The sequence below is a fragment of the Pseudomonas sp. KCJK9111 genome, assembly GCF_046231935.1.
Lineage (GTDB): Bacteria > Pseudomonadota > Gammaproteobacteria > Pseudomonadales > Pseudomonadaceae > Aquipseudomonas > Aquipseudomonas parafulva_B.
Genome location: NZ_JBJJMO010000021.1, coordinates 1 through 56,721 on the forward strand (window position 1 = coordinate 1; position 56,721 = coordinate 56,721).

Annotated in this window: 52 protein-coding genes (1 of these 52 only partly in view); 21 read left to right on the forward strand and 31 right to left on the reverse strand. The window is 62.4% G+C overall.

Going from position 1 to position 56,721, the window contains the following annotated elements:
• Window positions 1–269 precede the first annotated feature (269 nt).
• Window positions 270–2,696 carry a TonB-dependent siderophore receptor gene (locus ACK59L_RS09830; protein ID WP_409273276.1) on the forward strand — a complete coding sequence of 809 codons (2,427 nt, stop codon included), beginning with the start codon at window positions 270–272 and terminating at the stop codon, window positions 2,694–2,696.
• Between the two features lie 51 nt (window positions 2,697–2,747).
• On the opposite strand, the gene ACK59L_RS09835 is transcribed toward ACK59L_RS09830, so the two are convergent.
• Entirely contained in the window at window positions 2,748–7,085 is a 4,338-nt protein-coding gene (locus tag ACK59L_RS09835) for an NEL-type E3 ubiquitin ligase domain-containing protein (RefSeq protein WP_409273278.1), read from the reverse strand.
• 229 nt (window positions 7,086–7,314) lie between these two features.
• Between ACK59L_RS09835 and nhaA the strand changes: the two genes are divergently transcribed.
• Together nhaA and ACK59L_RS09845 are read left to right on the forward strand one after the other, a co-directional pair.
• Window positions 7,315–8,652 carry a Na+/H+ antiporter NhaA gene (gene nhaA, locus ACK59L_RS09840; RefSeq protein ID WP_409273280.1) on the forward strand — a complete coding sequence of 446 codons (1,338 nt, stop codon included), beginning with the start codon at window positions 7,315–7,317 and terminating at the stop codon, window positions 8,650–8,652.
• A gap of 154 nt (window positions 8,653–8,806) precedes the next feature.
• Window positions 8,807–9,664: an SDR family oxidoreductase gene (locus ACK59L_RS09845; RefSeq protein ID WP_196135026.1), complete on the forward strand. Its 858-nt coding sequence runs from the start codon at window positions 8,807–8,809 to the stop codon at window positions 9,662–9,664.
• 40 nt (window positions 9,665–9,704) lie between these two features.
• On the opposite strand, the gene ACK59L_RS09850 is transcribed toward ACK59L_RS09845, so the two are convergent.
• The 11 genes from ACK59L_RS09850 to pedF form a co-directional block, all read right to left on the reverse strand.
• Window positions 9,705–9,845: a hypothetical protein gene (locus ACK59L_RS09850; protein WP_409273282.1), complete on the reverse strand. Its 141-nt coding sequence runs from the start codon at window positions 9,843–9,845 to the stop codon at window positions 9,705–9,707.
• 222 nt (window positions 9,846–10,067) lie between these two features.
• Window positions 10,068–11,795 (reverse strand): NahK/ErcS family hybrid sensor histidine kinase/response regulator, encoded by a 1,728-nt coding sequence (locus ACK59L_RS09855; protein WP_409273284.1) that lies wholly within the window; start codon window positions 11,793–11,795, stop codon window positions 10,068–10,070.
• Window positions 11,779–12,942, reverse strand: coding sequence for an alcohol dehydrogenase-like regulatory protein ErcA (gene ercA, locus ACK59L_RS09860; protein ID WP_058605255.1), 1,164 nt, complete (start codon window positions 12,940–12,942; stop codon window positions 11,779–11,781). The genes ACK59L_RS09855 and ercA overlap by 17 nt, the downstream gene beginning before the upstream one ends.
• An 87-nt stretch (window positions 12,943–13,029) precedes the next feature.
• Complete coding sequence (gene pqqD, locus ACK59L_RS09865) at window positions 13,030–13,302, reverse strand: pyrroloquinoline quinone biosynthesis peptide chaperone PqqD (protein ID WP_058637242.1); 273 nt, start codon at window positions 13,300–13,302, stop codon at window positions 13,030–13,032.
• Window positions 13,303–13,365: 63 nt separating this feature from the next.
• Window positions 13,366–13,437: a pyrroloquinoline quinone precursor peptide PqqA gene (gene pqqA / locus ACK59L_RS09870; protein ID WP_003253598.1), complete on the reverse strand. Its 72-nt coding sequence runs from the start codon at window positions 13,435–13,437 to the stop codon at window positions 13,366–13,368.
• Between the two features lie 119 nt (window positions 13,438–13,556).
• Window positions 13,557–15,077 (reverse strand): aldehyde dehydrogenase family protein, encoded by a 1,521-nt coding sequence (locus ACK59L_RS09875; RefSeq protein ID WP_409273287.1) that lies wholly within the window; start codon window positions 15,075–15,077, stop codon window positions 13,557–13,559.
• A 118-nt stretch (window positions 15,078–15,195) separates the two neighbouring features.
• Window positions 15,196–16,986 (reverse strand): PQQ-dependent alcohol dehydrogenase PedH, encoded by a 1,791-nt coding sequence (gene pedH, locus ACK59L_RS09880; protein ID WP_409273289.1) that lies wholly within the window; start codon window positions 16,984–16,986, stop codon window positions 15,196–15,198.
• Between the two features lie 142 nt (window positions 16,987–17,128).
• Complete coding sequence (locus ACK59L_RS09885) at window positions 17,129–18,061, reverse strand: quinoprotein relay system zinc metallohydrolase 1 (protein WP_409273291.1); 933 nt, start codon at window positions 18,059–18,061, stop codon at window positions 17,129–17,131.
• A 40-nt stretch (window positions 18,062–18,101) separates the two neighbouring features.
• On the reverse strand, window positions 18,102–18,866 hold the full coding sequence (locus ACK59L_RS09890; protein WP_409273293.1) for a quinoprotein dehydrogenase-associated SoxYZ-like carrier: 765 nt from the start codon (window positions 18,864–18,866) through the stop codon (window positions 18,102–18,104).
• 9 nt (window positions 18,867–18,875) lie between these two features.
• Window positions 18,876–19,769 (reverse strand): substrate-binding periplasmic protein, encoded by an 894-nt coding sequence (locus tag ACK59L_RS09895; protein WP_409273295.1) that lies wholly within the window; start codon window positions 19,767–19,769, stop codon window positions 18,876–18,878.
• Entirely contained in the window at window positions 19,766–20,227 is a 462-nt protein-coding gene (gene pedF / locus ACK59L_RS09900; protein ID WP_058605249.1) for a cytochrome c-550 PedF, read from the reverse strand. Before pedF ends, ACK59L_RS09895 begins: the two co-directional genes overlap by 4 nt.
• Window positions 20,228–20,478: 251 nt before the next feature.
• On the opposite strand from pedF, the gene exaA reads away from it, so the two are divergent.
• Both exaA and ACK59L_RS09910 read left to right on the forward strand, forming a co-directional pair.
• Window positions 20,479–22,374, forward strand: a complete 1,896-nt coding sequence (gene exaA / locus ACK59L_RS09905) for a quinoprotein ethanol dehydrogenase (protein ID WP_409273297.1) — start codon at window positions 20,479–20,481, stop codon at window positions 22,372–22,374.
• A gap of 62 nt (window positions 22,375–22,436) precedes the next feature.
• The gene (locus tag ACK59L_RS09910) at window positions 22,437–23,096 is read left to right on the forward strand and encodes a pentapeptide repeat-containing protein (protein ID WP_409273299.1); all 660 of its coding nucleotides are present in this window, start codon (window positions 22,437–22,439) and stop codon (window positions 23,094–23,096) included.
• Between the two features lie 14 nt (window positions 23,097–23,110).
• On the opposite strand, the gene ACK59L_RS09915 is transcribed toward ACK59L_RS09910, so the two are convergent.
• Together ACK59L_RS09915 and ACK59L_RS09920 are read right to left on the reverse strand one after the other, a co-directional pair.
• Entirely contained in the window at window positions 23,111–23,749 is a 639-nt protein-coding gene (locus ACK59L_RS09915; protein ID WP_409273301.1) for a response regulator, read from the reverse strand.
• Window positions 23,746–25,029, reverse strand: coding sequence for a histidine kinase (locus ACK59L_RS09920; protein ID WP_409273303.1), 1,284 nt, complete (start codon window positions 25,027–25,029; stop codon window positions 23,746–23,748). Before ACK59L_RS09920 ends, ACK59L_RS09915 begins: the two co-directional genes overlap by 4 nt.
• A 147-nt stretch (window positions 25,030–25,176) precedes the next feature.
• On the opposite strand from ACK59L_RS09920, the gene ACK59L_RS09925 reads away from it, so the two are divergent.
• The 6 genes from ACK59L_RS09925 (at window position 25,177) to ACK59L_RS09950 (ending at window position 30,328) form a co-directional block, all read left to right on the forward strand.
• Window positions 25,177–26,370 (forward strand): ABC transporter substrate-binding protein, encoded by a 1,194-nt coding sequence (locus ACK59L_RS09925; protein WP_409273305.1) that lies wholly within the window; start codon window positions 25,177–25,179, stop codon window positions 26,368–26,370.
• Between the two features lie 29 nt (window positions 26,371–26,399).
• Entirely contained in the window at window positions 26,400–27,389 is a 990-nt protein-coding gene (locus ACK59L_RS09930) for a YVTN family beta-propeller repeat protein (RefSeq protein WP_409273307.1), read from the forward strand.
• Window positions 27,386–28,126, forward strand: a complete 741-nt coding sequence (locus ACK59L_RS09935; RefSeq protein ID WP_409273309.1) for an ABC transporter ATP-binding protein — start codon at window positions 27,386–27,388, stop codon at window positions 28,124–28,126. The genes ACK59L_RS09930 and ACK59L_RS09935 overlap by 4 nt, the downstream gene beginning before the upstream one ends.
• The gene (locus ACK59L_RS09940) at window positions 28,126–28,917 is read left to right on the forward strand and encodes an ABC transporter permease (protein ID WP_409273311.1); all 792 of its coding nucleotides are present in this window, start codon (window positions 28,126–28,128) and stop codon (window positions 28,915–28,917) included. Before ACK59L_RS09935 ends, ACK59L_RS09940 begins: the two co-directional genes overlap by 1 nt.
• A 131-nt stretch (window positions 28,918–29,048) precedes the next feature.
• Complete coding sequence (locus tag ACK59L_RS09945; protein WP_409273313.1) at window positions 29,049–29,609, forward strand: PQQ-dependent catabolism-associated CXXCW motif protein; 561 nt, start codon at window positions 29,049–29,051, stop codon at window positions 29,607–29,609.
• A gap of 56 nt (window positions 29,610–29,665) precedes the next feature.
• Window positions 29,666–30,328 (forward strand): response regulator transcription factor, encoded by a 663-nt coding sequence (locus ACK59L_RS09950; protein WP_196135010.1) that lies wholly within the window; start codon window positions 29,666–29,668, stop codon window positions 30,326–30,328.
• Here ACK59L_RS09950 and nahK read toward each other — a convergent pair.
• The 9 genes from nahK to pstS form a co-directional block, all read right to left on the reverse strand.
• A complete protein-coding gene (gene nahK, locus ACK59L_RS09955) occupies window positions 30,317–32,971 on the reverse strand; it encodes a hybrid sensor histidine kinase/response regulator NahK/ErcS' (protein ID WP_409273316.1) in 2,655 nt (884 codons plus the stop codon). The genes ACK59L_RS09950 and nahK overlap by 12 nt on opposite strands.
• Window positions 32,901–34,064: a nitric oxide-sensing protein NosP gene (nosP, locus tag ACK59L_RS09960; RefSeq protein WP_167340238.1), complete on the reverse strand. Its 1,164-nt coding sequence runs from the start codon at window positions 34,062–34,064 to the stop codon at window positions 32,901–32,903. The genes nahK and nosP overlap by 71 nt, the downstream gene beginning before the upstream one ends.
• A 174-nt stretch (window positions 34,065–34,238) precedes the next feature.
• Window positions 34,239–35,429, reverse strand: a complete 1,191-nt coding sequence (locus ACK59L_RS09965) for a porin (protein ID WP_409273318.1) — start codon at window positions 35,427–35,429, stop codon at window positions 34,239–34,241.
• 259 nt (window positions 35,430–35,688) lie between these two features.
• A complete protein-coding gene (locus ACK59L_RS09970; RefSeq protein WP_409273320.1) occupies window positions 35,689–36,288 on the reverse strand; it encodes a hypothetical protein in 600 nt (199 codons plus the stop codon).
• Window positions 36,285–36,977 carry a hypothetical protein gene (locus tag ACK59L_RS09975; protein WP_409273322.1) on the reverse strand — a complete coding sequence of 231 codons (693 nt, stop codon included), beginning with the start codon at window positions 36,975–36,977 and terminating at the stop codon, window positions 36,285–36,287. The genes ACK59L_RS09970 and ACK59L_RS09975 overlap by 4 nt, the downstream gene beginning before the upstream one ends.
• Window positions 36,978–37,065: 88 nt before the next feature.
• A complete protein-coding gene (pstB, locus tag ACK59L_RS09980) occupies window positions 37,066–37,827 on the reverse strand; it encodes a phosphate ABC transporter ATP-binding protein PstB (RefSeq protein WP_042139286.1) in 762 nt (253 codons plus the stop codon).
• 72 nt (window positions 37,828–37,899) lie between these two features.
• A complete protein-coding gene (gene pstA, locus ACK59L_RS09985; RefSeq protein WP_058605232.1) occupies window positions 37,900–38,793 on the reverse strand; it encodes a phosphate ABC transporter permease PstA in 894 nt (297 codons plus the stop codon).
• Entirely contained in the window at window positions 38,793–39,758 is a 966-nt protein-coding gene (gene pstC / locus ACK59L_RS09990; RefSeq protein ID WP_058605231.1) for a phosphate ABC transporter permease subunit PstC, read from the reverse strand. Before pstC ends, pstA begins: the two co-directional genes overlap by 1 nt.
• Before the next feature lie 65 nt (window positions 39,759–39,823).
• Window positions 39,824–40,855 carry a phosphate ABC transporter substrate-binding protein PstS gene (gene pstS, locus ACK59L_RS09995; RefSeq protein WP_409273324.1) on the reverse strand — a complete coding sequence of 344 codons (1,032 nt, stop codon included), beginning with the start codon at window positions 40,853–40,855 and terminating at the stop codon, window positions 39,824–39,826.
• A 229-nt stretch (window positions 40,856–41,084) separates the two neighbouring features.
• Here pstS and ACK59L_RS10000 point away from each other — a divergent pair, with 229 nt between their 5' ends.
• Together ACK59L_RS10000 and ACK59L_RS10005 are read left to right on the forward strand one after the other, a co-directional pair.
• Window positions 41,085–41,780 carry a type 1 glutamine amidotransferase domain-containing protein gene (locus ACK59L_RS10000; RefSeq protein WP_409273326.1) on the forward strand — a complete coding sequence of 232 codons (696 nt, stop codon included), beginning with the start codon at window positions 41,085–41,087 and terminating at the stop codon, window positions 41,778–41,780.
• A gap of 162 nt (window positions 41,781–41,942) precedes the next feature.
• Window positions 41,943–42,350: a response regulator gene (locus ACK59L_RS10005; RefSeq protein ID WP_196135003.1), complete on the forward strand. Its 408-nt coding sequence runs from the start codon at window positions 41,943–41,945 to the stop codon at window positions 42,348–42,350.
• A 62-nt stretch (window positions 42,351–42,412) separates the two neighbouring features.
• On the opposite strand, the gene ACK59L_RS10010 is transcribed toward ACK59L_RS10005, so the two are convergent.
• Both ACK59L_RS10010 and ACK59L_RS10015 read right to left on the reverse strand, forming a co-directional pair.
• The gene (locus ACK59L_RS10010) at window positions 42,413–42,670 is read right to left on the reverse strand and encodes a hypothetical protein (protein WP_409273328.1); all 258 of its coding nucleotides are present in this window, start codon (window positions 42,668–42,670) and stop codon (window positions 42,413–42,415) included.
• A gap of 84 nt (window positions 42,671–42,754) precedes the next feature.
• Window positions 42,755–44,353, reverse strand: a complete 1,599-nt coding sequence (locus ACK59L_RS10015; RefSeq protein ID WP_409273330.1) for a histidine kinase famiy protein — start codon at window positions 44,351–44,353, stop codon at window positions 42,755–42,757.
• Between the two features lie 227 nt (window positions 44,354–44,580).
• On the opposite strand from ACK59L_RS10015, the gene ACK59L_RS10020 reads away from it, so the two are divergent.
• The 3 genes from ACK59L_RS10020 to ACK59L_RS10030 all read left to right on the forward strand — a co-directional run bounded on the left by ACK59L_RS10020 (window position 44,581) and on the right by ACK59L_RS10030 (window position 47,867).
• A complete protein-coding gene (locus ACK59L_RS10020; RefSeq protein ID WP_409273332.1) occupies window positions 44,581–45,390 on the forward strand; it encodes an alpha/beta fold hydrolase in 810 nt (269 codons plus the stop codon).
• Window positions 45,387–46,559 (forward strand): ATP-binding protein, encoded by a 1,173-nt coding sequence (locus ACK59L_RS10025; RefSeq protein ID WP_409273334.1) that lies wholly within the window; start codon window positions 45,387–45,389, stop codon window positions 46,557–46,559. Before ACK59L_RS10020 ends, ACK59L_RS10025 begins: the two co-directional genes overlap by 4 nt.
• A gap of 102 nt (window positions 46,560–46,661) precedes the next feature.
• Window positions 46,662–47,867 carry a zinc-dependent alcohol dehydrogenase gene (locus tag ACK59L_RS10030; protein WP_409273336.1) on the forward strand — a complete coding sequence of 402 codons (1,206 nt, stop codon included), beginning with the start codon at window positions 46,662–46,664 and terminating at the stop codon, window positions 47,865–47,867.
• Between the two features lie 54 nt (window positions 47,868–47,921).
• On the opposite strand, the gene ACK59L_RS10035 is transcribed toward ACK59L_RS10030, so the two are convergent.
• The 4 genes from ACK59L_RS10035 to ACK59L_RS10050 all read right to left on the reverse strand — a co-directional run bounded on the left by ACK59L_RS10035 (window position 47,922) and on the right by ACK59L_RS10050 (window position 51,105).
• Window positions 47,922–49,955: a PAS domain-containing protein gene (locus tag ACK59L_RS10035; RefSeq protein ID WP_409273338.1), complete on the reverse strand. Its 2,034-nt coding sequence runs from the start codon at window positions 49,953–49,955 to the stop codon at window positions 47,922–47,924.
• A 107-nt stretch (window positions 49,956–50,062) separates the two neighbouring features.
• Entirely contained in the window at window positions 50,063–50,587 is a 525-nt protein-coding gene (locus tag ACK59L_RS10040; protein ID WP_023536033.1) for a hypothetical protein, read from the reverse strand.
• A gap of 110 nt (window positions 50,588–50,697) precedes the next feature.
• A complete protein-coding gene (locus ACK59L_RS10045; RefSeq protein WP_409273340.1) occupies window positions 50,698–50,862 on the reverse strand; it encodes a hypothetical protein in 165 nt (54 codons plus the stop codon).
• A gap of 9 nt (window positions 50,863–50,871) precedes the next feature.
• Window positions 50,872–51,105: a PLDc N-terminal domain-containing protein gene (locus tag ACK59L_RS10050; RefSeq protein WP_409273342.1), complete on the reverse strand. Its 234-nt coding sequence runs from the start codon at window positions 51,103–51,105 to the stop codon at window positions 50,872–50,874.
• Between the two features lie 165 nt (window positions 51,106–51,270).
• Between ACK59L_RS10050 and ACK59L_RS10055 the strand changes: the two genes are divergently transcribed.
• On the forward strand, window positions 51,271–51,774 hold the full coding sequence (locus tag ACK59L_RS10055; protein WP_409273344.1) for a CinA family protein: 504 nt from the start codon (window positions 51,271–51,273) through the stop codon (window positions 51,772–51,774).
• 25 nt (window positions 51,775–51,799) lie between these two features.
• Entirely contained in the window at window positions 51,800–52,291 is a 492-nt protein-coding gene (locus tag ACK59L_RS10060; protein ID WP_409273346.1) for a hypothetical protein, read from the forward strand.
• 69 nt (window positions 52,292–52,360) lie between these two features.
• Here the strand turns inward: ACK59L_RS10060 and ACK59L_RS10065 are convergent, their stop codons facing one another.
• A complete protein-coding gene (locus ACK59L_RS10065) occupies window positions 52,361–52,654 on the reverse strand; it encodes a DUF6555 family protein (RefSeq protein ID WP_144964160.1) in 294 nt (97 codons plus the stop codon).
• A gap of 225 nt (window positions 52,655–52,879) precedes the next feature.
• Here ACK59L_RS10065 and ACK59L_RS10070 point away from each other — a divergent pair, with 225 nt between their 5' ends.
• The gene (locus tag ACK59L_RS10070; RefSeq protein WP_409273353.1) at window positions 52,880–54,634 is read left to right on the forward strand and encodes a glycoside hydrolase family 15 protein; all 1,755 of its coding nucleotides are present in this window, start codon (window positions 52,880–52,882) and stop codon (window positions 54,632–54,634) included.
• 100 nt (window positions 54,635–54,734) lie between these two features.
• Entirely contained in the window at window positions 54,735–55,205 is a 471-nt protein-coding gene (locus tag ACK59L_RS10075; RefSeq protein WP_409273348.1) for a hemerythrin domain-containing protein, read from the forward strand.
• A gap of 38 nt (window positions 55,206–55,243) precedes the next feature.
• Here the strand turns inward: ACK59L_RS10075 and ACK59L_RS10080 are convergent, their stop codons facing one another.
• On the reverse strand, window positions 55,244–56,353 hold the full coding sequence (locus ACK59L_RS10080) for a Gfo/Idh/MocA family protein (protein ID WP_058605216.1): 1,110 nt from the start codon (window positions 56,351–56,353) through the stop codon (window positions 55,244–55,246).
• A 187-nt stretch (window positions 56,354–56,540) separates the two neighbouring features.
• Here ACK59L_RS10080 and ACK59L_RS10085 point away from each other — a divergent pair, with 187 nt between their 5' ends.
• Window positions 56,541–56,721, forward strand: the 5' portion of a protein-coding gene (locus ACK59L_RS10085; RefSeq protein ID WP_409273355.1) for a hypothetical protein. Its footprint extends 65 nt past the window's final position; 181 of the gene's 246 nt are visible here — the first part of the coding sequence; the start codon lies at window positions 56,541–56,543; its stop codon lies beyond the right edge, outside the window.

Sequence of the window (56,721 nt, forward strand, 5' to 3'; positions counted from 1 at the left end):
CAAAGCAACAGCAACAGCAACAGCAACAGCAACAGCAACAGCAACAGCAACAGCAACAGCAACAGCAACAGCAACAGCAACAGCAACAGCAACAGCAACGGCAACGGCAACGGCAACGGCAACGGCAACGGCTAGTTGTATGGGAGGATTTTAGTATCGCCCTGGCCGTGGCTCATCCTCTGCCAGCCCTGGTGAATCGTCGTGCTCGTTCGTTCATGTAAAAAAGCGGCGGATAAGCCGCGATCACGCCTAGGACGAACGGACACGCCATGACACTTCGCAACCCGTCAATTTCCCTTGCCCAGATGTTGCGCCTAACCTTGCTGGGCATTGCTCTCTCGCCCCTTGCTCACCAGCCAGCCCTGGCAGCTGATCAAGTGCAGACAATCTCCTTCGATATCGCCCCCGGCCCGCTCGGCAGCGTACTGGACGAATACGCCCAGCGCGCCGCCATTTCGGTGTCGTTCGACCGTACAGCCCTCGCCGAACTTCGCTCAAGCGGCCTGCAAGGAAACTATGGCGCATGGGAAGGGCTCGATCATCTGCTGCAAGGCACTGGCCTGCGCCTTGGTCGCGACGCTAACGGTGGCTACCTTGTGCTTGCCCCTGCCCCGGGCACCAGCGGAGCAGTGGAACTGACCGCCTTGAGCATTTCCGGCAAGGCCCCCGGTGCCCTCACCGAAGGCTCGGGCGCGTACACCACCGAATCGTCCAGCAGCTCTACACGCCTGAACCTGTCACTCAAGGAAACCCCACAATCGATCACGGTCCTGACGCGCCAGCGCCTGGACGACCAGAAGCTCGATACCCTCACCGACGCACTGGACGCCACCACCGGCATCACCGTCATTCGCGAAAGCCTGGGGGCCGACAGTACGGCGTACCTGTCCCGGGGCTTTGCCATCCGCAACTTCGAGATCGACGGCGTCCCCACGTCGGCGAACATGGACAACTACACCCAGAACACAGCCATGTACGACCGGGTGGAAATCGTGCGCGGCGCCACAGGCTTGATCAGCGGCATGGGCAACCCATCGGCCACCATCAATTTGATCCGCAAACGCCCCACCGTTGATCCTCAAGTGCAGTTGAGCGCAGAGGCCGGAAGCTGGGACCGCTACGGCCTGGGCGTTGACGTGAGCGGCGCGCTCGATGAAAGCGGCAGGCTGCGTGGCCGCCTGGTGGCCGATCACAAGGACCAGCACGCCTGGATCGACCGCTTTGACCAACAGCTCTCCACCCTGTATGGCATCACCGAACTGGACCTGGGCGACGAGACCCTGCTGACGGTGGGCCTCAGCCATCAGGTCACCCACAGTACCGCCCCCATTCGTACCGGCTTCCCGCTGTTCACCACGGACGGGGCGCGCACGCACTTCTCCCGCTCGTTCAATACCGCGCCAGACTGGAGCTATTACGATCGGCAGCAAAGCACCCTCTTCACTTCGCTAGAACATCAATTCGCCAACGGCTGGAGCGGCAAGGTGGAGTACAGCCATGCGCGCAACGACTACGACACCGTGATCGCCTACGTCGATGGCGAAATCGACCCAGCAACCGGCGCCGGGGCTACGATCAACCCGACCCGCTGGAAGGCCGCGCCCACCCAGCACAGCCTGGACGCCTACCTCACCGGCACCTTCGACGCCCTGGGACGCGAGCACGAAGTGATCGGCGGCGTGACCCTGTCACGGACCGAGGAAAGAGGCACATCCAACTTCGGCGGCTGGCAGAGTGCCCGAACGGGCTACGACGACACCATCGACAACATTTTCAACTGGAACGGATCGTCCCCCAAGCCGGTGTTCACCCAAATCGGCACCACCGACATGACCGAAACCCAGTACGCAGGCTACCTGACCTCGCGGCTGCACCTGAGCGATGCCGCCAGGCTGATCCTCGGGGCGCGCGTGGTCGACTGGAACAGGGTGAACAAGAGCGCGCTCTATACCGGCTCGCGTCAACGTACCGAGCGGACCGAAAACGGTGTAGTGATCCCCTATGCTGGCCTGGTCTATGACCTGAACGAGACCTGGGCTGCCTACGCCAGCTACACGCAAATCTTCAACCCGCAAGGTAACCAGATTCGCGACGTCAAGGGCTCGCCCCTCGACCCGCAAGAAGGCACAGGCTACGAAGTAGGGTTGAAAGCCGATCTGCTCGACAAACGCCTGACCGCAAGCCTGGCCCTGTTCCGGGTGGAGCAGGACAACCTGGCAATCGCCGATGGGCGCTTGCTGCAGCCCAACGGGTTTCAGGCGTATCGCGCCGAGAGCGGCACCACCAGCGAAGGTGTAGAGCTTGAGCTCAACGGTGAGCTGGCCGAAGGCTGGCAGGTCATGGCGGGCTACTCCTACAACGTCAGCTTCGATAACAACGACCAGCGCATCGTTACCGAGATTCCGCGCAATAGCGTGAAGCTGTTCACCACGTACCGCCTGCCGGGCGAGCTGGACAAATGGACTGTCGGCGGCGGGATCAACTGGCAAAGCGAAACGGGCTATGCCCTGAGCTACGCCACCACCCAGAGCAGTTATGCGCTGGTCAACCTGATGACGCGCTATCAGGTGACGCCGCAGCTATCAGCCAGCGTGAACGTCAGCAACCTGTTCGACAGGCGCTACTTGACGACCACGGCAGGCGGGATCTACGGCGCCCCACGCAACGTCATGACGACGCTGCGCTACAACTTCTGAGGCCCATACCCGCCGGCCGATGAGCGGGCCCGTCAATGACGGGCCCCGTTGTCACGCCAATTCACCCTCCCAGGGATGCTCCAGCAGCAGCCGCAAGGTCAACGACAGTGTCAGCTGGCGCTCGGCCGCGCTACGCTCATCGGCCACGGTGCCCACGGCCTCGAGGATCTGCTGCTCGGCCATACTTTCCTGGCCCTGCAAAAGCGCCTCGAGCCGGACGTGATAGGGCTGGTTGAGCGTCTCGTACTCGCCCGCATACGAAGTGCGCAGAAAATCGATCCAAAACGTGCGCTGCAGCAGTGAATCGGCGATCCGCGCATTGCTTTCTGCCAGCAGAATGCTGCGCGCGGCTTCACGCAGACGCACATCGTTGACGTCGGAAAATATCCGGTGATACATGTACCGCGACTGAGCCGGAAGCCCCAACGGCCGGACCAATCCTGCCCGGTACGCCAGGTGTATCTCCACTTCATCAATCAGGCCGTAGGGGTTGGTGGCCCTTTCCCTGGCAATGTGTTGGGCTGCGACACGATCCACCTCGTCCAGGCGATAGAGCTCGCGACCAATACGCACCAGAGCAGGCGCCATGTCTGCGGCGGCCAGCCCTGCGGTGCGTGTCGCGACCAGGGCACGCACCTCGAACAGACTGAGCATCAGCAGCATCTGATCAGCACAGGTGCGCGGGCCCGCTGCCTGCTGGAAGACAGCTTCACGGACTTGCGAATTTTCAACACAAACCTCGATCAACGCCCAGATGCGCCTGCGCAGATCGATGCCTTGAAAGTCATAATCGTTCGAACGCCCGAGGTCGTTGAAGAACCGCATCAGGTCATCACTGCCAGGTTCGTCGGTCAGCGCCGTCCAGTGCTCGGAGCGGATCACACGCTCCTCAGGGCTGGAGTCCGCCAACCAGCGTTCAAGGGATTCTTGCCCGCCAGGGCCATGACGGCGCAAAGGCAACGCCGTTGCTCCGGCCTCGCCCAGAGTGCTGCGCAGCGCGGTCTGGGTGGGTTCGGGCACAGGGTTATCGTGCAGGCTTAGCCCAGCCAAGCGCCGGTGGGAATGAGCAAGGGTCGGGCTCATGTCCGCGATACGGTTGTCGCGAAGGTCGATATCCTCCAAGGCAGGGTGCATATAAAGCTCTACTGGCAACTCCTCCAAGCCCGTCTCACGCAAGTGCAGACGCTGTAGATCCAGCAGTCGACCCAGGGGTGGCAGTTGCCCGATCGGGTTGTGCGAGAGGTCAAGTACGCGCAATTTGGTCAACGCGCCGAGCCTGGCAAGGCCTGCGTCGTCGATCACGATCTGGTTACGCGTCAGGCGCAGCTCGGTGAGCTGCGTCAGTGTCTGGATGCCCTCAGGGACACTGGTCAGCATGTTGTGGCTCAGGTCCAGGGTGCGCACATTAGCGAACCGCTGGAGAAACCCCTCAGTGATGCTCGACAAGTGTGCGCGGCGCAGTGTCAGGTGGGTCACGTGATCGAATGATGCTTGCTCAGGCAGCAGCGGAAGGCTGTCGATGCGCTCGCTGTCGATGGTCAGGCGGTACTCGCCGTCAGCATCGGGTCGCTTACGCCGCCAGCATTGGCGGATGCGGCGGGCGATCAGTCGACGCCGCTCAGGCAAAGGCGCAGTGGTTGCTTCTCGGCGCCAGGCTGCCAGGCTGTCACCCAGATCGACAAGGCACTGCTGCAATTGGCGCAGGTGGTCCCACGGTTGCTCGCCCTGCAAGCGCACCCGCTCAAGATACACTTCGATTTCCATGTCGCTCAGCGTCGGGAAAATCTGCTGGTAACCCCCGAGCATGGCTTGCCGTGATCCTTCCGGTCGGCCACTGAGCACATAGCCGATGCGTCCATCGCCAAGGCGCATCGCAGGCCTCGGTTTGCCAACCGGTGCCATGCCCAAGAACCGCGCAGCCTGTGTCCGGTCTGCAAAAGCACGGTCTGCCAGCGCGCTGGCAAGATCGGCGGGCGTCCTTGAGGCGACCCCCATCGCAACGCGCTGCTCTGGGTCAAGGGTGCGCAGCAATGCCTGGAAAAATCCGTCAGTGGCCACAGCACCGGGCAAGGGACGTCCTGCATGATCGGTTGCCAGATATCCTTGTGCCGTGTGAATCACGCAGCGGGTCTCGGGTGCCGTGTCAGCGCCCACGCTGGCTCGCCTAGCGCCGCCCAATCGCGCCTCGTGCACTTCTATCTTGACTGACGCAGCCCAAGGCCAGTCGCGGTGCAGCAATGCCAAGGCCAACCGCTCGGTATCGCTGTCAACGGCGTTGGGCTGCTCGAAGCCGGCACATGCACGGTCCAGGCGTGCGTCATGCAGCGCCCATCGCGCCCGCTCGGCCAGTGCAAGCGGCACTTTGCGTTGCTCCAGCAACTGGCTGAGCTCGGTATCGCTGGCGGCCGCGAGCAACTCCCGGCCAGCGCGCGTGGAAAGCCCCGGAAAATCCCGGTGCAGCGGCTCTGCCGCAAGCGCGGGCACTCCCTGTACTTCTTGCCAATGAGATTCGAAGGCTGGCCCACGTAGCCGGGGGAACGCCTGATGCAGCTCATAGCGCTGCAGCGCGTCACACAGTCGCGCCGGGGCGGGCGCATTTTCAAGATGCAGCCGTCGCAGTCCGGCTTCGTCCAGGCCAACGCTGCGCATCACCGCGCGCGCCACCGCAAGGCGTGTCGAGCCCAGGTTTGAACCCAGCCGCGCCACCAGCATACCGACGTTGGACCATTGCTGAGGGCGCTCCAGTGCATGGCGCATCCCGCCTGCCTCATTGTCTTCCAGGATGATGGCAGGGGCTTGGTCACGCTGCGGATGCTCAATCGTTGGCCGGTGCTCGGTAGGCCCCAACCGATAGGCGTTACCCTCGATGGCCACATGTGGGCGCCCATTGACCAAACCCCGCTCCCCCGTCATCAGGCTCGTTTCAGGGACTGCATAACCCCTAAGGTCGGCCCTGGCCAGGCGCTGCTGGCCTGTAGGCGTCAGCACAGGCGCCAGTTCATCGATAACGCCCTCTCGCGCTAGCATCCGGCCCTCGGCTGCACCGACAGCTGCACCTACCCCAATCATGACGACGTTTTGCGCCACCGATATCAGATGACCGAGCGCTGCCTCCCGATCGCCCAGGACCCATTCATGGTAGCCGTCGATGACGTCATCGGTAATCTGGAGCGCCGCCAATGCGAGCAAGGGCAGCCCGAGCTCGGGAACGAAGAAACTGGCCAACCCCAGCAAGTCCAGCCCGAGTTCCTTGAGCAAGTGAGTACGCCTGTCGCGCTCCTGGCTGTCTACCACCGTGCTGGGCACAGCCAGGGCCTGCGCATCTGCGAGCAGGGTATCGACCTGGACGCTGCGCAGGTGTGCGATCAGTGCGCCGTGGATGATCTGGTGGCGCCCGTCCAGTTCGATGGGGACATCAGCCGTTGCGCTGCCCAGCAAATGCTGAAAGCGCTGGCTGAAATGCAGGCGATCATGCTCCTTGATGAAGCGTTGGAAGAACTGCCGGTACGCAGGGTCGCGCAAGCGCGTGCCAAGGACACGAAACAGCTGCGACCAGGAGGGGTAAGTGGCAATGGCGCCATTTGGGTCGTCCGGTATCCACACGAGCAGGCCGCTAAGTGCGGATGAGGCTTGATCAGGCGACGGTTCGAAAACGGTAATGCCTGTTACCACTCGTCCAAGCAGTCGAAGCTCGCTGAATGTGCCTGTGGGTTGTCCGCCAGTGCCGGCGATGGCACTGAGCAGGCGATCAACAAGCGCGCCGTTCACGATACCTTGTAGCCGTGCAAGCTCAACCGCGGCCGACAGGCTGCTGCGCCACCCGTCTTCAAAGGTCGCGTTTACCTCGGTTCGGCGCTTGTCATCGGCAAAGAGTACCTGCTTGAGGTGCTCCTGATAAGCAGCGCCCAGGTCCAAGGACCTGCACACACCCGCAAAAACACGAGGACGCAAGGGCAGTACCGTTCCATCGGCATTGAGCAAATTCGACTGGGGTAACCAGGCTACCTCGGCGGTCTCTCGCCGATCGAAATTGTGCAGAGCACAGGCCAGCAGGGGTTGCTCCAGCGTCCTGATGACCACGCCATCAGGCGCCATGCTGGAACCAGACGGGTAACGTAGGTGCACAACGCGGCAAAGCTTTGCAGCTCGGACATCCACCGGCTGGTGCAAGAGCTTTTGCAGTGCCGCCTCCAGCAATGGACTGGCGAATTCGTCAAGAGGCTGCACCTGAGCGAAAACGGCTTGTACCTGCTCACGCGCCCGTTGCTGGTCGAGCAGCGCCTGGTGCAGGCCCTGGAGCTGCTCGACCGTGGCATTTGCCATCCAGGGCGGCAGTCGGTCAGCAATGAACGCGTCAACGGAATCGTCGGGGAACGGCGTATTTTTCATGAAGCACCTGTGAGTTGCAAAACCGACACTCAGCCAGCCTGGGGATACGTCCTTGAGGTAGTTGTCTAACACCCCACGAACGCAGCGCCGTGCATAGCCCCAACGCCCTCAATCTCCCCACACGCGGACACTTGCGCTACAATCGCGCCCGGGTGCTAGCTGCTTGGGGCAGTGAAGCAGGTTAAAAAAGCTACGCAGGTCGGGCCGCCATGCGGGAGTCATTGCGCCTATGCAAAACACCAAGGTCCCCAAAGCACAGCAACTGGCCGAGCGTGCGCTGGCCAGCCTCGAACGTTTCCTGCACATCGAAGCCGTCAGTGGTGTGGTACTGCTGATCGCCGCCATCGCCGCCCTGATCTGGGCCAATTCCCCAGCCGCCGCCAGCTACGACGCCCTCTGGCACACGCCGATCACGCTGGGTATCGGTTCGCTGGTTTATTCCCAGTCCCTGCATTTCTGGATCAACGACGGCCTGATGACGATCTTCTTCCTGGTGGTCGGGATGGAAATTCGCCGCGAGATCCATGAAGGTGCCCTTTCCAGCCTGCGCCAGGCCTCCTTGCCCATGGTGGCAGCCATGGGCGGAGTAGCCGTGCCTGCCATGGTCTACCTGGGCTTCGGCCATGCGCCTAGCGAGCAGCAAGGCTGGGCGGTGCCGACAGCCACCGATATCGCGTTCGCGGTCGGCGTCTTGGCGCTGCTGGGCAAGTCGATACCGTCGAACATCCGCGTCTTTCTGCTGGCACTGGCGATCATCGACGACATCATCGCGGTGCTGATCATCGCCGTGTTCTACTCCGGTGGCCTAAACTACCTGGGCTTTGCTGTCGCGGCAGCGGGCCTGCTGCTGGTCCTGATCATGCAGCGCATCGGCGTGGGTTCGGCCTTCGCCTATGTCATCCCTGGCGCAATCACATGGGTGGGTGTGCTGATGACCGGTGCCCACCCTACCCTGGCAGGCGTCGTCCTGGGGCTGATGACCCCCGTCACCAGCCGCCCTATGTGGGAACGTCCTGTAGAGGCCGTATCGCGCCTGAGCGAAGAAGTGGTCGGCCGGGCCAAAGCCGCGGCCCAGGACGCCAGCCAATTGCTTACGCCACTCAAGCACCTGCGCGTGGCGCAACGTGAAGTGCTGCCGCCGGTGGTGCGTGTGCAGAGTGCGCTGCACCCTTGGGTGGCATTCGGCATCATGCCGCTGTTCGCCTTGGCCAATGCCGGGGTGAGCCTGTCGGGCGTCAACCTGGACAGCGAAACACCGCGCTGGGTGATGGAGTCGGTGATGGCGGCGTTGGTCATCGGCAAACCGGTAGGCATCGTCGGCATCAGCTGGCTGATGGTGCGCTTGGGGCTCTGCTCGTTGCCGCCAGGGGTCAACTGGAGCGGCATCACCTTGATCGGGCTGCTGGCAGGCATCGGCTTCACCATGTCCATCTTCATCGCCAACCTGGCATTCGCCAGCCCTGCGGCGCTGGGTGCGGCCAAGTTGGGCGTGCTGGCAGGTTCGGTGGTTGCGGCCTCGCTGGGCCTGGCATGGGGCGCATGGCGCGTGCGCGGTAAACACCGATAGCGCCCACGCTGTTTCCCCATGCTCAAGCGCATGGGGAAACACGCTGAGGGGTTGCCCACGGCCGCTCGTCGTCCCAATCGTCGATCCAACTCAACCCAGGGCAACGGGACCTTTCGAACAGGTACGAGCATTCTCAACTGCAGGAGCTTCTACCATGCGCGACTACCCTACCCCGCCCTTCCCCTCCCAACCTCAGAACGTGCCCGGCTCCCAGCCGAAAATGGACCCAGTACCGGACTGCGGCGAGCAGACCTACGTCGGCCATGGCCGGCTCGAAGGCAAGAAGGCGCTGATCACCGGCGGCGACAGCGGCATCGGCCGCGCGGTGGCCATCGCCTATGCCCGTGAAGGCGCCGATGTCGCCATCTCCTACCTGGATGAACACGAAGACGCCGAAGAGACCAAGCGCTGGGTGGAGGCAGCCGGGCGCAAGTGCCTACTGCTGCCAGGCGATCTGGCGCAGAAGCAGCAATGCCAGACGATCGTGGAGAAGACCGTGGCCGAGTTCGGCCGCATCGACATTCTGGTCAACAATGCCGCCTTCCAGATGGCCCACGAAACGTTCGAGGAAATCGAAGACGAGGAATGGGTAAAGACCTTCGACACCAACATCACGGCCATCTTCCGCATCTGCAAGGCCGCCTTGCCGTCCATGCCCAAAGGCAGCTCGATCATCAACACCAGCTCGGTCAACTCCGATGATCCGTCTTCATCGCTGCTGGCCTACGCGGCGACCAAAGGCGCCATCGCCAACTTCTCCGCAGGGCTTGCGCAACTGCTGGCCAAAAAGGGCGTGCGCGTCAACAGCGTTGCGCCAGGCCCGATCTGGACGCCGTTGATCCCCGCGACCATGCCCGACGAAGCCGTCAAGAATTTTGGCTCCAGCTACCCCATGGGCCGCCCTGGCCAACCGGTGGAAGTGGCGCCGATCTACGTGCTGCTGGGTTCGGACGAAGCCAGCTACATCAGTGGCTCGCGCTATGCGGTCACAGGCGGCAAGCCCATTCTCTGACTGACGCGGGGCTCTGCACGAGCAGAGCCCCCACACCACCTTACGGCATCAGGATCGCCTGGGCGCGGTCGATGGAGGGCACTGGCATGCTGTCTCTGCTCACCAAGAGCCACTGACGCATGCGAGCAGTGTCGAATATCTGGCCTTCTTCCATCATCGTCAGAATCAATGCCTGGGACATTCGGTAACACCCACACTGGGCGCACTGGCGCTGCTCCCACCCGCCGGCACATTCGATGGACTCTGCTTGTCCTGCGCATATCAGACAGCTCATATAAGCCCCCTTCTTGTTCTTGTTCACCCGAGCGTGGTCCCATGACCTACCGAACTCGGGCATGGCCAACTTCCATGAGATATCCGTGCCAACGCTTAAATTCAGTGAAATGCGCTGCCCGATTGTCGGTTAGGTCAGCAGTTGACTGAGCACCGCGCGCAGTTTCCCGGGTTTGACCGGTTTGTTCAGCACCGGCATGCCCAGCGCCTGCAACGCCTGCCTGCCTTCGTCGCTGCGGTCGGCGGTGATGATAACGGCGGGGATCGTGCACCCGAACTGCTCACGTAACCGCTCCACCACGTCGCACCCCAGAATGCCGTGGTCCAGGTGGTAATCTGCCAGGATCAATTCCGGCGGCTGCCCTTGTAGCGCGTCCAAGGCTGCATGCTGATCGGGGGCCGTGACGACCTCACAGCCCCACTGCCCCAACAGGGCGCCCATGCTGTGCAAGATACTCGACTCGTTGTCCAGCACCAGCAGCCGCCGCCCCGGCAGGGGATCGCCCATGCTCGGCTGCGGTAGCGCCACTGCCGTGGCCGCTGGCAGACAGCTTGCCATCGGTACCTGAATCGTGAACACCGAGCCTCGCCCTGGCCGTGAGCGCACTCGTACCGGATGCTCGAGTATCTTGGCGATGCGCTCGACGATCGCCAGGCCCAGCCCAACCCCCTTGCGCTCGGCTGCCCGGCCCACATCCAACTGGTTGAACTCGAGGAAGATCGACTCCAGGCGATCTTCAGGGATACCGCGCCCGGTATCCCACACCTGCAGTTCGAGGTCAGGGCCACGCCGCCGCGCCGCCAACAGCACGCCGCCCTTTGACGTGTAGCGACAGGCATTGCTGAGAAAGTTGCGCAGGATGCGGGTCATCAGCCGCACATCGGTGCTTATGGCAACGTCGGGAAGACGCGACCTGAACTTGATGCCTGCGGCTTCGGCCACCGATTCGAACTCGGACACCAGTGGCGCGAACAGGGTGCTCAGGTGGTACACGCCGATGTCCGGCTTCACGGCGGCCTGATCAAGTCGCGAGATGTCCAGCAGGTCGGTCAGCAGGTCTTCGGCCCCTTCCAAGGCCTGATGAGTGCGTTCCACCAGCAGTTGTTCGGCCTGCGCGAGCGGCCGCTCGCGCAGGGTCGAAATCAGCAAGCGGGCGGCATTGAGCGGTTGCAGCAGGTCATGGCTGGCCGCCGCCAGGTATTTGTCTTTGCTGCGGTTGGCCAGCTGTGCGGCGTCCCGGGCGTCGCGCAGGGCCCGGGCAATCTGCTTGCGCTCGGTGATCTGCTGGTGCAGGTTGCGGTTGGCTTCGAGCAGTTGATCGGTGCGGTCGGCCACCCGCTGCTCAAGCTCATCGTTGAGTTGCTGCAAGTGCTGCTGCGCCAGCTTGCGCTCGGTGATATCGGCCACGAACCCTTCCACCAAACCTTCATGCCCAGGTTTGCGCAGCAGGTTCATGAGCACGTCGATGTGGCTGCCATCGCGACGGCGCAGGCGGGTTTCGTAACCGTGCAGGCTATGCTCGCGCGCCAGGGTCGTGGTGATGGCGTGCAGTTCCTGAGCGCCCCCGACGAAAAGGTTGGCGGCAAGGTCGGTCAGCGAAAACAGTACGGCTTGGGGGTCGTCATAGCCCAGCATCCGCGCCAGGGCCGGGTTGGCGGCGCGCATGCCGTCCTGCAAGCTGGCCTGGAAGATCCCGTGAACGGCATGTTCGAACAACCACTTGTAGCGGTTGCGCTCAGCTTCCAGTTCCTCCAGCCGCGCGGCCAGTTCCGGGTAATGACTCTTGCGCGCGGACTGGTCGCCCAGCCCCAGCAGCCCGGCCAGGGCTCGCTGCTGCGCTTCAGAGGGCTTCGCCATAAACGACCTCGACGTCGCGCTGGCTGGAGGCGCGTGGGTTGGTCAGGATGCACGGATCGTCCATCGCGTGCTGCGACAGGAATGGAATATCGCTGGTGCGCACACCGTGCAGCCCAAGGGTTTCATGAAAACCCATGGCGTATTTCAGGGCGATCAGGTGCTCGACCAGGCGCGCGCAGATCTGCCGGTGGTTCAGGCCCCGGCAATCGATGCCCATCACTTCGGCAATCACCTTGAAGCGCTCGGGCGCCGAACTGTAGTTGAAAGCCACCACATGCTCGACCAGCACGGCGTTGCACAGGCCGTGGGGCAGATCCAGGAAGCCGCCCAGGCTGTGCGACATCGCGTGCACGGCGCCGAGGATGGCATTGGAAAAGGCAAGCCCCGCCTGCATGCTGCCCAGCATGACTTTTTCGCGCAGGCTGATGTCGGTCGGATTGGCGATCATCTGCACCAGGTTGCCGTTGATCAGGCGCATGGCCTCAAGGGCATGCGGGTCGGTCAGGGGGCCGTGGCCAGTGGAGACGAACGCCTCGATGGCGTGCACCAGGGCATCGATCCCGGTACAGGCCGACAAGAACGGGTCCATGCTCAGGGTGGTCTGCGGATCGATCAACGACACGTCGGGCACCACCGCCTTGCTGACGATGGAGAACTTCATGCGTTCTTGCTGGTTGGAGATGATCACGAACTGCGACACATCCGCCGAGGTGCCGGCCGTGGTCGGGATCAGGATCAGCGGGGGGCTGGGCACGCGGATCATGTCCACGCCCTCGAACTCAAGGATGCTGCGCCCGTGCGCCACCACGATGCCGATGGCCTTGCCGCAGTCCATCGGGCTGCCCCCGCCGACTGCGACGATGACATCGCAATGGTTTTGCCGGTAGATCTCGGCGCCGAGCATCACCTCCTCGACCCGCGGGTTGGGCGAGACCGCGCTGTAGAGGCAATAGTCGATGCCCTGGGCTTGCAGGCTGGCCTCGACGTCGGCCACCCACCCGGCAGCGATCACCCCAGGGTCGCTGACCACCAGCACCTTGCGGGCCCCGAAAGTCTTGGCGTAGTTGGCCACGTTATGCCGGCAGCCGGCACCGAAGATGATTTCAGGCGAAACGAATTTGCGAAGCGGGCTGAAACTCTGGCTCATGGGCAAGCCTGTTCTTATTGTTCTGAAGGTGAGTGCCAGCGTAATGCATCCATCAACGAAATCAACCAGACCTAGGTGGCATCGTGTTCACTCGACCCAGGCCCTGGCCCTGGCGAGCTCGAGAAAGCCCAGCACGTCCTCCTCAAGACCTTGCACATCGGCAAAGCGCTGACGCAAGCACTCGATGACACCCGCCACGCTGAGCTGACCGTCCAGCAGTTCCAGCACCCAGCCAGCACTGCCGTTCAGTTCGATGACCACGCCCGGGCACTGCAGCACATGCATGCCTGTGCTCGGCTCCCAGCGCAAGCGGGCCCGACGGTGCACTTGCAAGGCCTGCTGACGGGTGATCGGCTCCACGGCCCAGATTGTTCCTGGCGGGTAGAAAGACACCGGCCACCGCGTGGGTGGCCGGAGGGCGGATCAACGGTTAGCGAAGTACATCGTCACTTCAAAGCCAATGCGCAAGTCGGTGAAGGCGGGTTTGGTCCACATGGCGTGTCCTCTTCTTGTGCCGGACGATTCCGGTACAGCCATTAATGCACGGGCAGCCGCAGGGCCAAATGCTACTTTGGAACGAACTCACGGCGCCCATGGGCGGCGGTGCCTGGGCCTTAGAAGAAGCCCAGTGGATTGATGTCATAGCTCACCAGCAGGTTCTTGGTCTGCTGGTAGTGGTCGAGCATCATCTTGTGGGTTTCACGGCCCACGCCCGACTTCTTGTAGCCCCCGAATGCAGCGTGCGCCGGGTACAAGTGGTAGCAGTTGGTCCAGACACGCCCGGCCTTGATCCCGCGGCCCATGCGGTAGGCACGGTTGATATCGCGGGTCCACACGCCGGCACCCAGCCCGAATTCACTGTCGTTGGCGATGGCCAGCGCCTCGGCTTCGTCCCTGAAGGTGGTCACGCCCACCACGGGCCCGAAGATCTCCTCCTGAAACACGCGCATCTTGTTGTCGCCCTTGAGCAGCGTGGGCTGGATGTAATAGCCGCTGGCCAGGTCGCCCTGCAGGCGCTCGGCAGCGCCGCCGGTCAGCAACTGAGCGCCTTCGTCCTGGGCAATCTGCAGGTAGGACAGGATCTTGTCGTACTGCTGTTCGGAGGCTTGCGCACCGACCATGGTCTCGGTATCGAGCGGGTTGCCACGGCTGATCTTGGCGATCTTCTTCATCACCTCGGCCATGAACGGCTCGTAGATCGATTCCTGAATCAGCGCCCGCGACGGGCAGGTGCACACCTCGCCCTGGTTGAAGAAGGCCAGCACCAACCCTTCGGCCGCCTTCTCGATGAAGGCCGGTTCGGCCTGCATGATGTCCTCGAAGAATACGTTCGGCGATTTGCCGCCCAGCTCTACCGTCGAGGGAATGATGTTGTCCGCGGCGCACTTCATGATGTGCGAGCCCACCGGCGTGGAGCCTGTGAAAGCGATTTTGGCGATGCGCTTGCTGGTGGCCAGGGCCTCCCCGGCTTCACGGCCAAACCCCTGGACGATGTTGAGCACGCCAGCCGGCAGCAGGTCGGCGATGAGCTCAGCGAAGACGGTAATCGACAGCGGCGTCTGCTCGGCGGGCTTGAGCACCACGCAGTTGCCGGCGGCCAGTGCCGGGGCCAGCTTCCAGGCGGCCATCAGCAAGGGGAAGTTCCAGGGGATGATCTGCCCCACCACACCCAGCGGTTCATGGAAGTGGTAGGCGACGGTGCCCTCGTTGATCTCGGCGGCGCCGCCCTCCTGAGCCCGGATGCAGCCGGCGAAATAGCGGAAATGATCCGCCGCCAGCGGCACGTCGGCATTGAGCGTTTCACGCACGGCCTTGCCGTTGTCCCAGGTTTCGGTGACCGCCAGTACCTGCAGGTTCTGCTCGATGCGATCGGCGATGCGCAACAGCATCAGCGCGCGGTCCTGCACCGACGTCCTGCCCCAGGCATCGGCGGCGGCGTGGGCGGCGTCCAGGGCCTTGTCCACGTCTTGGGCCGTGGACCGAGGAAACTCGGCGATCGGCTGGCCGTTGACCGGCGAGCTGTTGGTGAAATACTGCCCCGCCACTGGCGGTACGAACTGGCCGTTGATGAAGTTGCCATAGCGTGGTTTGAAAGACACGAGGGCGCCTGGGGTTCCGGGTTGTGCGTAGATCATGCTGAGCCTCTGCGGGTCGATGCCTGCCTGCGACAGGCGATACGACGATGGTAAAAAGCCCCGCCTGCCAGGCGAATGCATCGTTGGCAGCGGGGCGCTCGTCATTTGGTAGTAGGGTTCAGCGCTGCGCAGTCGCGCTGGTGCCTTGCAGTTGCTTGGGCAGCTTGAAGGTCCAGAGCATGCCGCCCTGGTTGAAGTCCTTGACCCGCTTGGCCACCTCCCCGCCCCACAGCGGCACTGCGCCGCCCCAGCCGGAGACCACCGAGACGTACTGCTCGCCGTCCATCTCCCAGGTCACGGGTGAGCCGAGCACACCGGAGCCGGTCTGGAACTCCCACACCTTTTCGCCGGTCTTGGCATCGAAAGCCTGGAGGAACCCCTCAGGGGTGCCGGTGAAGACCAGGTTGCCCTTGGTGGTCAACACCCCACCCCACAACGGGGCGTAGTTCTTGTGGCGCCAGACTTCCTTGCCGCTGACCGGGTCGATGGCACGCAGCACGCCGATGTAGTCCTCGTTGAGCGGCTTGATGGTGAAGCCTGCGCCCAGAAACGCTGCGCCTTTCTTGTAGGCGATGCCTTCGTTCCAGATGTCCATGCCCCATTCGTTCGAAGGCACGTAGAACAGCCCGGTGTCACGGTTGTAGGCCATGGGCATCCAGTTCTTGGCGCCCAGGAATGCTGGGGCGACGAAGACCGAGCTGCCCTTGGCTTCGCTGCCCGGCGCACCCGGGCGACTGGCGTCGTTGTAGAGCGGGCGGCCGTCCTTGTCCAGGCCCGTGGCCCAGGTGATCTTGTCGACGAAGGGGAAGCCGCGGATGAACGTGCCGTTGGTGCGGTCGAGCACGTAGAAAAAGCCGTTGCGGTCAGCCGTGGCGGCGGCCTTCACCTCCTTGCCCCCGTCCTTGTAGTTGAACGATATCAACTCGTTGACACCGTCGAAGTCCCAGCCGTCGTGTGGCGTGCTCTGGAAGTGCCACTTGATCGTGCCATCGTCCGGGTTCAGTGCCAGGCGCGAGGACGAATACAGGTTGTCGCCGGGACGCAGGTGCGAGTTCCAGGGGGCGGGGTTACCGGTGCCGAACAGAATCAGGTTGGTTTCCGGGTCGTAATAGCCGCCCAGCCAGGGAGCAGCACCGCCGGTCTTCCACAGGTCGCCCGGCCAGGTCTTGCCGGCTTCACCGCCCGAGATGCCGTTCTCGATGGCCTTGCCGTCCTTGTAGACATAGCCCATGTGGCCCTCGACGGTGGGCCGCATCCAGAGCAACTCGCCGTTCTCCGGATTGTAGGCCTGGATCTTGCCCACCACCCCGAACTCGCCCCCGGCAACGCCGGTAATGAGCTTGCCGTTGACGATCATGGGTGCAGCGCTGATGGAGTAGCCTTCCTTGTGGTCAGCCACCTTCTTGCTCCACACCACCTTGCCAGTGTCCTTGTTCAGGGCTACCAGCTTGGCATCCAGGGTGCCGAAGAAGACCAGGTTGCCGTACAGCGCAACACCTCGGTTGATGACATCGCAACAAGGGCGGATATCGTCGGGCAGGCGGGCGTCGTATTGCCACAGTTTCTTGCCGGTGCGTGCGTCCACGGCAAATACCCGTGAGTAGGAGCCTGTGAGGTACATGACCCCATCCTTGATCAACGGCTGCGCCTGCTGGCCGCGTTGCTTCTCCCCGCCGAAGGAGAATGCCCAAACCGGCCGCAACTCCTTGACGTTGCCGGTGTTAAGCATGTCCAAGGGGCTGTAGCGCTGGCCCTGCACGCCCAGCCCGTTGGTCACGATCTGCTGGGGGTTCTTGGGGTCTTGCAGGATTTCGGCATCGGTGACGCCGGCATGGGCTGCGCCGGCGAGCAGCAAGGCGCTGAACACAAGGCTCAAGGCAAACACGGGACGGCATGGAGTACGGGTCATGGCAGCTACCTTTGGCTTTTTGTTATGCCGGGAAATTTTCCCGGTGTGGCGGGAATTCTTGTTCCCGCCCTGGCTGCCAGCAATTGACCGCAATACGCAAAACCCTAGTTCCTTGGTACAAGAGCACTAGGCCTGGCCGTTATCAGGGCCTGAGATCCACCCGTTGCATTACCTGCTTTTCATAGCGCGGGTACAGGTGGCTGACACTTCGAATCAGCTCATAGCGCGTCAGGCTGATCGCGGCAAACCGTTCAGGCACAGGGCTGCGGATCAGCTCGACCATGTCGGCGCCCCGCTCGGCGCCTTCGCGCATCAGGCCGTCCAGCCAGCCCAGGTAATCGTGCATCTGGACAAAGGGCCTGGTATCGCTTGCGACAGGGCCATGGCCCGGTACCAGTTGTTTCCAGGGCAAGGCCTGCAACGTGTCCAGGTCACGCTGCCAGACGTCCAACCCCGGGCTGTTGGGCGTGGTCAGGGCGCGCTCGTAGAACACCAGGTCGCCAGCGAACAGCACGCCGGTCGTCTCATCGAAAATGGCCAGGTCAGCGCCGGTATGCCCTGCCAACCCTAACAGGCGCAATCGATGCCCGCCCACTTCACGCACGCCGGGTTGGACCACCTCGGTGGGCAAGACCACTTCGGTGCCACGCATCCAATCGCCGACCAAACGGTACATGTTCTCAGCCATGGCATCGCCCTGCTGGCGCAACAGCTCGGTCGTACCGGCCAGCGCAGCGATCGGCACATCGGCGAATGCCTGGTTACCCAACACATGATCAGGGTGGTGGTGGGTCAACAGGACTTCGATGACAGGCTTGTTCGTGACCCCGGCGATTGCCTGGCGCAAGGCCTCCCCATAGCGCTTGGATGGCCCGCTGTCGATCACCACCACGCCAGTGTCGGTCACGATGAACGCCGTGTTCACGACATTGCCGCCGTTGGCCTTGGCGAAATTCTCGGTGCTACCTTCAAGCACCCAGGTGCCCTGGGCGATCTGGCGCGGCGCCAGCCGGTAGTCGAAGTCGGCCACCGCCGGCAGGCCCACGCCCAGCAGCAAGAGCATGATCCATCGCATCAGGTGCCTCCTGTTGAGCATGAAAACAAGCCAGTCACGTTCAGGGCACGGCGGCTTCGAACCGATTGCCGCTGTTGTCCTGCAGCACCAGGCGGGTAGGCCCTGGTGCGCGCACATCGAACCCAAGGCTTGGGTTTTCACTCACCGCCGGATAAAGCACCAACGCCGCCAACCGTTGCCCATGTTCATCCAATAGCTCAGCTTGGTTGATGAAAAATTCCGGAATCCCGCTGACCAGCCCATTGTCCATGGGGTGAGCGATCTGCAGACGCAAGCGGCTGCCTTCCTGGCGCCGATAGCGCCCGCCGAGCACTTCCCCTAGATGCTCCTCCCACCCTGGCTGGGTGCGCACCACGCTGGGTGCGGTGCAACCCCCACCGGCTGCGTCGACCAAGGCCGACCCCACATGCCAGATGCCGTCGCGGGTCAGCGCAGCTGCCCGTAACGGCGTGGCCTGCTCGACCCGGATGCGCACCGACAGCCAAGGCATGACCTGTTCCCCTGGTTCGAAGTCGACGATGCGCGGTAATGGATTGAGCTCGGCCCAGGCCAGAATCCGCACCACATCAGGCAAGGCCCTGGCATCGATCTCCAGCGGGACCTGGCGGGCATCCTCGGCAAAAGGCGGCGCCAGCAGCTTGACCCGATCATCGAAGACGAACGGCGCCTGGTTCAGGATCTGCTTGTGGTAGAACGCCCACATCACCGAAGGGACAGGGTCGGCATCGCTGGCAGGCCCATCACCCTGCCCATAAGCCGACCAGCCCAGGATGCACACCAGCCCCAACCCCGCTCGCCAGTTCATCGCTCGCTCCTATTGGTACATCTCCGGGACCTCATAGCGCAGCCCGTAGTGCGCGTAGAGCGCCTGCATGCGACCCTCGCGGATCATCGCTTCGAGTGTTTCTTCCAGGGCGTAGGCCAGCTGCCGGTTGCTTTCATGCACCGCCATTCCGATTTCCCACACCTGCTTGCCCAGGCTGGGGTAGGCGTTTTCAGCCACCTGCAGATGCGGGTTGCGGGCCTGGTGCAGTTGCCAGTCCACTTCACCGCGCATGGCCATCACCGCATCCACCTCGCCCTGGCCCATGGCCGCAAACGCCCGCTGCACGCTGGGGTAGTGGCGTGCGCTGGCACGCAGTAGCCCGTCGAACACCGATGTCAGGTAGAACGAAGGCACGCTGTCTACCTCGACCCCGACCGGGTGGCCCTTGAGTGCCGCGATACTGCCAACCGACGGCAGGCGCCTGCGATCAAACGCCACCTGCCAGCGCTCCTGCTGGTAAGGGCCGAACATCACCACCTGGCCATTTTCCAGCTCGCCCAGTTCGTTGCGCTTCTGGGTATACGCCTGGTCGTAAGGCACGCGCATCATCACATCGGCCAACTGCTGGTGACGCAGCGGACTTGCTCGCCAGATGTAATCGCGCAGGTCGTCGTCGAGCTTCTCGCCAGGCGGCGCCCAGATCAGCTGCAGCCGCACGCCCATCGCGTCGGCAAGCGCCTGCGCCAGCTCCACGTCCACCCCACGGGCCTGGCCATGGTCCTGGAAACTGTAGGGGGCAAAGTCCTTGTAGACCGCGACCTTGAGCTCGCCTGCGGCGATGATCGAATCGTAATTGCGCACCTGCCCCTGCACCGCCGCCCCCCACAGCAGCAGGCCGGCGATGGCGCAAAGCCTGGCTGCCCAGTGGCGCACGACGTTCATTCGTCCACGTGCACGCTGTCCAGGTAGGTGCGCACCGCCCATAGCGCTTCCTGGCTCAGGTAGTCCGCCATCTTGGGCATGTACACGCGGCCATCGCGCACCGCACCGTGACGCACACGTTCGACGAACCATTCATCACCCGCTTCGCCGACGTCGAGCATGCGCAGGTCAGGTGCGATGCCGCCGGACTTGGCTTCCAGACCATGGCACGCTGCGCAGTTCTGGTTGTACGCCGACGCGCCGATTTCCACCGCCTTGTCGTGCTCGGGAGACTCCCGGTAAGGGTTGACCGCCGCCCAGCCATCGGCATCCAGGCTCACACCGGCATCCTTGATCGGGGTCAGCCCCTGGGTTTCCACCGCCTGAGGCACCACGTTGCCGTGGGCCCAGGCCGACCCGGTCAACACGGCACCGGCCAACAGGCCTGCAGCAAGCACGACGTTGCGTTTGATTGTCATTGTTATGCCCTCACGGTTGCACGCAAGGCCTCAACCACAGAGGCCGTGCCGCCATCTTAGAAACCACAGCGCCGGGGCCGTATGCTGCTTTGGTGGTCGGGTGTTCGTTCCTTGGTAGTAGGGCTTGCGACGAAGTGCGAAAAGAGGTTGGCGCTGGGAAGTTTTCCCGGCCACGGCGGGATTTTCTCCCTGTTGCGCAGCGCCCAGGCGGACCACGCTGTGCGGGCCAAACTCCACAGGGAATCGCAACCATGACAACAAGATCGCTACCCGCCCCGTCTCCCCTGGCCCTGAGCGTGAGGGCCCTGCTGCTGGCCGCAAGCCTGGCCACCGGGACAGTGGCCACGGCGGCCACCACAAGCCCGGCACCTGCCAGCAAGAACGTGACCTGGGAAGACATCGCCAACGACCACCTCACGCCCGGGGATGTGCTGCAATACGGCATGGGCACCAACGCCCAGCGCTGGAGCCCGCTGGCCCAGGTCAACGACAAGAACGTGTTCAAGCTGACCCCGGCCTGGTCCTACTCCTTTGGTGACGAAAAGCAGCGTGGCCAGGAGTCCCAGGCCATCGTCAGCGACGGCGTGGTGTACGTTACCGGCTCCTACTCGCGGGTCTTCGCCCTCGATGCCAAGACCGGCAAACGCCTGTGGACCTACAACCACCGCCTGCCGGACAACATTCGCCCGTGCTGCGACGTGGTCAACCGTGGCGCTGCCATCTACGGCGACAAGGTCTATTTCGGCACCCTGGACGCTCGGGTCATCGCGCTGAACAAGAACACAGGCAAGGTGGTGTGGAACAAGAAGTTCGGCGACCACAGCGCCGGCTACACCATGACCGGGGCGCCCGTGCTGGTCAAAGACAAGACCAGCGGCAAGGTGCTGCTGATCCACGGCAGCTCGGGCGATGAATTCGGTGTGGTGGGCCAGCTGTTCGCCCGTGACCCGGAAACCGGCGAGGAAGTGTGGATGCGCCCCTTCGTGGAGGGCCACATGGGCCGCCTCAATGGCAAGGACAGCACCCCCACCGGCAACGTCAAGGCACCGTCCTGGCCGGATGACCCGACCACCGAAACCGGCAAGGTGGAGGCCTGGAGCCACGGCGGCGGCGCTCCCTGGCAGAGCGCAAGCTTCGATGCCCAGACGAACACCATCATCGTCGGTGCCGGTAACCCCGGCCCCTGGAACACCTGGGCACGCACCGCCAAGGACGGTAACCCGCACGACTACGATAGCCTTTATACCTCCGGTCAGGTGGGCGTGGACCCCAGCACCGGCGAGGTCAAATGGTTTTACCAGCACACCCCCAACGACGCCTGGGACTTCTCTGGCAACAACGAGCTGGTGCTGTTCGACTACAAGGACAAGCACGGCAAGGTGATCAAGGCCACGGGGCATGCCGACCGCAACGGCTTCTTCTACGTGGTCGATCGTAACGACGGCAAGCTGCAGAACGCCTTCCCCTTCGTCGACAACATCACCTGGGCCAGCCACATCGACCTCAAGACCGGCCGCCCCGTGGAAAATCCAGGGCAACGGCCCGCCAAGCCGCTGCCGGGTGAAACCAAGGGCAAGCCGGTGGAAGTGTCGCCACCCTTCCTGGGCGGCAAGAACTGGAACCCCATGGCCTATAGCCAGGACACCGGGCTTTTCTACATCCCGGGCAACCAGTGGAAAGAGGAGTACTGGACCGAGGAGGTGAACTACAAGAAAGGCTCCGCTTACCTGGGCATGGGCTTTCGCATCAAGCGCATGTACGACGACCACGTAGGCACCCTGCGTGCCATGGACCCGACCACGGGCAAGCTGGTGTGGGAACACAAGGAGCACCTGCCGCTGTGGGCCGGGGTGCTGGCGACCAAGGGCAACCTGGTGTTCACCGGCACCGGTGACGGTTTCTTCAAGGCGTTCGACGCCAAGACCGGCAAGGAGCTGTGGAAATTCCAGACCGGCAGCGGCATCGTTTCCCCGCCCATTACCTGGGAGCAGGACGGAGAGCAGTACATCGGCGTCACTGTCGGCTATGGCGGCGCGGTACCGCTGTGGGGTGGCGACATGGCCGAACTGACCAAGCCAGTTGCCCAGGGCGGTTCGTTCTGGGTGTTCAAGATACCGAGCTGGGATAACACGACCGCTCAACGTTGACCGACAGCGGGGTGCGGTCTGGCTGCGCCCTGCCCTTTTCCGTCTGCCCAGAGAGCTCGATCATGACGTTTCTACCCCTGGCCTTGTTGCTGGCCGTCACACCCGCGATGGCGCTGGCCACTGACATCGACGACAGCGACACGCCGTTGAGCATCAACGGCTGCGTGATTGCCGAAGCCAGCCAATGCCCCGGCGCCGACCTGCGGGGCGCCAAACTGGCCAACCAGGACCTGCGCAAGATGAACCTGGCCGGCGCCGACCTGCGCGATGCCGACCTGCGCCACGCCCGGCTGGACCTGGCCAACCTCGAAAAGGCCCGATTGCAGGGCGCCAACCTGACCCGCGCCAGCCTGCAGCAAAGCAACCTGCGCCTGGCCAACCTAAGCGGCGCACGGCTGATGGCAATCCAGGGCTGGGGGCTGTTCGCCCAGGGCGCCCAGTTCGCCAACGCTGACCTTAGCGCCGCCTACCTGCAATTCGCCCGGCTCTCCGGTGCCAGGATGCAGCAGGCCAACTTGCAGGCGGCCGACCTGGAAATGGCCTGGCTGAGCAAGACCGACTTGCGCGGCGCTCAGCTCAATGACGCCAACCTCCAGGAAGCCAAGCTCGGCCAGAGCAACCTCGAACAAGCCCATCTGGAGGGCGCGCGCCTGCACTACGGCAACTTCCAGGACGCCAACATGCAAGGCTGCACCGGCTGCCCAGCGACCTGGGAACATTGATTTCTGGCACCCGCCTAACCCGCTATACGTACCAGACCCAAGTCGATACCCACGTGCACGAGTTCAGCATGGGAGCCGACCTGCAGTTTGCTCTTGAGCATGGTCAGGTGATTGGAGACGGTCTTTGTGCTGATGCACAGCTGCTCGGCGATCGACCGGGCCGGTGTGCCACGAACCAGCATCACGAAAATTTCCAGTTCACGCTGGGTCAGGCGTTGCAGCCTGGGGTCACAGGCATCGTGCGTCGTGCTGCAGGCCAGCTGCGTGGCCAGCCCCTGTTCGATGTAGGCGTGCCCGGCAAGCACGCGCTGTACGGCCTCCACCAGAACTTGCGGGGCCGAGTTCTTGGTCAGGTAGCCAGCCGCGCCGGCGTCCAGCGCCTGGCGCACCAGTGGCAGCTCGTCATGCATGCTGAAGAACAGCACCCGCAACTGCGGCAGGCGCTGGCGCAGGCGTCGGGTGGTTTCCAACCCACTGATGCCGGGCAGGCCGAAGTCCATGATCACCAGGTTCGGTACCTGCTCCTGCACCTGGGCCAAGGCTTCTTCACCGCTGGCAGCCTCGCGCACCTGCATCGCTGGCAACACGGCGCGCAACAGGCTGGCGTAACCCTGGCGAACCACGGCGTGATCGTCGACCAGCACGATATTCATGACACCTCCAAAGGGATCGTCAGGGCCAGTGCCCACCCGGCACCGGGATGGCTGAGTATGCGCAACTCACCGCCCAGGCTGCGGGCGCGCTCGGCCATCGAATGCAGGCCTACCCCTGGGCGCCCAGGCTGGCTGGCACCACAGCCATCGTCGCGAACCAGCAGGCGCAGCCCGTTGGCGCCGCGTTGCAGGCGTATCCGCACCTGACGGGCGCGGGCATGACGGGCGACGTTGGTCAGCGCTTCCTGCAACAACCGGTACAGATGCGTGCGTCGAGTGGGTGACAGCGCCGGCAACTGGGCGCCGACCAGCAACTGGCACTCGATGGCCTGGCTGGCACGCCATTGGCTCACCAATTGGTTGAGCGCCTCCGCCATGGGCAGGTGCTGCAGCGCAACCGGATACAAGTCCCGTACCAAGGCGCGGAAACCGAACTGCAAGCCTGCGCAATTGCTTTCCAGCGTCTGGGTGGTTTGCCGCACCTGCTCAGGCTGGTGGGCACACAATTGCAACAGGCACACCTGGGCGCGGATGCCGGCCACGTACTGGCCTAGGTCGTCGTGCAACGCCTGGGCCAGTCTTGTCCGCTCCTGCTCCTGAACCGCCAGCAAAGCGCCGGTCAGTTGCCGGTTGTCGGCCTGGGCCTGCTCGATCGCCGCAGCCATCTGGTTGAAGTGCCCGGCCAACTGGCGCGCTTCCGGGCCACCGGTCTCTTGCAGGCGCACGTCCAGCTGACCTCCCGACACCTGACGCAATGCACACAGCAGCGCGGCCAGCAGGCGCAGCCCGCGCCGCACGGCCCAACTGATGGACAGCAGGCTCAGGGCCAACGCGACAGCACAGACCGCCAGCAACTGTTGCAGCGAATCCCAGACTTCTTCCACCTCATCGCGGGCGTCCACGCTCAGCGCGACGCGGCGGCCGTCATCGAGGGCCAGCAGGCGCGTGCTGTCGTAGTGCTTGCCTGCCAGCACCGCGCCCAACCAACCATCGAGCCCGGCCGCGGACGGCACCGACGCTTTTTCAACCTCGCCAGGGACCAGCCACTGCACGCGCACGTGGCGCAGGTGCTCGGTCAGCGTAGGTTGAAGGCTCGCCGGATTGTGGCTGGCGGCTTGGGCCATGTACGCCATCACCGCTTCGGCCGACTGCAACTCCCGTTTCACATCGGCTGATGCCTGATGCAGCACAACCCCCGCACAGGCCAGGGTCAACACCGCGAAACAGCCGGTGACCCACAGGTTGATACGCCATAGGGCAGACATATTGGCAGCGTGCATGATCGGACTCCAGGGCAACTGCTGCCATCCTAGGGCCCGGCGCGGGCGCATCGGCTACTACCTTGGTAGCGGCTGGGCGCTACTTTCTGCATATTCCCCGGCCCCGGCAGGCTTTCTATGCTGGCGCCATCTGCCGTGGAGTGCGATATGCGCAAGCCTGCCCACCTTGTCCTGACCTGCCTGCTGACCGTGCTCGCGCCGACGGTTTGGGCGCACGACCAGCAGGCTGACACCCGGGCTGCGAGCGCGTTGCACATCCGCATCGGCTACCTGGGCTATCGCCCTGACAGCGGGCCGCTGTTGTCCAACATCCTGCCTGAACCGGACGATGCCGGCCTGCAAGGGGCGCAACTGGCCATTGCCGACAGCAACAGCACCGGGCGGTTTCTCAAACAGCAGTTCGAGCTGGTCAGCGCCCGTGCCGACTCCGCCGAGCGACTGCTGCATGCTGCCCAGGCCCAGCATGGGGAAGGCGTGCGGTTGTTCGTCGTCAATGCGCCGGTCGCCAGCCTGCGGGCCTTGTCTGCGGCCCTGCCCGACAGCCTGCTGTTCAATGCCGGCAGCCCGGATGACGCCGTACGCAGCACGCAGTGCCTGGGCAATGTGCTGCACGCCCTGCCTGGGCGGGCGATGCTGGCCGATGCGCTGGTGCAGTTTCTGGTGCTGCGCAAATGGCAGCGCGGCTTGCTGATCATCGGGCAGACCCCGGACGATGAAGCCTACGCCGCCGCACTGCGCCGAGCGGCGAAGCGCTTTGGCCTGCACCTGGTGGCCGAGAAACGCTGGACGTTCGACAACGACCAGCGCCGCAGCGCCCAGGCCGACATGCCGCTGTTCACCCAGGCGCGCGAATACGACGTGGTGCTGGTGGCTGATGAACGTGGCGACTTCGGCGAATACGTGCCCTACCAGACGTGGTTGCCCCGCCCGGTCGCCGGCACTCAGGGCCTGACGCCCACTGGCTGGCACAAGACCGTGGAAACGTTCGGCGCCGCGCAATTGCAAAAACGTTTCCAAGCGCAGGCCGGCCGCTGGATGAACGACCGTGACTTCGCAGCCTGGATGGCGGTGCGCAGCATCGCCACGGCGGTCAGCAAGCTGCGTGAGGCAAAGCCCCAGGCCTTGCAGCAGCTGCTTGTCAGCGAACAATTGCCACTCGATGGCTTCAAGGGTCGCAAGCTCAGCTACAGGCCCTGGAATGGCGAGCTGCGCCAACCCATCCCCCTGGTGCAGCCCAGGGCCCTGGTCAGCACCTCACCGCAGGAAGGCTTCCTGCACCCTTCCAATGAGATGGACAGCCTGGGGTTCGACAAGGCCGACGTGACCTGCCCGTACCCCTGAAACGCCCACACAATAACAAGGAACCTGCCATGCGCCGCCTCCCCTCACCACGCAGCCTGCTGTGCGCCCATCTGCTGCCGGCCGTGCTGGCCATAGCCTGCGAGCCTACCCTGGCCGCCACCGCCTGGGTGTCCAACGAGAAGGACAACACCCTGAGCCTGATTGACCTGCAGACCTTGGCGGTAACCGACACCCTGCCCGTCGGCCAACGCCCGCGCGGCCTGCTGCTGTCACACGACAACAAGCTGCTGTACATCTGCGCCAGCGATTCGGATCGGGTGCAGGTGATGGACGTGGCCAGCCGTACCCTCGTCAAGGAACTGCCATCAGGCAAAGACCCCGAGCAGTTCGCCCTGCATCCCAATGACCGTTGGCTGTACGTGTCCAACGAAGACGATGCGCTGGTCACGGTCATTGATACCGTAACCGACACGGTACTGGCCCAGGTGGAGGTGGGCATCGAACCTGAGGGCATGGCCGTGAGCCCGGATGGCAAATGGGCGGTCAATACCAGCGAAACCACCAACATGCTGCACTGGATCGACACCCAGACCCAGACCCTGGCCGACAGCACGCCGGTGGACCAGCGCCCGCGTTTCGTGGAATTCAGCCAGGACGGCAAACACCTGTGGGCGTCGGCGGAAATTGGCGGGACCGTCACCATCCTGGACGTGGCTTCGCGCCAGGTGCTCAAGACCCTGAACTTCGCCATCAAGGGTGTGCACCCTGACAAAGTCCAGCCGGTGGGCGTCAAGCTCAGCGCCGATGGCAAGTACGCGTTCGTGGCGCTGGGCCCGGCCAATCATGTGGCGGTGGTCGATGCCAGGACATTCGAGGTGCTGGACTACCTGCTGGTGGGGCGCCGCGTCTGGCAGCTGGCCTTCACCCCTGACCAGCAGCAGTTGCTGGCCACCAATGGCGTGAGCGGCGACGTGTCGGTGATCGACGTGGCCAGCCTCAAGGTGCTCAAGTCGATCAAGGTCGGCCGCTACCCATGGGGTGTGGTGGTCACGCCATGAACGCACTGCACATAGCGGGGGTCAGTTTCGCCTACGGTCAGCGCGCAGCGCTCAGGGACGTGACCTTCAACTTGGCGCCGGGCCACTTTACCGCCTTGCTGGGGCCCAATGGCGCCGGCAAGTCGACCCTGATTGCCTTGATGACCTGCCTGTATGACTTGCAGCACGGCGATATCCAGGTATTGGGCAGTTCGCTGCGCCACCAGCCGCGGGCGGCCCTGGGCCAGTTGGGCGTCGTGTTTCAGCAGAGCACGCTGGACCTGGACCTTGGCGTGGAGCAGAACCTGCGCTATCACGCGGCGCTGCATGGCCTGCCCCGACGGGAAGCCCAGCGCCGCGTGGACGCCGAGCTGGCCCGCCAAGGGCTGGGGGAGCGGCGCCGTGACCCTGTGCGCGAACTCAATGCCGGGCACAGGCGCCGCGTCGAAATTGCCCGGGCATTGCTGCACGGGCCCCGCCTGTTGCTGCTCGACGAAGCCAGCGTTGGCCTGGACCCAGCCAGCCGGCAGGCGCTCAACCAGCACGTGCGCGATTTGTGCCGTGGCGATCAGCGCTTGAGTGTGCTGTGGACCACCCACCTGCTCGATGAAGTGCAGCCGGCCGATGACTTGGTCATCCTGCACCAGGGTCGGGTGGTGGCAAGTGGGCCTGCCGAAGCCATGATGCAGCCCCACGGCGGCGACCTGGGCCGGACGTTCGCCCATCACACGCGCGACATGGCCGGAGCACCCACCTGATGAACGCCTACTGGTACTGCTTCAGCGGCATCCTCATGCGTGAAGCCCTGCGCTTCGTGCGCCAGCGCACGCGCCTGTTGAGCGCACTGGTGCGCCCTTTGCTGTGGCTGGTGGTATTCGCTGCCGGGTTTCGTGCGGCACTGGGCATCGCCATCATCGAGCCCTACGACAGCTACATTCCCTACGAGGTCTACATCGTGCCGGGCCTGGCCTGCATGATCCTGCTGTTCAATGGCATGCAGGGTTCGCTATCGATGGTCTACGACCGGGAAATGGGCAGCATGCGGGTGCTGCTGACCAGCCCGCTGCCCAGGGCGTTCCTGTTGTGCAGCAAGCTTATGGCGACGTCGCTGATCTCTGTGTTGCAGGTGTACATCTTCATCGCCATCGCCTGGCTTTACGGTATTGAGCCGCCGGTAGGCGGCCTGGGGCTGGCCCTGCCCGCGGTGCTGCTGGTGGGGTTCATGCTCAGTGCACTGGGGCTTTTGCTGTCCAATGCGATCCGCCAGCTGGAGAATTTCGCCGGGGTGATGAATTTCGTGATCTTCCCTATGTTCTTTCTGTCGTCGGCGCTTTATCCGCTGTGGAAAATGCAGGAGGCCAGCCAATGGCTCTACTGGCTGTGCGCGGTCAACCCGTTCACCCATGCCGTCGAGCTGGTGCGCTTTGCGCTCTACGAGCGGCTGAGCCTGCTGGGGCTGGCGGTATGCCTGGCGCTGAGCGTGCTGTTCACGCTGCTGGCCATCGTCACCTTCAACCCGCAGCACGCCGCCCTGCGCAAGCCAAGGTGAGGTGCCTGGATGTGGCGTGCACGGCGAGGCCTTCGCCTCTACTACTTTGGTACTGCCCAGGGTGTCTATGGTCGCATTCACAAAGCCACGGCACTGACATGTAATGCGCCTATAACAAGAAGGAACAGACCATGCCACGTGCCCTCCAAAGGCTGCCCCTGCGTTTGCTGGCCGCCGCCTCGCTGAGCCTTCTGCTGGGCCATGCCCTGGCCGACACCCCACCGACCTTCACGCCAGATGGCTACCGCGCCACGCTATACCGCAGCCCCATCCCACCGCAGGTCGAAGGTGGCAAGGTGATAGACACTGCCGCACTGCAGGCGATGATGCGGGGCCATCCGGCGCCTGTCCTGATCGACGTATACCGCCGCCAGTGGCTGCATGAACGCTTCATCGAAGATGAACCCCATGCCAACCTGCCCGGTAGCCTGTGGCTGCCCAACACCGGGGATGGCGTGCTCAGCCCAGACTGGCAACGTTACTTCGAGCATCACCTGCGTCTGGCCACAGGGGACGAGCCTCAGTACCCCGTCGTTTTCTACTGCCGGGCCGATTGCTGGTTGAGCTGGAACGCGGTAAAACGCGCAGCACACCTGGGCTACACCAACCTCTACTGGTACCGCGACGGGCTCGACGCCTGGCAACAGGCCAACCTGCCCGTGCAGGCGGCCCAGCCAGCACCGTTTCCCTGACCGGGCCCTTGCCCCTGCGCGCTCAATCATTCAAACAAGAACAAGGTGAATAGGCCATGTACAAAATCTTGATCGCCGACGATCACCCGCTGTTTCGCGAAGCGATCCACAACGTCATCAGCGACGGGTTCCAGGGCAGTGAAATCATGGAAACCGCTGACCTTGAAAGCGCGCTGACGCTGACCAAGGAGCATGACGACCTGGACCTGATTCTGCTCGACCTGAACATGCCGGGCATGCATGGCCTCAATGGGCTCATCACCTTGCGCAACGAAGCGCCCACCACCCCGGTGGTGATCGTCTCGGCCGAGCAGGAAAAGCAGATCGTGCTGCAAGCCATCACTTATGGCGCGGTGGGCTTCATCACCAAGTCCTCGCCGCGCGCGCAGATGATCGAAGCGATCGAGCAGATCCTCAACGGCAATGTGTACCTGCCGCCGGATATCATCCGCGCGCAGAAAAGCAGTAGCCGCCGCTTGAGCGATGCCCCAAGTTTCCCGCCGGAAATGCTCCAGGCCCTGACCCGCAAGCAGTTGCTGGTGCTCGAGCGCATGACCAAGGGCGAATCGAACAAACAGATCGCCTATGCCTTGGACATCGCCGAAACCACGGTCAAGGCCCACGTCTCGGCCATCCTGCGCAAGCTGAACGTGCACAACCGGGTGCAGGCCATCCTCAGTGCCGGCGACATCGACTTCGCTGACTACCTACGACGCTGATCCCTTAGGAGCCCGGGTGGCCAGCAAGTGACTCATGGCAGTCTTGAGCTTCATGGGTCGTACGGGCTTGTGCATCAGCGTATGGCCTCGCTCGCGGATCTGCTGCTTGAGTTCGTTGCTGTAGTTGGCGGTAATCATCAGCGCCGGCAGCGCCTTGGCGCGGCGGGCGTTGATGCGTGCAACGGCATCGACCCCATTGCAATCGTCATTGAGGTGATAGTCGGCAATCAGCAGGTCGGCATCGGCATGGTAGTTGTCCACCTGACGGGCCAGGTCCTGCTCCGACAGTGCCGTGATCACGCAACACCCCCAGCCTTCTAGCAACGTGCGCATGCCGGCACAGATGGCAGCGTCATTGTCCAGCACCCACACTCGGGCCCCGCGCAGGCACTCGAGCATCGACTCGCACACGGCATGCTCGGCCCTGGCAATCGGGGCGGTGGTGCTCAATGGCACTTCCACACTGAATACCGACCCCTTGCCGGGCCGGGAGCGCACGGCAATACGGTGGCCGAGGATGCCCGCAATCTTCTCGACGATGGCAAGCCCCAGGCCCAGGCCGCGGTCCTGATCCGGCCGCTGCACGGCGCCACGCTTGAATTCCTGGAACATTTCCTCCAGGTGCTCCTCGGCGATGCCGATACCGGTGTCCCACACCTCGATGCGCACGCGACCCGGCTGACGGCGACAGCCCAGTACCACGCGTCCGCTTGGGGTGTAGCGGATGGCGTTGCTGAGCAGATTGCGCAGAATGCGCGCCAGCAGTTGAATATCGCTGCGCACCACGACCGAGCAGCCTATGAAGTGCAGGGCCAGCCCTTCGCTGCGGGCGACCTGGGTATACTCTGCTGCCAGGTTGTCCATCAGTTCCGCCAGGGCGAAGGGTGCCACGTCGGCCGTGATGACACCGGCATCGAGCTTTGAGATGTCCACCAGCGTTCCCAGCAGGTTCTCGACGTCTTCCAGCGAGTTGCTGACGTTACGCACCAGCTGTGCACTGGCCTGCGGATCACGGCGCTCGAGCAAGGCGCTGGTGAACAAGCGCGCCGCGTTCAGGGGCTGCAGCAGGTCATGGCTGACCGCGGCGAGGAACTTGGTCTTGGACAGGTTGGCCTGGTCAGCCTCATGCTTGGCCTCGCGCAAGCGCGCCTCGGCACGTCGCCGCTCCTCGATTTCCCTCAGCAATTGTTCGTTGAGGCTGGTCAACTCGGCCGTACGTTCCCTGACCCGCAGCTCCAGGTGCTGATAAGCCTGGTGCAACGCCTGGGCGGTGTTGCGCCGTTCGGTGATGTCACGGATCAACACGAAGATACCCACCACCTCGCCAGAGGCCAGCCGGTTTGGCACATAGGAGCGCAGCATGTGGCGCTCCTGTCCGCTGATGTTGGTTTCCGGGAATTCGAACGTAACGCTCTCCCCTGCCAGCGCCTGCGCCACGTAGGCTTCCAGGCGCTGGTAATGCTGTTCGCTATGGGCCTGGCGCAGGCTCTGGCCCAGCATCAGCCCACTGGGCCAGCAGTACCACTGCTCATAGACCTTGTTGGTGAACTCATACACCAGGTCGGCGTTCAGGTAAGCGATCAGCGCCGGCACATGGTCCGTGATCAAGCGAATCCAGCGCTCGCTTTCACTCAGGGCCTCGGCATGCAGGTAGCGTTCGGTGATGTCGGTAAAAGTGTTGACGAATCCGCCAGTGGGCAGTGGATGCGTGCGGATCTCCAGCATGCGCCCGTCGAACAGGCGTTGCTCGCACTCGTGCACGACACGCCCGCTGTCGTCGCGGCTTTCGGGGGTGAGCAAACGCAGCTCGCTGTCGGCGATCACGTCGGCGAAGGGACGGTGGGCGGCAACCGGAGCCAGCCCGCTCAGCTCCAGGAACCGGCGGTTCCACAACTCCAGCACACCGTCCGCGTTGACCATGGCCACGCCCTGGGACAAATTGTCCACCGCCCGCTGCAACAGGTGCGATTTCTGCGCCACAGCCTGTTCTCGGCGCAGGGTTTCGCTGAGTTTGACCTCGGTGATGTCGGTGAACAGGATCACCCGGCCACCCTCGCAGGTGGGCCGCTCATTGACCTGCAGCCAGCGGCCGTTGTGCTGTCGGTACAACAGGCGTTCATCGGTCGGGCTGCGCGGCTCCTCGCTGAACAACCCACTGCTGGTCATCAGCCTGCGCACTTCGGCCAGGCGCATGCCGGGAATGATGCGCACGCGGCGGTTTTCCCAGAAGGCCTTGAAGCGGCTGTTGCACAGCACCATGCGCAGGTTTCGGTCGAACAGGATGAATGCGTCGGAAATGCTTTCGATGGCATCGATCAGGTGCTGGTGCGCGGTTTCGGCGCGCAGACGCGCCTCGCTGAGCAGCTGGTTGCCCGCCTTGAGTTCGGCCATGGCCTGGTTCAACGCGTCAGTGCGCTCGCGCACCTGCTCGGCCAGCACCACCGAATGCTGGAACGCCGCATAGGGGTCGCTGCCGCGCGTCACGCCCGACTCGATGCGCTCGATCAGCGCGGCGTTGATCCGCTGCAGCTTGCGGTTTTCGTAGCGAAGTTGCGCCAGTTCGGCCTGCACCTCACTGGCCGGGGCGGGTTCGGTTGCGGGCAATGGCGACCCCAGTGAAGGTCTGGTTGATATGCATGCCATTGAACTGTTCTCCATAGGTGTTGAAGCCCATCACCCGCTGCTCACGCAGAAAATCACCCACTGCCTCGAGACCTTGCTGGGTCTCAAGCTCCAGGCGGCGCAGAAAGCAGTCGCAACCGATGGTGAGCAACAGCGGACCCAGGCGCTGCTGCAGGCCATCGAACAAATCCTGCAGGTTCGGCAGCAACGGGCCAGGCGTCATGGGCGTGAGCACGATCCCGTTCTCTACCGCACAGTAAAAGCTCAGGCTCAGGTCGGCATGCACCTGCTGGATGGCCCGCACGTAGTACCGATCGTGCATGCGCACGGCCAGGGGGTGGGCGGCAAACAGCCTGTGGTCCAGGGCGCTGACCGGCACCCCGATATGGCGTGCATATTCTTCGGCGGCAGGCTCGGCATTGAGCTCATAGACCCGCCGCTGGGCGCTGTCGGCGCCGGTGACCACCAGTTTTTCCTGCCGTGGCTCAAGGTGGTGGGTAGTGAACACTTCAAAGTCCAGCCAGGTATTGACCAGCACCACCACGGCAGCACCGTGGTGAAACGCCCCGCCGTAGAAGACGTGGGTCTGGGTCAGGTAGTTGTCGTCCCCGGCCGAGCCACCAAAATGCGGGATATCGCCCAACGCTGCGCTCAGGGCCGCCAGCACCGTCTCTTCACGGCTGGACAAGCCATCGAGCAAGGTCAATGCAAAGCTGTGCCCCTTGATTTGGGCCAGGGCATTCCCACGACAGCTGCCGACCAGTCGTTCGACCATCTGCTGGGCGTCGATCAGGCTGAAACGCTCCATCTCGTCGATCAGTTCGGTGGCGATGGAAAAGTGCCGATGATCAAAGCCCACGGCCGTCACGCAACTGCGCCCATAGCCCAGCGGTGTGATCTCCCCTGCACTGGTGCACCCTACCAACGGTATGCCGCCAAAGCTTTGTTCAAGGGCCTGGCCCAGGGCCTGCAGGTCGTACTCGGCGGTGCAGAAGAACAGCACGAAGCCCAAATGCGGATGCAGCAGTTGCCGCGCCAGCTCCTGTGCCGCCACGCGTGCATCGCTGGCCTGGGACATGGCGCTGACCACGCCCTCGTTATGTGCCTGCTGCATCGGGATCTCCGGCAAGGGCTGGCTGAGCGCTGAGTGTACGAAGCGTGGGCTGGGGTTCGAATGCTACTTGGGTCGCGGGTGCACGCTTCGTTGGGCGTAGTCGGCACAGGAGCCTGACCCTGAGGGTTTCGAATACCGCGCAAGCCCGTTGAACACCGGGCCTGCGCCAGATCGCTACCAAGTCAGCACCGCACCCACGGCGAAGGTATCGGTGTCTTCGTTCTGCGCGCGGGTGTCATGGCCCTCAATGGAAAACTGGTTGTACTCGGCCACCAGCTTGAGGTTGTCGTTGATGTCATGGAACAGCGCCACCGCGCGGGTTTGATAATCGGCACCGCTGCCTACCGCGCCGTTGCCGTCGTCCTTGGTCTTGCCGTAGGAAAGCGCAATCCGGTTCTTGCCGACCTTGTAAGAGGCTTGCAGCAGGTAGCCATCGCTGTCCACGTTGCGCAACACCGGCTCGCCAGCATTGTTGGTGAAGAACGGGTTGATGCCCTTGGCCTGGAAACCGGACCCGGTCAGAGACAGCCCGCCCAGCTTGGCCTGCACGCCGTAGCCAAGGCCCTTGGAAGTGACTGATCGCACCGAATCATCGGTGTTGTCGGACGTCTGGTAGCTGCCGTTTAGCCAGCTGTAGATCTGTGCGCCTGCCAGGTCGAACTGGTACGTGATCTCGGACTCGGTGCGGGGGTTTTTCTGGTAGGCCTTGCCTGTGGGGCTGCTGTCGTTGGTGTCGACCGGGTCCATGATCCCTACGGCGATCCGCAGGCCCTCCATGACCGGGGTACGGTAGGTGATCTGCGAGGTCGGGAACGGGTATGGGTAGCCGCTGCCGATGTTGCCGAACGACACCCCACCGCCATCGACAAGACCCAGCGTGTCACTGACCTGGCCGTAACCGGCGAGCAACTCGTCGAGCAGGATGTTCGAACGGGCGAACAGCCCGAAGTCCTTGCCGATGAGCACCTCGCCCCATTCGGGGTTGGCTACGGTGCCGTAGAACTGCCGGACATCGATGGCCGTGTCGGTACCGTTGCTTTCGCTGTCGTTGATGGTGACCCAGAACGAGGCACGGGCACCGAGCTTCAGGTCGTTGACCTGCTTGCCCATGTTGAAACCCAGGTAGTTGGGCAGGAAACCCATTTTCACCCGGGACTGACGGCGGTCTAATTGTTCACCTTCACGGTCGACCTTGCTGTTGACGTAGAACGCGTTGATATAGCCGTCGGTGGAAAAGGTGGTCTGATTCTGGTCGTACAGCATGATCTCGGCCTGCGCCAGGGAACTCAGGCTGACAGCCGCAAGGCTGGCGATGGCAACTGCCAGGTACTGAGGCGGCAGAGACTTGTTTTTGTTGTTGTGCATGGCGCGCTCCAAACGGGGACAGAGTGTCGGAGGCGATTATCGAAAGCTGGGTAGCGGTCAGAAACGCTGCTTTGGCGTAGTCTTGAGCCTGCTTGCGAAGGGCGTGCAAGGCCCGGTGGTTTGGGACCACTACGGGCTGTGCCGGGTCGTGCGACCTAGGGCTTACGCATCAATGATGGACACCGAAGACCGGCAGGCAGGTAGCCAAGCGTATGAACGGGAACGCTTACCAGCTGTGGCCTGCCTGGCCTCTGGCGGGTCAGGAAGCGAGCACCGATCCGCGCTGCGCACGTGCTGTGCTAAAGCGATGAGGTTGCTGCCAAGCCAGCATGGCCTGAACATCGGTAGCCGCCTGCTTGACCTTCTGCGCCCATTGGTCGTCCTTGGGGCACACCACTACCACGCGAAAACCATGTTCGAGTCCCTCGAGCCGTACACCGTCGGAGTCGTCCACATGCAGGTCGATGTCGAACGCCGAAGGCAGCTTGGACGGGGAATTGACCAGCCCCCGCTGGCCCAGCATATGCTGGTGGCGGTCGCTGTTGACCACGCCATCGACACGGATACCGTACAGCAGCAACCAGCGGCGGATATAGGCCGGCGTGCGTCCGGAGGATGTGTAGATCCACACGCTGCAACCCTGGCGGCGCAGGTCGCTGATCAGTTCGCGGGTACCGCTGCGCAGGGGCTCGCCCAGCCAGCGATGGACGAAGCTTGGCAGCCGGTTCGGCTCGGCTTCGGCGTGTTCGGGCAGGCAGGCCAAGGTATCGTCGATGTCGAACGAGATGCGCACTTGGGCTTGACGTGTAGCGCTGTCGAGCACCGCTCGGCAGCGATCCCAGGCTGATCCGCGACTCATGGAAGGCTCCTCTCGCGCAGGGGGGTTGGCAGGAAAAACGTGTTGGGCGCCGGTGCATGCGCTTCCAGGAACGCGGCGTACTTTTTCTTGATCTTGGGCAGCTCGTACAGCGCCTTGACGCCATGCTTGGCCGAGTTGCGGATGACTGACGAAGGATTGAAGTAGCCTTCGGCGTTCTCGAGCGACAACACGAATGGCGGCAAGCCTGCACGCATCAGCAGATAGCTGACGATCAGCGAGCCGGTACGGTTATTGCCTTCGATAAACAGCTGCGGCTTGCTGAGGATACGCACGTACACGCCGGCAGCCCGCTTCCATACCGAATCGCTGCCATAACCGCAGTACCAGTTGTACAAGTCCTTGATGCCGCCTTCGACGTTGTTGAAAAAATGGGCTTCGGTAGCGGCCAGGTGCGCGGCGAACTCCTCGCGACGGGCGGCGTCGCTGCCACAGAGCACGGTGGCATTGATTTCCAGCATCAGGTTCACCTGCTGCAGGTGAAACAGGTCGATGCCGCGCGCCACATAGTGATCAACCAGCGCGTAGCCCTCCAGCACGTTGCACAGCACCTCGTCCGTGAACGGGTCGCGAGGTTCAGTGAAGTGGCGGCTGAGCTCGGCAAAATGCGCCTGCACTTGGCGCAGGGCGTGCTCGACGGCATTGAGATCCAGGCGGGGTGTCGCTGGCATCGGATGTCCCTGATTACGGTATTCGAGTAAAGGCAACCGCGGGCCTGGGCCGTCCTGGCACTGGCGCGCGGGCGTTCTCAAGCGAGGGTCAGCTGAACTTGCCACTGATGTAGTCGGCGGTCAGCTGTTCACGAGGGTCTTGGAAGATCTGGGTGGTGGGACCCATCTCTACCAGATAGCCCGTGCGGGTGCCTTGGGAAATGTCGACCGAAAAGAACGCCGTGGTGTCGGCCACGCGAATGGCCTGCTGCATGTTGTGGGTCACCAGCGCGATGGTGTAATCCTTTTTCAACTCCACCATCAGCTCCTCCACCCGCCGGGTCGCGATCGGGTCCAGGGCCGAACAGGGTTCATCGAGCAACAACACTTCGGGTTCGGTGGCGATGGCCCGGGCAATGCACAAGCGCTGCTGCTGGCCACCGGACAGGGACAGGCCACTGACCTTGAGCTTGTCCTTCACTTCATCCCACAACGCAGCGCCTTGCAGGGCATGCTTGACCCGGTCGCCGATGTCGCCTTTGTAGCGGTTCAGGCGCAGACCGAAGGCCACGTTGTCGAAAATGCTCATCGAGAACGGGTTGGGCTGCTGGAACACCATGCCGATGTAGCGACGCACCACGACTGGATCGACCCCTTTGCCGTAGACGTCCTGCCCCAGAAAGTGCACATGGCCTTCGAAGCGAAAGCCCTTGACCAGGTCGTTCATGCGGTTGAGGCTGCGCAGTACGGTGCTTTTGCCACAACCGGACGGGCCGATGAAGCCAGTGATCTCGTTCTTGCGAATCGGCACGTGGCTGTCGCGCACGGCCATGAAGTTGCCGTAGAAGATCTTGTCCAGCTTGCAATCCATGACGATGGGGGTTTCGCTGGCCAGGGGAGCGGCTCTTTGGGCGGTGGATACGTTCACGTCGAATGCTCCCTATCAGTACTTGGGCTTGCCGAATACTCGGCTCAGGATGTTGATGACCAGCACGATCATTACCAGAACCAGCGATGCCGCCCAGGCGAGCTCCAACTGGTTGTCGAACGGCATGCCGGAGAAGTTGTAGATCAGCACCGCCAGCGAAGCGGTCGGGTTCATCACCGCCAGGCTGCCATCGTGGTAGATCCAGTAGTTGCTGAACAACGCGGTGAACAGCAGCGGCGCGGTTTCGCCGGCCGCCCGGGCCACGGCCAGCATGACGCCGGTCAGGATGGCTGGCAGGCCGGTGGGCAGCACGATCTTCCAGATCACCTGGGCCCGGGTACAGCCCATGCCGTAGGCGGCGTCCTTCATGATCTTGGGCACCATCTTCATGGCTTCCTCGGCGGTCAGGACCACGATTGGCAGCATGAGGACGGCCAACGCCACGCCGCCTGCCGGCGCCGAGTAGGTCCCGGTGGTCATCACCACCAGGGCATAGGCGAACACGCCGGCCAGGATGGACGGCAAGCCGGTCAGCATCCTGGCAGCGAAACGTGCGGCGTTGGCCAGCTTGCTGTCAGGCCCAAGCTCGGCCAGGAACACGGCGGCCAGGATGCCCACCGGCACAGCGATGGCCGCTGCAATGCCGACCATGACCAGGGTACCGGCCATGGCATTGCCGAAGCCGCCCCCCATTTCGAAGCCGGTTGGCGGCAGCTCGGTGAACACTTCCAGGTTCAGCCGTGCGCCACCACGGGTGATGAGCATGTACAACACCGAAATCAGGGGCACGCTGGCCACCAGCGCGGCGAGCCAGGCCAATGTGGTCAGCAGTACGCTGCGCAGCGCCCGTCCTTCGAGCTTGCGCTGCAGGCTTGGCAGCGCGGCTACGGGCGTGGAGAGATCGGTCATCAGCGGTTACCTCGTTGCGCGTAGAGCATGATCATCGAGCCCAATACGTTCACCAGCAGGGTGATGAACATCAGCACCAGGGCGGCGTACATCAGCACTTCCACCTCATTCGGCCCGGCTTCGGGGAAGTTCAATGCCAGCAGCGCTGCCAGGGTATTGGCCGGCGCGAACAGTGACAGGGAGATGGTGTTGGCGTTGCCCACCAGCATCGCCAGGGCCATGGTCTCCCCTAGGGCGCGGCCCAGGCCCAGCACCAGCGAGCCAAAGATGCCGGTCGCGGCCGAGGGCACCATGACCTTGAGAATCGCCTCCCAGTGCGTCGTGCCCATGCCGTAGGCGGCTTGCTTGGTTTTCATCGGCACACTGGTCAGCGCGTCCTGGGAGACGGCGGCGATGGTCGGCAGAATCATGATCGCCAGCACTAAGGCTGCCGGCAGCAACCCCGGCCCGCTCAGGGACGTGCCAAAGAACGGGATCCAGCCCAGCTCGCTGTTGAGCCATGTGGTCAGTGGCCGTATGGCTGGAATCACCACATAGATGCCCCACAGCCCGTACACCACGCTCGGGATAGCGGCCAGCAGCTCGACAATGGTGCGAAAGACTGCCGCGAGCCTGGCCGGCAGGAAATCCTGGGTCAGAAAGATGGCCATGCTGACGCCGAAGAAACCGGCGATCAGCAAGGCGATGAATGCGCTGTACAGCGTCCCCCAGATGGCCGGAAGAATGCCGTACTTGCCTTGGTTGACGTCCCAGACGCTGCCCAACAACACATCGAAGCCATGCTTCTCGATGCCCGGCAAGGCCTTGCGCCCCACTTCGTAAACCAGTGCAAAGACCAGTGCCAGTACCAGCACAACCCCAATGCGGGCCAGCGCACGGAAGGTGCGGTCCACCAGCACGTCCTTGGCAGACGGCGGCCGGCAGGCGGAGTCGGGGTTATCCGGTAGGTCGAAAGGTGTGTTCATTGGCAGGTTCCGGGACAGGGTGCTGACACCCCCGGCGTGTCAGGCGCACGCCGGGGACGCCGGTATCACTTGATGTTGGCGGAGGCTTTGCGCACTTGCTCGACCACCGAGGGCGGCAGCGGGATGTAGCCCATCGAGTCGGCGATCTTCTGCCCTTCGGTGAGGCTGTACTCGACCATCTCGCGCATGGCCTTGGCCTTGGCGGGGTTGCCATTGTCCTTGCGGAAGATCATCCAGGTGTAGGAAGTGATGGGGTAGGACTTGGCGCCGTCCGGATCAGGCAGCCAGGCCACCAGGTTTTCCGGCATGTTCACGGCGGCCAGAGCCTCGGCGCCGCTTTCGGCATTGGGCACCACGTACTGCCCAGCCTTGTTCTGCAATTGGGCGAAGTCCACCTTGGCCAGCTTGGCAAAACCGTACTCGATGTAGCCGATGGCGCCTGGGGTCTGGCGTACGGTGGCGGTCACGCCATCGTTTTTCGGTGACTTGATGAACTTGTCAGTAGCCGGCCAGTTGACGGTGTTGCCCTCACCCAGCTTTTGCTTGAAGTCGGCATTGATGGCCGACAGATGCTTGGTGAACACCGCTGTCGTGCCGCTGGAGTCGGCACGCACCACGACGGTGATGGGGGTGTCGGGCAGCTTGAGCTCGGGGTTGGCGGCTACGATCTGCGGGTCGTTCCAGCGCGTGATGTTGCCAAGGAAGATGTTGGAGTACACCTCGCGCGGCAGCTTGAGCCCTTTGGGGTTGCCTGGCAGGTTGTAGGCCAGCACGATCTCGCCGGCGGTCATGGGCAGCAGTTGCACGCCCTCGCTCACCTTGGCCATGTCGGCCTCGCTCATGGCCGAGTCGCTGGCAGCAAAGTCAACGGTCCTGTTCAGGAAGTCCTGCACCCCGGCGCCGCTGCCCTTGGACTGGTAGTCGACGGTCACACCCTCGGATTTCTTGCTGAAGTCCTTGAACCAGGTCAGGTAGATAGGTGCGGGGAAGCTGGCCCCGGAACCGGTCAGGCGAATGTTTTCTGCGGCGATCGAAGCCGATGTGGCGCAAAGGGAGACCGCGACGGCGAGTGCAGCAGACTTCATCAGGCGTATCATTGAAAGCGCTCCGTGTGATGGCCGGCACACTTTGCATCAGCTGTGTTACAGCTTTGTGACCGCCGCATGGCACCGAGCCCTTACCCACGCCAGGCCATGTCCTACGCCCTGTTGAACCGTAGCATCGGCAAGCCTGACGCTCACCTCCATGGAACGCTAACCGTTTGCCGCACTCACACCCTTTATCAGGGCAGCAGCCCGCACATCCCGAGCTGGAGGACAGACCTGCATGAAGAAGATCCTGATGGTGTTGACGTCCCACGATCAACTGGGTGACACCGGCAAGAAAACCGGCTTCTGGCTGGAAGAGTTCGCGGCACCTTATTACGCATTCGTGGATGCCGGAGCCGACGTCACGCTCGCCTCGCCAAAAGGCGGACAGCCGCCGCTGGACCCGAAAAGTGACGAAGACGATGCCCAGACCGAGGCCACCCGACGCTTCGCCAAAGACACCGAGGGCCAGGCTGCCCTGGCCGATACCGTACCCCTTGGCGAAATCGACCCCTATGATTTCGACGCCGTGTTCTACCCAGGCGGCCACGGCCCCCTGTGGGATCTGGCCGAAAGCCAGGACTCGGTCGTTCTGCTGCAAGCCTTTTATGCCTCCAACAAGCCCATCGCAGCGGTATGCCACGCCCCAGGTGTTCTGAAGAATGTCAAAGCGCCTGACGGTCACCCTGTCGTCAAGGGCAAAAAAGTGACGGGCTTTACCAACAGTGAAGAGCAAGCCGTGGGCCTGACCAACGTCGTTCCGTTTCTGGTGGAGGACATGCTGCGTGGCCATGGGGCGAACTACGCCAAGGCCGAAGACTGGGCAAGCCATGTGGTCGAGGATGGGCATTTGATCACAGGGCAGAACCCGGCATCATCAGAGGCAACTGCCAAGGCATTGCTGAAACGGTTAGCCCAGGAACCCGGCGCCTGACCCTTGATTTCTGCGCTGGTTAAAAGGCAACTGCTCAGAGACGGAATTTTTTGCTACAGCCCGAGGTCATACCGGTAGCGCACAGCTATCGCTTGCACCTCTGGCTGCAAGCCTACATCGGATGTTCCCTTTATTCAGCGTGCGCAGAGCCAGAGTATTGCCATGAAAACGTGCGAATTCCCCAGCTGTCCGACCGTTCTGCTGGTTGAGGACGAACCTATCATCCGTGAGCTGATCGCCATTGCCCTTGAGGATCTGGGCGCAGCGGTAACCAGCGTGGAAACAGCACAAGAAGGCCTGGAAATTACCTCGCGCTCGGCATTTTCGATGCTCCTGACCGACGTCCGCACCCCTGGGGCGGTGAACGGCCTGGAGCTGGCTTATCAAGTGGGCCAGAGGCAGCCTGACACTCGCATCGTGGTCATGAGTGGTTATCACGACCCGTCAAGCCATGCCCTCCCCTCTGGCGCCGTGTTCCTGCCCAAGCCCTGGACGCTGGATCATTTCATTGGCGTGATCAGTGATCAGCTGGCACGGTCAGCATCGCTGCGGGCGCAGCCTGCGGCTTGATCACAGCCCAGGCACATCGCAGTGGCTAAGGGTCGCCGACTCTGTGAATCCAACGAGCGTCGTCAGTCATCGGGCGCTTGATAGTCGGCGCCCTTCAATGCCCGCTGGAACGACCGATCAGCTAATAGTCGAAGGTCCCGCCATTGCTGCCAGTCAATCATTCCAAGGCGATCCATCTCGTCAGCTTGGCGCAGCAGCTCTTTATGGTAGGCACTGGGGCACGCGTTACGTAACGCGTGATCATCGAATGTCGAGAACCAACGGTTGATTGCCTCCAAGTGCATCAGGTCATTGGTAGGCTGCTCAATGAATGCCGTCATGCCAGTCTCCCTGTGCTCGCTTTTTCAATCGAGCCCAGGGAGCAACCGATGGTTCACTTCCATTGGTGTTCAGCTGCGCCAGCCTCACACAATGCCCGTATGACCATCGAGTACCTGCCGCACACGACGTGCCAGATCATGGGGCTGGCAGGGCTTGGAAATCACATCGAATTCAGAGCCGCCGATGTCGGTGCGTTCAATCGAGTTTTCCGCGTAGCCAGTGGTGAGCAGCACCTTGATCTGCGGCTGCAGGCGACGCACCTCGCGCGCTAGCATCACACCATTCATGCCACCGGGCATGATCAGGTCGGTGAACAACAAGTCATAGCGCTCACCTGCTTCGATGAGTTTTAGCGCTTCGCGTGCGTTGAGCACCATGTCGGCGTCGTAGCCATAGTTTTCCAGCACCATCTTGGCCAGCTCCGCGACGTCCGGGCGGTCTTCTACGATGAGAATCCTCTCGGTGCCGGAACTGCGTTCAACCAGCTTCACGGGCTTTTCCTGAATCGGGCTGGCTTCGTCCACCGGGAAATACAAGCGCAGCGTGGTGCCTTCGCCCTCTTCGGTGTAGATCCGGGCAGCACCACCGGACTGACGCGCGAACCCGTACACCATGGACAGCCCAAGCCCTGAACCCTTGCCCTCCTCCTTGGTGGTGAAGAAAGGGTCCATGACACGGTCTCGAATGCTGGCAGGCATGCCGATGCCATTGTCGGTAATGGAGATGCTCACGTAACTGCCTGGCAACAGGCCATCGAAGGACAGATTGATGTCGCTTACATGCACGTTCCGCGTTTCGATGAATACATGGGGTCGTTTGCGGCCGATCAGGGCGTCCCGGGCGTTCATGAAGATGTTCAACAGCGCCACTTCGGCCTGGGTCGGGTCGATGCGACAGTTGCGCAAGTGCTCTTCCAAGTCGTATTCGACCGTCACCTCGGCACCGAAGGTGCGCTCGATGATAGGGATCACGTCATCGAGCAAGTGATTGAGGTTAAGCACCCGGCCGTGCAATTTCTGCTTACGAGCAAAGGCCAGCAACTGCTTGGTGAGGGTGCTGGCACGATCGACGGCCGTTTGCGCGTGCCCGACGCTTCGGCGAATGCGGCTCAGGTCCGGCTGCGCCTTGTCGGTCTCGCTGGCCACCAGGCCCATGTAACCGCCCATCACTTGCAGCAGGTTGTTGAAGTCGTGGGCAATGCCGCCCGTCAACTGACCCAGGGCTTCCATCTTCTGCGCCTGACGCAGTGCATCCTCGGCATCGCGACGACGGCTAACGTCCAGCTGCGAGGCGAAGAAGTAGATCAGGTCGCCACGCTCGTTGAAAATCGGCGAGATGAACAGCGCATTCCAGAAACTGGAGCCGTCCTTGCGGTAATTGAGCACTTCGGTGGCGATGTCCACGCGCTTCTCGATCGCCTCACGGATGGCGTCGACCACTGTCCGCTCGGTTTCCGGGCCCTGCAGGAAGCGGCAATTTCGCCCCACGATTTCACCGGCGTCATAGCCGGTCATTTCCAGAAACGCGCGGTTGGCAAAGATGATAGGATTGTCGTCGCGCCCGGGATCGGTCACGATCATGGGCATACGCGTCGTTTGCACGGCAGCAAAAAACATGTCGTGCGGCAGGTTGGATATGTCTCCGGTCGCCTGATTGCTGACGCGGGCCTTCTTGTCCGTCACGTGACTCTCCTGGTTGGGCAATGGTGCAGCTGGTCACTTCTTGACAACGCCAAGCGGCAAATTGCTCCGCCAACTAGGGCTCGTTACGAAACTATTATTCGCTAGCCAATGTCGATTCGTCATCTTGGGCCTACGCTTGCTGGTAAGCGGTAGATTCAACTGCCGATGCTGGCCAAGCCATGCCCTACCCACCCTGCCACGGATGCCGCTCAGCCTCTTGGAAAGCCATGACCTTATCTACGCGTAACAACGTGCGCATCACGGGCGCAGGCCCTGTCACGTTGATCTTTTCCCACGGTTTTGGCTGCGATCAATCGATGTGGAAGTATCTGCTGCCGCATTTTCAAGCACGCTTTCGCACCGTGACCTACGATTTGGTCGGTGCCGGGCAATCGGATGTGACTGCCTATGATCGCGTCCGGTATGACTCCTTGGCAGGTTATGCGACGGATCTGAACGAGATAATCACCGAATATGGCCAAGGCACCGTGATTCTGGTCGGCCACTCGGTCAGCGCCATGATTGGCGCACTGGCGGACAGGCAGCAACCGGGTCGCATTGCGGCCCATGTGATGGTGGGTCCCTCCCCGTGCTACATCGATGACGGCGATTACATCGGCGGTTTCAAGCATCAGGATATCCACGAACTGCTTGAAACCCTGGACAGCAACTACCTGGGCTGGTCGAGCACCATGGCGCCGGTGATCATGGGGGCGCCTGGCCAGCCCATGCTGAGCGAGGAGCTGACCAACAGCTTCTGCCGCACCGATCCAGACATCGCGCGGCAGTTCGCACGTGTCACGTTCCTGTCTGACAACCGGCTGGATGTGCAAGGCTTGCCTACACCTGTACTGATTCTCCAATCCATCGACGATATTATCGCCCCGGTTTCCGTGGGCCAGTACCTCAATGCAGTGCTACCCAACAGCACGCTGTGCCTGATCGACAACATCGGCCATTGCCCGCACATGAGTGCCCCTACAGCCTGTTCCCAGGCCATGGATGCTTTCCTGCAACCCTGGGCACCGGGACCATGACTGGCACGGGTGAGATACCGGCAGTCGACTCGTTGTTCGAAGGGGCACCCTGCGGCCTGGTGGTCACCACTGAGACGGGGATGATCGTTAAGGCCAACCAGACCTTCTGCAAATGGTTGGGCTACGCGCCCGAGGACCTGACGCAGTGCAGGTTTCAGGAGCTGTTGACCATGGGCGGACGCATCTTCCATCAGACCCATTGGGCGCCACTGATGAAAATGCAGGGTTCGGTGGCCGAGGTGAAGCTCGAGGTTCGGCACCGCGCCGGTCACGTCATCACCATGTTGCTCAATGGCGTGCGCCGTCAATATGCCCACGGCGTGTTCCACGAACTGGCGCTGTTCGGCACCATCGAGCGTGATCGCTACGAGCGTGAATTGCTTACCGCCCGGCGCCGAGCAGAGCAATTGCTGGCGCAGACTATTGAGGCCGAAGCTGCATTGCAGCAGGCCAAGGCTGAACTGGCCGACGCCTACCAGAGCGCCCAACGACGTGCAGCCTTTGCCGAGCAGATGGTCGCCATCGCCAGCCATGACCTGAAAAACCCGCTAACCGCCATCAAGATGGCTACGCAGTTGCTCGAACGCGGTGAGCACAGGGACAAGGAAAGACGCCTGCTGGGCAGTATCAGCCATTCCTCGGAACGCGCCAGGCGCATGATCGCTGACCTGCTCGACTTTGCCTCGGTCAGAATTGGCCAAGGCATTACCATCCGCCGCCAACCGATAGACCTGTGCTCAACGGTCGATCAGAGCGTAAACGAATTGAGAGTCGCCTTCGCCCAGGCGCGCATTCGTCACCTTTGCAAAGGCAAAGGGCAACTTGCACTGGACCCGGATCGCGTGCAGCAGATGATTGGCAATCTGGTGGCCAACAGCGTGGCCTATGGTGACCTCGCTCACCCCGTTACCATTACCACTGACCTTCATGAGCATGGCGCCGTGGTCAGCGTACACAACCATGGCCCTTGCATTCCCGACACCTTGCTTACGTCCCTGTTTGCGCCGATGACCCGGGGCACGGACCGTGCCGACTCGGTACGCTCTGTCGGGTTGGGGTTGTTTATCGTGAGCGAGATCACCCTGGCCCATGGTGGCGATATCACCGTCGATTCGGACGCCGCACTCGGTACCACCTTCACGATACGCCTGCCGTTACTGGCAGCTTGAACAAGGACGCTCCGGCATCCACCGGTCGAGCTTTCGACCTGAACTTTTGCTTACCTTGTGGTTTCACCTGCATAGCACAACCGCCTTCGCAGGAGTTGAACCATGAGAGCATTGACGTACCACGGTGCACAGGATGTAAGGGTCGACACGGTTCCGGACCCCATCCTGCAAGAGGCTGACGACATCATTCTGAGAGTCACGGCTACCGCGATCTGCGGGTCTGACCTGCATCTGTATCACGGCAAAATCCCACAAACCGAACACGGCGACATTTTTGGCCACGAGTTCATGGGGGTCGTCGAGGACGTCGGCCGCGCGGTGACCAATGTACAAGTTGGCGACCGCGTGGTGATTCCGTTCGTGATCGCCTGCGGCGGCTGCTTCTTCTGCCAGCACGACTTGTTTGCCGCCTGCGAGACGACCAATACCGGCCGCGGCGCCATCATCAACAAGAAAGTCATTCCACCCGGTGCAGCGTTGTTCGGCTACAGCCATTTGTATGGTGGCATCCCGGGTGGCCAGGCGGACTATGTACGGGTACCCAAGGCCAATGTGGGCCCCTTCAAGGTGCCGACCTCGCTGTCCGACGACAAGGTGCTGTTCTTGTCGGATATTCTGCCCACCGCCTGGCAGGCGGTGACCAACGCGCAAGTGGGCCAGGGATCGACAGTAGCTATCTACGGTGCGGGCCCCGTCGGCCTGTTGAGCGCGGCCTGCGCCCGCATGCTGGGCGCTCAAAAAATTTTCCTGGTCGATGACAACGACTACCGCCTGACGTTTGCCCGTGACGCCTATGGGGTAGTGCCAATCAATTTCGAGCAGGACGATGACCCTGCCGACAGCATCATTCGGCTGACCCCAGGCATGCGCGGCGTCGATGCCGTCATTGATGCAGTGGGCTTCGAGGCCAAGGGCAGCACCACCGAAACCGTCATGACAGCCCTCAAGATCGAAGGCAGCAGTGGCAAGGCGTTGCGTCAATGCATTGCTGCCGTGCGGCGCGGCGGCGTTGTCAGCGTCCCTGGTGTGTATGCCGGGTTCATTCATGGTTTTCTCTTCGGCGACGCCTTCGACAAGGGCCTGACCTTCAAGATGGGCCAGACCCATGTGCAGAAGTTCTTGCCAGAACTGCTCGAGCACATCGAGGCCGGTCGGCTGCAACCTGAATTGATCGTGACGCATCGGTTGGCGCTCGAGGAAGCGGCGATGGGCTACAAGATGTTCGATCAGAAAAAGGATGATTGCCGCAAGGTGATTATGGTTCCCGGTGCGGCAGCGGGAACATTGGCGCCTGAAGTAGCGATCTGAGCGGTACCGAGCCTTGTCAGGGCCTGGCCCACTGCCAGTGGGCCAGGCCAGATTTCAAGGGTGCATCAGGGTGATCAGGGCCTTGACCAGCGTCTGTTGATCGAATGGCTTGCTCAGCACCATGCCGCCGTGGGCAGGCCAGCTCTGCTGCCCAGGCGCGGGCGGTGCGTATCCCGTGATGAACAACACCGGTAGCCGCGGCCGTGTTCCCCTGGCAACGTCCACCATCTTCCTGCCGTCCAGCCCGCCAGGCAGCCCGACATCGGTGATCAACAGGTCGATTCGAGTGTCCGAGCGCAGCAATTGCAAGCCCGCCAGGCTGTCGGCTGCTTCGATGACGACATAGCCCATACCACTGAGCGTTTCACTGACATACAGGCGCACCGACGCTTCATCGTCCACCACCAATACCGTTTCACCCGGCCGCGCCTGGTGACTCACTACGGGGGTAACGCTGTCGCTGACCACTCGGGCAGGCCCACCGTGACTTGGTAATTGCACAAACACCCGAGTTCCTTGCCCTGGTGCCGAATCGATATGCACATGCCCGCCGGTCTGGCGGGCGAAGCCGTACACCATCGAGAGGCCCAAGCCTGTCCCCGCACCCAGCGGCTTGGTGGTGAAGAATGGCTCGAACGCCCTGGAGAGGGTCGCGGCGTCCATACCAATGCCCTCATCCGTGACGCATATGCTCAGGTAATCGCCCGAAGCGATCTCCGGGTCCGCATCACCGTCGATGCGTTGGTCTGCGGTCTGAATGCAAATCCGGCCATTCCCCTCCATGGCATCGCGCGCATTGATGCATAGGTTCAGCAATGCGTTCTCAAGCTGTGCTGGATCGACCAGACAAGTGTGCAATGAAGCGGACAACTGAACCTCAAGCTTCACACAGGGGCCTACCGTGCGGCGCACGAGCTCAGCCATGCCATCGATCAGCGCATGCACATCGGTCTGCACAGGCACTAGGGTTTGGCGCCTGGCGAACGCCAGAAGTCGATGGGTCAACGCGGCGGCCTTGCGTGTAGCACCGTAGGCCACGGTCATGTAGCGTTCCACGTCCTCAAGACGGCCCTGGGCCAGGCGAGACCTGATCAGGTCCAGACTGCCGGAAATGCCCGCCAACAAATTGTTGAAGTCATGGGCAATGCCCCCAGTCAATTGCCCGACGGCTTCCATTTTCTGGGCCTGATGCAAAGCGGCTTCGGCCTCCTCTCGCTCGGCCACTGCCTGGGCAATACGCGCCTCGAGCGTTCGGTTGAGCTCGAGGAGTTGCTCCTCTACCTGCCGGCGAGCGGTGACGTCGATGGAAGATCCAACCAGGCCGATCACCTCCCCCTCGTCGCTGAACAGGGGCGCCTTGACCGATAGCCAATACGTGGCCGAGCCGTCTGGCATGTCCACCCGCTCTTCGACCTGGACGGCCGTCCCGCCGGCCATCACACGCTGATCGGTTTCCATCACCTGCCTGGCCTGATCCTTATCCTCAAGAAACTCAAGGTCGGTCTTGCCCAGGTAAAACTCAGGCGGCTTGCCGATCAGCTGCGTGGCGCCATGGTTGGCCACCAGCATGCGCCCGTTCAGGTCCTTGGCATACACCACGCCGGGGACCGCGGCGGTGAAGGTACGCAGCAACGCGGACATACGGTCGCGTTCGGCCTGGGCCTTGCGACGCGACTCGATGTTCATCAGCACGCCCGGAAAGCGCACCGCAACGCCCTGCTCATCGACTTCGACCCGACCGTTGGCTTCAACCCAGCGATAGCAGCCGTCGTCCTGGCGGACCCGGTATTCACACCTAAACGGGCCGCCCAGGGCCATGGCCGCCTGTATGGCTTGCGCGACGCGTTCACGGTCATCGGGATAGATGGAGGCAAATGCTTCCGCCAGAGGCATTCCCGTCAGGCATCTGGCCAGCGGCAAGCCAAACGAATGCGAGAATCGCTCATCGGCCGTTACCCTGTCATTGGGTATATCCCACACCCATGTGCCGATAATCGCACCCGCATCCAGCGCAAGCTGCAACCGTTCTGCGGTTAGCGCGGCATCATCCTGGCCACTGGCAGCGACACCAGCGGTACGTTGATTCATCGATCGACCTCGAACTTCCTGAAAACAAGCATCGGCTACAGGCACGCTACTTTGCGCAAAAGGCGCCTATGATGAGCCTCATGCCCAAGAGTTTAAAGGTCTGGTCTTCACGCCAATTGAATAAAGATGGCGTATGACCCGAGCAATACCCAGCATACGAGGAAAATCCAGGGTGTACGCAGCGAGAACAGCAAGGACTTGCGATGGCCGGCCTGGGAAGTTTCGGTCTCGCTAAATAATGGCGATTCGTCATAAGCCAGACCCATCATGGGTTCGCTTCGCAGCAGGTGACTTTGCTTGAGCTGCCAATGCTCGATGATCTTGTAGGCAGCGTGAATACCTGGCCAGGCGTTCAGTGAACTGAGCACGCCAAGCAGCGCCAAAAAGGGCGGCACCACCAGCGTGAACATTTCGCCCCAGCTCTGATTGGTATTGCCCATGGCTGAGGCATACGCAATGACTAAAAAGGACTGGGCGGCCAGGTAAGCATCCGTACGGTTAGCAAGGATACTCGTCTCGTACTGGATTTCCTGTCGGTAGAAGTCCAACCGCTCCTTGGGCGAGCCGAACATGCGAGCATTATGCTCCTGAATTTCGTGCTCTGGGGTGGCTGGGGTGATAATACGTGGCACAGTACGACTCCTAAAAACTATCCATGGCCAGGGTGAGTGCCCACGCACATGTCAACAGCATTGGCTGCCGTAGACATGGCGCGATGTAGCAAAGCTGGCTGAACATTGGTTTACGGCTTGTGCGCAGGCACATCCCTGGCGGTCTTCTGCGCCGTAGTGTCCTGCTCGGTGCCCGTAGACCCGTCTGGGCGCTGAGCGTCGTTGTCTCGCTCTTTTTCGCCCATGGTGCGCGCTTGCTCCACGCGCTTGGCGTCCTGCTCATTCGATGTGCTCATGAAGACACCTCAGCCTTTGCTGTGTTCAGGGGAAGAGGGTCCAGTACCGCGCTTGATGCCACGCGGTCCCCAGATACCCCAGATCGCCAGACCCGCCACAGGCAGCGCCAGGAGCACCAGGGCCCAGGCGGCCTTTGTGGCATCGGTCTTGTCGCTACGAAACACACTGACAATGGCCCACAGGTCCACCAGTAGGATCAGGACCGCCACGGCGGTCCAGAAGTACGTCACAGGCTCGTTCATCACCGCTCTCCCTTTTGATCGGTTTCTCAACCTTCTTTAAAAAGGAAGCCTGGAAGTCCCGCTAAGTTCAGCTCGATTGCTGCACGATGGACGGGCGGACGCACTTGCAGTGAACCAACAGCGTAGCGCTCGCGTCCACTGCAAAATGCTGCGCGAGTTACAGGTATGGCCATCGACGCGATTGAGTCCGTCTTCGAGTACTTGAAAAAACATGACCTTGTTTTGACCACTGCCGAATCCTGCACCGCAGGCGCCATGGTAGCGGCCCTGGCCGCCCTGCCAGGCACCGCCGAGGTGCTTGAAAGCGGCTATGTCGTTTACTCCCCCAATGCCAAACAGCGCTTGCTGGGCGTTAGCCCCGTGACCATCGAGCGCTACGGCCTGACCAGCGAGGCGGTTGCCTGGGAAATGGCATTAGGCGCATTGAAAGACAGCGACGCGACCGTCGCCATTGCCACCACAGGGGTCGCAGGACCTGCCGCGCAAGGCAAAACCCCGCCCGGTACGCTGTGTTTTGCCTGGGCGTTCGCCGGAGAGCCGCTTGCCGTTTTCACCGCCACCCAACGCTTTTTTGGCGAGCGTGACGAGGTGATGCGCCAGGGGGCGGCCTATGGACTGTCGCAACTGGCGCATTATCACCAACGTTGGCTACGCGGCGAACGGGCCTGATCACACCTCGATGAACGAGTATCCGATGACTTCCAAGCATTACCCAGCACCCGAAGGCGCCTTTGCCCATCACCGCTTTGGGCGCGCCGGACGCTTCAAATGGCTTGCACTTTTACTGCCACTGGGCTTGGCGATCGCCATGGTGCCTGCCAGCCCTTGGTTGATTGATGCCAGGACAACCAGTGCTGATGGCAAGGTACAGGTGCACTACAAGCGACTGGGTCGCAGCGCAAGCCCTGTCGAGCTATCGATCAGCGTGAAGGGAGCGCCGAGCAGGCCGGTTTGGGTCCAACTCGGCGGGAGCATGCTTCAGGAAGCCAGCATCGAAACCGTGCAACCGCAGCCGCTGCGCACTCAAACCCAAGGTAAGGCGATGCTCATTGAAGTGGCGACCGACAAGGCAGGAATGGCCACTGTTCACCTGACCGTGCGCAATGACGCACCTGGGCAGGTTACAGGCCACGTGAGAGCCGGCGCCAACAGCGCCGTGCGACTGTCGACATTCTTGTACCCGTAGCCCTGTACGGTTGAGTACAGACGCTTGGACACGCCGGGGCATATGCCACCGGCGTGCAGCTCATCGAATTCAGGACTTGTCAGTGGCAACCGCAAATTTCTTCATGTCCACCGCAGGCGCGACGAACTCAGGGCCTTTGCCCGAGACTCGCCACCGCACGTTGGTCAACCCATAACGCTCGGCCATGGGACGGCTGACTTTCTTGATCTTGTGCTGACCGAACCGCGGGATGATGCCGACACCTGCATCGCAGCTAGCCCAGTGCCAGGCCTCGGCATTGTCCATGCGTTCCAGTCGAATGATGAAAGTCCTGAATTCTCCGTGTAGCTCGTACTCGATTACATACAGTTGTTGTCCTGCCATTGGACTCTCCTCCATCAAACTCAGCCTAATGGAGCCAAAGGCGTAACAAAAGATTCCATTTATTTTGACCCGACAGTCATCCTCATGCCGTTGCCCACGTGATGACGAACTGTTCTCGCTTCGCTTCAGTCACATCAGTACCAATGGTGCAGGAGCTGCAATGTGGAAGACGTATCTGAAAGCCCGCGGCAATGTGCCGAGCCCAAACGGGACACCGGTGGATGGCTGGCGCTGGAGCAGTATGCAGCCCTTGGCGATGGGCGCTCGGTAGCGCTGGTAGGCCTGGACGGCTCCATCGACTGGTGGTGCGTGCCGCACATGGATTCGCCCCCTCTGTTCGATCGACTGCTCTCGCCCAGGACCGGCGGTTTCTTCGCCATCACCCCGACCCAGCCCTATCAGGCAAAGCGTCGCTATCGCCCCGGCAGCAACGTGGTGGAGACCGAGTACATCACTGCAACCGGCCGGGCGCGGTTGACCGAATCGCTGAACAGTGGGCCTGCCGGGCGCCTACCTTGGGCGGAACTGGCCCGCCGTATCGAGGGCATCGAAGGGTCGATCACATTCGAAATCGCCATCGATTTCGGCACCCAGGCCGACACGGTGAGCCCGTACCTGACGCCCAACGACAACGGCTGCGTTTTTCACGCGGGCCATATTCTCGGGATGTTCCTGCATGACCAACAGCTCAGCGTGCGGCGCAAGGACGACATGGGCGTGCGCGCCACACTCGACACCTCGGCCGGGCAACGTACCGTCGCGGCCTTGATCGCGGGGCACGACGAGCCCTTGGTGGTGCCGCCACTCAGCTTGATCGATGACCGAATCGACGGCTCTGATCGTGAATGGCGGCAGTGGTCGCAAAGCCTCATCTATGAAGGCCCCTACCAGTCAGTGGTGGTACGCAACGCGCTGGCGCTCAAACTGCTGCTGTCATCGCCCAGCGGTTCGATCATGGCAGCTGCCACCACCTCCCTGCCAGAGCGCATCGGCGGCACCAAGAACTATGACTACCGCTTCGCATGGGTGCGCGATGCCGGGTATACCATTGAAGCCTTCCTCGGCATTGGCGCTCAGCCTGAAGCCAAGGCGGCATTTACCTGGTTGCTGCGCAGGCTGGCCGAGCATGGCGCGCAGGTCTTCTACACCCTGGACGGGGCCATGGGCGAATGCACACGCGCCATCGACCTGCCGGGCTACAAGCAATCCCCGCCCGTAGTGGGCAATGATGCCCGCGACCAGTTACAGCACGGCGTATTCGGCGACATATTCGAGACCGCCCGTTGCTTCATCGACACCGGCAACATCCTGGACGGCAGCAGTGCGATGCTGCTGTCACGCCTGGCAGATCAATGTGCCGACCAGTGGCGCCAGCCGGATGCCGGTATCTGGGAGCTGCCAGAAACGCGGCACTACACCTTGTCGAAGATCAGCTGCTGGCAGGCCCTGAGCCGGGCCATCGAACTGGCCGACGGCGGGCATCTGCCCACTACCTGCCGGCAGCGCTGGGCGCGCGAGCGTGACCGTGTTTTCGAGTGGATCGAAACCCACTGCTGGCATGAGGCCCGCCAGGCGTATGTGTTCTACCCAGGCAGCGACCGGCTGGACGCAGGCATCGCCCTGGCGGTGCGCTTCGGCTATCCGGCCCCCGAGCGGCTGCAGAGCACCCTGGACGCTGTGCAGCACAGCCTGTCGGCAGGACCCTTCCACTATCGCTACAGCGGTGCGGTCGAGGAGGAAGGTTGCTTCCTGGCGTGCACGTTCTGGCTGGTGGAAGCCTGGGTACTGCTCGGTCAGCACGACCGCGCGCAGCACGCCTATGAAGCTGCCCTGCAAGGCCTCGATCATGGCGAAGGTATCTATTCGGAGATGGTCGACCCTGACACCGCAGAGTACCTGGGCAACCTGCCGCAAGGCCTCACGCACCTGGCGGCGCTACGCGCAGCGTTGGCACTGGGTGGTCGCGCACCGTGTCGATGAGGGGACACGCCAGGCACGTCATCTGTGCAGCGGAACTGATGGCCTGGCGCTTGACTCAACCCATGGCAACTGTGATTACAACAACCTGCAGAGGTGATCCATGAACGCCATCGAATTGCTGACCCAGGACCATCAGTTGGTCAAGAAACTGCTTGAAGATCTGTCTTCGACAACAGAGCGCGCAGTGAAAAAGCGTGCCGACCTGCTGGAACGCATCAAGCAGGAAGTCACCATTCATACCGCCCTGGAAGAGGAAATCCTTTACCCAGCCATCAAAGAAGCTGGTGGTAAGGAAGAGGAAAAGATGTACTACGAGGCCAAGGAAGAGCACCGTACCGTCGATTCACTGGTGCTGCCTGACCTTGAAGGCACAGAGACCGGCACGGTCGAGTTCGCAGGGCGGGTCAAGGTGATGAAAGAGTTGTTGGAGCACCACATCGAGGAGGAAGAAAGCGAGCTGTTCCCCACGGCACGCAAGCTGCTGGGTAAGCAGCAACTCGAGGAGATGGGCCAGGCGATGATGGCGCAGAAGAAATTGCTCAAGGGCAAGTCGGAACAGCGTGCCGCGTGATCAAACCTGCGCGCCCTCAGGGGCGCGCAGCTCGCCCGTTATTCTGCCGGCGACTCGGCATCAACCATCGGCGGTACTGGGGCCAGGGCAAAAGCCCTGCGCTGCTCGGATCGACGCGCGAACGGCCGAGCGGGCAGTGGTTCGAGTCGTTGCGGTGTACCGGTTTCAAGCGCTCGCTTGATTGCCTCGACTACCCGTACATCACGCCACCCCTCTTCCCCATCGGGTTCGGGCGCGACGTTGTTGAGGATGCAATCGGAGAAATAGGCCGTTTCCCCAGCAAATTGGTCCACCACAGGGTTGACGTGCACTCGCGTCTCGCCATCGATGGTGGCCCTGTAGCTGATCGCTACCCCTTCCCCATAACCGAAGCACGGCGAAGCCTCGATCTCGCCCTTGGTGCCCAATAGCTGGAACCGCTCGGTAGACGGCAAGGTATAGCTGACGGTGAACTGCGCCAGCCGCTCGTCTTCGAAGCGCAGGCTCACGGTGACAGTATCCCAGGTATCCATGGTGCTGCCCGGCGAGCGAACCCCCATGGCCGAGACTTCAATGGGTTCGGCGTTGAACAACTGGCGGACCATGTTCAGGGGATAGGGGCCCATGTCCGGTACCGGCCCGGCCTCGAAACCATTCTGGGCCCGGTGGTTATTGGGTTTGACCCGCTGCGTGAAGATGGATGTGAACAACCTGGGATCACCGAAATCGCCCTTGTGCACGCGCTCGATCATGTCCAGCGTGCCCGGCTCGCAGTGCAGGCGGTAGGCAACCATCAGCTTGGCACCCGTGCGTTTCGAAACCTCGATCATGGCTTTGCAATCGGCTTCGCTGATGCCCATGGGCTTTTCGAGCAACACATGGATACCGGCTTCGAGGGCCGGCACTACGAACTCACGGTGACGGAAATTGGGCGTTGCAATGTACAGTGCGTCAACCTCCCGCGCAGCGAGCATCTGAGCATACTGGTCGTAGTGGTAGGTTCGCAGGGCATAACGCTCGCCCAACTGCCGGGCTTTTTCCTCATCTCCGGTGACCAGGACGGTAATTTCCGAATTGTCGGTTTGCCCGATACCGGGCATGAACGCACCCTGGGAAATCGAACCGCCGGCCACTACACCATAACGGACCTTGCGTGCTGTGCTGGGCATGACACCCCTCCTCTAGAACATGATTCAAAGCAATACCTCTGAAGTGGGCAAGCCGAGGCCGGGTGAGGTTCAAAAAAAACGTTGGCGCACGCGCTGTCATCGCAAGGCGTGTCTGGGAAAGAGGATCGATCTGAACCCGGCTTCGACTGGCCGGTCCCACGAACAAACCAGGACCGAGGACCGTTCGATGGAGGCTTGGATCGATTGGCTGGAATGGCCGGCCATGGTGTTGACGGTAGTGGCAGCATGGTGCATAGGCTCGCGGCGACCCGCCCGACGCAAGGTCGGCTTCTGCTGCTTCATTGCAAGCAACCTGTTATGGGCGGCCTGGGGTTGGCAAGCCGAGGCTTGGGCGCTAATCATTCTGC

Excerpts from the sequence above, each read along its gene's own strand:
- ACK59L_RS09830 (WP_409273276.1), top strand. The coding sequence starts at position 270 with ATGACACTTCGCAACCCGTCAATTTCCCTTGCCCAGATGTTGCGCCTA.
- ACK59L_RS09835 (WP_409273278.1), bottom strand. The coding sequence starts at position 7,085 with ATGAAAAATACGCCGTTCCCCGACGATTCCGTTGACGCGTTCATTGCT.
- nhaA (WP_409273280.1), top strand. The coding sequence starts at position 7,315 with ATGCAAAACACCAAGGTCCCCAAAGCACAGCAACTGGCCGAGCGTGCG.
- ACK59L_RS09845 (WP_196135026.1), top strand. The coding sequence starts at position 8,807 with ATGCGCGACTACCCTACCCCGCCCTTCCCCTCCCAACCTCAGAACGTG.
- ACK59L_RS09850 (WP_409273282.1), bottom strand. The coding sequence starts at position 9,845 with ATGTCCCAGGCATTGATTCTGACGATGATGGAAGAAGGCCAGATATTC.
- ACK59L_RS09855 (WP_409273284.1), bottom strand. The coding sequence starts at position 11,795 with ATGGCGAAGCCCTCTGAAGCGCAGCAGCGAGCCCTGGCCGGGCTGCTG.
- ercA (WP_058605255.1), bottom strand. The coding sequence starts at position 12,942 with ATGAGCCAGAGTTTCAGCCCGCTTCGCAAATTCGTTTCGCCTGAAATC.
- ACK59L_RS09875 (WP_409273287.1), bottom strand. The coding sequence starts at position 15,077 with ATGATCTACGCACAACCCGGAACCCCAGGCGCCCTCGTGTCTTTCAAA.
- pedH (WP_409273289.1), bottom strand. The coding sequence starts at position 16,986 with ATGACCCGTACTCCATGCCGTCCCGTGTTTGCCTTGAGCCTTGTGTTC.
- ACK59L_RS09885 (WP_409273291.1), bottom strand. The coding sequence starts at position 18,061 with ATGCGATGGATCATGCTCTTGCTGCTGGGCGTGGGCCTGCCGGCGGTG.
- ACK59L_RS09890 (WP_409273293.1), bottom strand. The coding sequence starts at position 18,866 with ATGAACTGGCGAGCGGGGTTGGGGCTGGTGTGCATCCTGGGCTGGTCG.
- ACK59L_RS09895 (WP_409273295.1), bottom strand. The coding sequence starts at position 19,769 with ATGAACGTCGTGCGCCACTGGGCAGCCAGGCTTTGCGCCATCGCCGGC.
- pedF (WP_058605249.1), bottom strand. The coding sequence starts at position 20,227 with ATGACAATCAAACGCAACGTCGTGCTTGCTGCAGGCCTGTTGGCCGGT.
- exaA (WP_409273297.1), top strand. The coding sequence starts at position 20,479 with ATGACAACAAGATCGCTACCCGCCCCGTCTCCCCTGGCCCTGAGCGTG.
- ACK59L_RS09910 (WP_409273299.1), top strand. The coding sequence starts at position 22,437 with ATGACGTTTCTACCCCTGGCCTTGTTGCTGGCCGTCACACCCGCGATG.
- ACK59L_RS09915 (WP_409273301.1), bottom strand. The coding sequence starts at position 23,749 with ATGAATATCGTGCTGGTCGACGATCACGCCGTGGTTCGCCAGGGTTAC.
- ACK59L_RS09920 (WP_409273303.1), bottom strand. The coding sequence starts at position 25,029 with ATGCACGCTGCCAATATGTCTGCCCTATGGCGTATCAACCTGTGGGTC.
- ACK59L_RS09925 (WP_409273305.1), top strand. The coding sequence starts at position 25,177 with ATGCGCAAGCCTGCCCACCTTGTCCTGACCTGCCTGCTGACCGTGCTC.
- ACK59L_RS09930 (WP_409273307.1), top strand. The coding sequence starts at position 26,400 with ATGCGCCGCCTCCCCTCACCACGCAGCCTGCTGTGCGCCCATCTGCTG.
- ACK59L_RS09935 (WP_409273309.1), top strand. The coding sequence starts at position 27,386 with ATGAACGCACTGCACATAGCGGGGGTCAGTTTCGCCTACGGTCAGCGC.
- ACK59L_RS09940 (WP_409273311.1), top strand. The coding sequence starts at position 28,126 with ATGAACGCCTACTGGTACTGCTTCAGCGGCATCCTCATGCGTGAAGCC.
- ACK59L_RS09945 (WP_409273313.1), top strand. The coding sequence starts at position 29,049 with ATGCCACGTGCCCTCCAAAGGCTGCCCCTGCGTTTGCTGGCCGCCGCC.
- ACK59L_RS09950 (WP_196135010.1), top strand. The coding sequence starts at position 29,666 with ATGTACAAAATCTTGATCGCCGACGATCACCCGCTGTTTCGCGAAGCG.
- nahK (WP_409273316.1), bottom strand. The coding sequence starts at position 32,971 with ATGGCATGCATATCAACCAGACCTTCACTGGGGTCGCCATTGCCCGCA.
- nosP (WP_167340238.1), bottom strand. The coding sequence starts at position 34,064 with ATGCAGCAGGCACATAACGAGGGCGTGGTCAGCGCCATGTCCCAGGCC.
- ACK59L_RS09965 (WP_409273318.1), bottom strand. The coding sequence starts at position 35,429 with ATGCACAACAACAAAAACAAGTCTCTGCCGCCTCAGTACCTGGCAGTT.
- ACK59L_RS09970 (WP_409273320.1), bottom strand. The coding sequence starts at position 36,288 with ATGAGTCGCGGATCAGCCTGGGATCGCTGCCGAGCGGTGCTCGACAGC.
- ACK59L_RS09975 (WP_409273322.1), bottom strand. The coding sequence starts at position 36,977 with ATGCCAGCGACACCCCGCCTGGATCTCAATGCCGTCGAGCACGCCCTG.
- pstB (WP_042139286.1), bottom strand. The coding sequence starts at position 37,827 with ATGGATTGCAAGCTGGACAAGATCTTCTACGGCAACTTCATGGCCGTG.
- pstA (WP_058605232.1), bottom strand. The coding sequence starts at position 38,793 with ATGACCGATCTCTCCACGCCCGTAGCCGCGCTGCCAAGCCTGCAGCGC.
- pstC (WP_058605231.1), bottom strand. The coding sequence starts at position 39,758 with ATGAACACACCTTTCGACCTACCGGATAACCCCGACTCCGCCTGCCGG.
- pstS (WP_409273324.1), bottom strand. The coding sequence starts at position 40,855 with ATGATACGCCTGATGAAGTCTGCTGCACTCGCCGTCGCGGTCTCCCTT.
- ACK59L_RS10000 (WP_409273326.1), top strand. The coding sequence starts at position 41,085 with ATGAAGAAGATCCTGATGGTGTTGACGTCCCACGATCAACTGGGTGAC.
- ACK59L_RS10005 (WP_196135003.1), top strand. The coding sequence starts at position 41,943 with ATGAAAACGTGCGAATTCCCCAGCTGTCCGACCGTTCTGCTGGTTGAG.
- ACK59L_RS10010 (WP_409273328.1), bottom strand. The coding sequence starts at position 42,670 with ATGACGGCATTCATTGAGCAGCCTACCAATGACCTGATGCACTTGGAG.
- ACK59L_RS10020 (WP_409273332.1), top strand. The coding sequence starts at position 44,581 with ATGACCTTATCTACGCGTAACAACGTGCGCATCACGGGCGCAGGCCCT.
- ACK59L_RS10025 (WP_409273334.1), top strand. The coding sequence starts at position 45,387 with ATGACTGGCACGGGTGAGATACCGGCAGTCGACTCGTTGTTCGAAGGG.
- ACK59L_RS10030 (WP_409273336.1), top strand. The coding sequence starts at position 46,662 with ATGAGAGCATTGACGTACCACGGTGCACAGGATGTAAGGGTCGACACG.
- ACK59L_RS10035 (WP_409273338.1), bottom strand. The coding sequence starts at position 49,955 with ATGAATCAACGTACCGCTGGTGTCGCTGCCAGTGGCCAGGATGATGCC.
- ACK59L_RS10045 (WP_409273340.1), bottom strand. The coding sequence starts at position 50,862 with ATGAGCACATCGAATGAGCAGGACGCCAAGCGCGTGGAGCAAGCGCGC.
- ACK59L_RS10050 (WP_409273342.1), bottom strand. The coding sequence starts at position 51,105 with ATGAACGAGCCTGTGACGTACTTCTGGACCGCCGTGGCGGTCCTGATC.
- ACK59L_RS10055 (WP_409273344.1), top strand. The coding sequence starts at position 51,271 with ATGGCCATCGACGCGATTGAGTCCGTCTTCGAGTACTTGAAAAAACAT.
- ACK59L_RS10060 (WP_409273346.1), top strand. The coding sequence starts at position 51,800 with ATGACTTCCAAGCATTACCCAGCACCCGAAGGCGCCTTTGCCCATCAC.
- ACK59L_RS10065 (WP_144964160.1), bottom strand. The coding sequence starts at position 52,654 with ATGGCAGGACAACAACTGTATGTAATCGAGTACGAGCTACACGGAGAA.
- ACK59L_RS10075 (WP_409273348.1), top strand. The coding sequence starts at position 54,735 with ATGAACGCCATCGAATTGCTGACCCAGGACCATCAGTTGGTCAAGAAA.
- ACK59L_RS10080 (WP_058605216.1), bottom strand. The coding sequence starts at position 56,353 with ATGCCCAGCACAGCACGCAAGGTCCGTTATGGTGTAGTGGCCGGCGGT.